The sequence below is a fragment of the Cupriavidus sp. GW823-FHT07B10 genome (assembly GCF_058794355.1).
This window is the reverse complement of the sequence record NZ_JBXAGS010000004.1, coordinates 1-56575: the sequence shown is the minus strand read 5'-3', so window position 1 is coordinate 56575 and position 56575 is coordinate 1. Positions and strand designations below refer to the sequence as shown.

The 56575-nt window shown below is 67.7% G+C and carries 48 protein-coding genes and 1 pseudogene (1 of these 49 cut by a window edge); 12 read left to right on the top strand and 37 right to left on the bottom strand.

Going from position 1 to position 56575, the window contains the following annotated elements:
- The 5 genes from AC1Q6V_RS10420 to czcI all read right to left on the bottom strand — a co-directional run.
- A protein-coding gene (locus AC1Q6V_RS10420) for a cytochrome P450 family protein (RefSeq protein WP_454750123.1) crosses the window boundary here: on the bottom strand, positions 1 to 389 show its start. 736 nt of this gene lie to the left of the window's left edge; the window shows 389 of its 1125 coding nt (coding positions 1-389); the start codon lies at positions 387 to 389; the stop codon falls past the left edge of the window.
- Positions 390 to 544: 155 nt separating this feature from the next.
- Positions 545 to 3721 carry a CusA/CzcA family heavy metal efflux RND transporter gene (locus tag AC1Q6V_RS10415; RefSeq protein ID WP_454750124.1) on the bottom strand — a complete coding sequence of 1059 codons (3177 nt, stop codon included), beginning with the start codon at positions 3719 to 3721 and terminating at the stop codon, positions 545 to 547.
- A gap of 13 nt (positions 3722 to 3734) precedes the next feature.
- Positions 3735 to 4994 carry an efflux RND transporter periplasmic adaptor subunit gene (locus tag AC1Q6V_RS10410; RefSeq protein ID WP_454750125.1) on the bottom strand — a complete coding sequence of 420 codons (1260 nt, stop codon included), beginning with the start codon at positions 4992 to 4994 and terminating at the stop codon, positions 3735 to 3737.
- Between the two features lie 16 nt (positions 4995 to 5010).
- On the bottom strand, positions 5011 to 6282 hold the full coding sequence (locus AC1Q6V_RS10405; RefSeq protein WP_439672190.1) for a TolC family protein: 1272 nt from the start codon (positions 6280 to 6282) through the stop codon (positions 5011 to 5013).
- Between the two features lie 94 nt (positions 6283 to 6376).
- Positions 6377 to 6751 (bottom strand): cation efflux protein, CzcI family, encoded by a 375-nt coding sequence (gene czcI, locus AC1Q6V_RS10400; RefSeq protein WP_454750126.1) that lies wholly within the window; start codon positions 6749 to 6751, stop codon positions 6377 to 6379.
- A gap of 284 nt (positions 6752 to 7035) precedes the next feature.
- On the opposite strand from czcI, the gene AC1Q6V_RS10395 reads away from it, so the two are divergent.
- Positions 7036 to 7380 (top strand): hypothetical protein, encoded by a 345-nt coding sequence (locus AC1Q6V_RS10395; RefSeq protein WP_010810713.1) that lies wholly within the window; start codon positions 7036 to 7038, stop codon positions 7378 to 7380.
- 52 nt (positions 7381 to 7432) lie between these two features.
- On the opposite strand, the gene AC1Q6V_RS10390 is transcribed toward AC1Q6V_RS10395, so the two are convergent.
- From AC1Q6V_RS10390 to tssB, 23 genes are all read right to left on the bottom strand, one after another.
- Positions 7433 to 7639, bottom strand: coding sequence for a zf-HC2 domain-containing protein (locus AC1Q6V_RS10390; protein ID WP_454750127.1), 207 nt, complete (start codon positions 7637 to 7639; stop codon positions 7433 to 7435).
- A 43-nt stretch (positions 7640 to 7682) separates the two neighbouring features.
- Entirely contained in the window at positions 7683 to 8276 is a 594-nt protein-coding gene (locus tag AC1Q6V_RS10385) for a sigma-70 family RNA polymerase sigma factor (protein ID WP_454750128.1), read from the bottom strand.
- Positions 8277 to 8362: 86 nt separating this feature from the next.
- Positions 8363 to 9526 carry an IQM protein middle domain-containing protein gene (locus AC1Q6V_RS10380; protein ID WP_011617854.1) on the bottom strand — a complete coding sequence of 388 codons (1164 nt, stop codon included), beginning with the start codon at positions 9524 to 9526 and terminating at the stop codon, positions 8363 to 8365.
- A gap of 60 nt (positions 9527 to 9586) precedes the next feature.
- The gene (tssA, locus tag AC1Q6V_RS10375; protein WP_010810717.1) at positions 9587 to 10672 is read right to left on the bottom strand and encodes a type VI secretion system protein TssA; all 1086 of its coding nucleotides are present in this window, start codon (positions 10670 to 10672) and stop codon (positions 9587 to 9589) included.
- Complete coding sequence (locus tag AC1Q6V_RS10370) at positions 10669 to 14787, bottom strand: type VI secretion system protein (RefSeq protein WP_010810718.1); 4119 nt, start codon at positions 14785 to 14787, stop codon at positions 10669 to 10671. The genes tssA and AC1Q6V_RS10370 overlap by 4 nt, the downstream gene beginning before the upstream one ends.
- Positions 14788 to 14824: 37 nt before the next feature.
- A complete protein-coding gene (locus tag AC1Q6V_RS10365) occupies positions 14825 to 15577 on the bottom strand; it encodes a DotU family type IV/VI secretion system protein (RefSeq protein WP_454750129.1) in 753 nt (250 codons plus the stop codon).
- 26 nt (positions 15578 to 15603) lie between these two features.
- Positions 15604 to 16932 carry a type VI secretion system baseplate subunit TssK gene (tssK, locus tag AC1Q6V_RS10360; protein ID WP_439672194.1) on the bottom strand — a complete coding sequence of 443 codons (1329 nt, stop codon included), beginning with the start codon at positions 16930 to 16932 and terminating at the stop codon, positions 15604 to 15606.
- A 45-nt stretch (positions 16933 to 16977) separates the two neighbouring features.
- On the bottom strand, positions 16978 to 17481 hold the full coding sequence (locus AC1Q6V_RS10355; protein ID WP_454750130.1) for a hypothetical protein: 504 nt from the start codon (positions 17479 to 17481) through the stop codon (positions 16978 to 16980).
- 29 nt (positions 17482 to 17510) lie between these two features.
- On the bottom strand, positions 17511 to 18965 hold the full coding sequence (locus AC1Q6V_RS10350) for a dicarboxylate/amino acid:cation symporter (protein ID WP_454750131.1): 1455 nt from the start codon (positions 18963 to 18965) through the stop codon (positions 17511 to 17513).
- Positions 18962 to 19663, bottom strand: a complete 702-nt coding sequence (cuyB, locus tag AC1Q6V_RS10345) for a cysteate racemase (protein ID WP_058697379.1) — start codon at positions 19661 to 19663, stop codon at positions 18962 to 18964. The genes AC1Q6V_RS10350 and cuyB overlap by 4 nt, the downstream gene beginning before the upstream one ends.
- A gap of 32 nt (positions 19664 to 19695) precedes the next feature.
- The gene (locus AC1Q6V_RS10340; protein WP_454750141.1) at positions 19696 to 20976 is read right to left on the bottom strand and encodes a dicarboxylate/amino acid:cation symporter; all 1281 of its coding nucleotides are present in this window, start codon (positions 20974 to 20976) and stop codon (positions 19696 to 19698) included.
- Between the two features lie 50 nt (positions 20977 to 21026).
- Positions 21027 to 21998, bottom strand: a complete 972-nt coding sequence (locus AC1Q6V_RS10335) for a substrate-binding periplasmic protein (protein WP_454750132.1) — start codon at positions 21996 to 21998, stop codon at positions 21027 to 21029.
- A 20-nt stretch (positions 21999 to 22018) separates the two neighbouring features.
- Positions 22019 to 22279, bottom strand: a complete 261-nt coding sequence (locus AC1Q6V_RS10330) for a hypothetical protein (protein ID WP_439669432.1) — start codon at positions 22277 to 22279, stop codon at positions 22019 to 22021.
- A 17-nt stretch (positions 22280 to 22296) separates the two neighbouring features.
- Positions 22297 to 22683 (bottom strand): DUF4280 domain-containing protein, encoded by a 387-nt coding sequence (locus AC1Q6V_RS10325; RefSeq protein WP_011617861.1) that lies wholly within the window; start codon positions 22681 to 22683, stop codon positions 22297 to 22299.
- Positions 22684 to 22685: 2 nt separating this feature from the next.
- Positions 22686 to 23348 (bottom strand): toxin-antitoxin system YwqK family antitoxin, encoded by a 663-nt coding sequence (locus tag AC1Q6V_RS10320; RefSeq protein ID WP_011617862.1) that lies wholly within the window; start codon positions 23346 to 23348, stop codon positions 22686 to 22688.
- A gap of 58 nt (positions 23349 to 23406) precedes the next feature.
- Positions 23407 to 25308, bottom strand: coding sequence for a type VI secretion system tip protein TssI/VgrG (gene tssI / locus AC1Q6V_RS10315; RefSeq protein WP_454750133.1), 1902 nt, complete (start codon positions 25306 to 25308; stop codon positions 23407 to 23409).
- A 3-nt stretch (positions 25309 to 25311) separates the two neighbouring features.
- Positions 25312 to 28032 carry a type VI secretion system ATPase TssH gene (gene tssH / locus AC1Q6V_RS10310; RefSeq protein ID WP_454750134.1) on the bottom strand — a complete coding sequence of 907 codons (2721 nt, stop codon included), beginning with the start codon at positions 28030 to 28032 and terminating at the stop codon, positions 25312 to 25314.
- 11 nt (positions 28033 to 28043) lie between these two features.
- Positions 28044 to 29090 (bottom strand): type VI secretion system baseplate subunit TssG, encoded by a 1047-nt coding sequence (tssG, locus tag AC1Q6V_RS10305; RefSeq protein WP_010810731.1) that lies wholly within the window; start codon positions 29088 to 29090, stop codon positions 28044 to 28046.
- A complete protein-coding gene (tssF, locus tag AC1Q6V_RS10300) occupies positions 29045 to 30820 on the bottom strand; it encodes a type VI secretion system baseplate subunit TssF (RefSeq protein WP_454750135.1) in 1776 nt (591 codons plus the stop codon). The genes tssG and tssF overlap by 46 nt, the downstream gene beginning before the upstream one ends.
- Positions 30813 to 31268 carry a type VI secretion system baseplate subunit TssE gene (tssE, locus tag AC1Q6V_RS10295; RefSeq protein ID WP_439669436.1) on the bottom strand — a complete coding sequence of 152 codons (456 nt, stop codon included), beginning with the start codon at positions 31266 to 31268 and terminating at the stop codon, positions 30813 to 30815. The genes tssF and tssE overlap by 8 nt, the downstream gene beginning before the upstream one ends.
- Before the next feature lie 12 nt (positions 31269 to 31280).
- Positions 31281 to 31805, bottom strand: coding sequence for an Hcp family type VI secretion system effector (locus tag AC1Q6V_RS10290; protein WP_492344476.1), 525 nt, complete (start codon positions 31803 to 31805; stop codon positions 31281 to 31283).
- Positions 31806 to 31865: 60 nt separating this feature from the next.
- Positions 31866 to 33377 (bottom strand): type VI secretion system contractile sheath large subunit, encoded by a 1512-nt coding sequence (gene tssC, locus AC1Q6V_RS10285; protein ID WP_010810735.1) that lies wholly within the window; start codon positions 33375 to 33377, stop codon positions 31866 to 31868.
- Positions 33378 to 33440: 63 nt separating this feature from the next.
- Positions 33441 to 33977, bottom strand: a complete 537-nt coding sequence (gene tssB, locus AC1Q6V_RS10280; RefSeq protein WP_011617867.1) for a type VI secretion system contractile sheath small subunit — start codon at positions 33975 to 33977, stop codon at positions 33441 to 33443.
- Positions 33978 to 34823: 846 nt separating this feature from the next.
- On the opposite strand from tssB, the gene AC1Q6V_RS10275 reads away from it, so the two are divergent.
- The 5 genes from AC1Q6V_RS10275 to AC1Q6V_RS10255 all read left to right on the top strand — a co-directional run bounded on the left by AC1Q6V_RS10275 (position 34824) and on the right by AC1Q6V_RS10255 (position 39196).
- Positions 34824 to 35489, top strand: a complete 666-nt coding sequence (locus tag AC1Q6V_RS10275) for a LuxR C-terminal-related transcriptional regulator (RefSeq protein ID WP_439669437.1) — start codon at positions 34824 to 34826, stop codon at positions 35487 to 35489.
- Positions 35490 to 36129: 640 nt separating this feature from the next.
- Positions 36130 to 36726, top strand: coding sequence for a short chain dehydrogenase (locus AC1Q6V_RS10270; protein ID WP_010810738.1), 597 nt, complete (start codon positions 36130 to 36132; stop codon positions 36724 to 36726).
- Positions 36727 to 36966: 240 nt separating this feature from the next.
- Positions 36967 to 37326, top strand: coding sequence for a tetratricopeptide repeat protein (locus AC1Q6V_RS10265; protein WP_052181657.1), 360 nt, complete (start codon positions 36967 to 36969; stop codon positions 37324 to 37326).
- A gap of 642 nt (positions 37327 to 37968) precedes the next feature.
- Positions 37969 to 38658, top strand: coding sequence for an ArsR/SmtB family transcription factor (locus AC1Q6V_RS10260; protein WP_010810741.1), 690 nt, complete (start codon positions 37969 to 37971; stop codon positions 38656 to 38658).
- 31 nt (positions 38659 to 38689) lie between these two features.
- On the top strand, positions 38690 to 39196 hold the full coding sequence (locus tag AC1Q6V_RS10255) for a DUF6630 family protein (protein WP_010810742.1): 507 nt from the start codon (positions 38690 to 38692) through the stop codon (positions 39194 to 39196).
- Positions 39197 to 39225: 29 nt separating this feature from the next.
- Here AC1Q6V_RS10255 and AC1Q6V_RS10250 read toward each other — a convergent pair whose 3' ends face one another.
- From AC1Q6V_RS10250 to AC1Q6V_RS10240, 3 genes are all read right to left on the bottom strand, one after another.
- Positions 39226 to 40158: a LysR family transcriptional regulator gene (locus tag AC1Q6V_RS10250; protein ID WP_439672203.1), complete on the bottom strand. Its 933-nt coding sequence runs from the start codon at positions 40156 to 40158 to the stop codon at positions 39226 to 39228.
- 71 nt (positions 40159 to 40229) lie between these two features.
- Positions 40230 to 41315 (bottom strand): Zn-dependent alcohol dehydrogenase, encoded by a 1086-nt coding sequence (locus AC1Q6V_RS10245; RefSeq protein ID WP_010810744.1) that lies wholly within the window; start codon positions 41313 to 41315, stop codon positions 40230 to 40232.
- Between the two features lie 88 nt (positions 41316 to 41403).
- The gene (locus AC1Q6V_RS10240) at positions 41404 to 43074 is read right to left on the bottom strand and encodes a phospholipase D family protein (RefSeq protein WP_454750136.1); all 1671 of its coding nucleotides are present in this window, start codon (positions 43072 to 43074) and stop codon (positions 41404 to 41406) included.
- Between the two features lie 410 nt (positions 43075 to 43484).
- Between AC1Q6V_RS10240 and AC1Q6V_RS10235 the strand changes: the two genes are divergently transcribed.
- Positions 43485 to 45020 (top strand): amino acid permease, encoded by a 1536-nt coding sequence (locus tag AC1Q6V_RS10235; protein WP_454750137.1) that lies wholly within the window; start codon positions 43485 to 43487, stop codon positions 45018 to 45020.
- Positions 45021 to 45099: 79 nt separating this feature from the next.
- Positions 45100 to 46776, top strand: coding sequence for an amidohydrolase (locus AC1Q6V_RS10230; protein ID WP_454750138.1), 1677 nt, complete (start codon positions 45100 to 45102; stop codon positions 46774 to 46776).
- Positions 46777 to 46888: 112 nt separating this feature from the next.
- Here AC1Q6V_RS10230 and AC1Q6V_RS10225 read toward each other — a convergent pair whose 3' ends face one another.
- Both AC1Q6V_RS10225 and AC1Q6V_RS10220 read right to left on the bottom strand, forming a co-directional pair.
- A complete protein-coding gene (locus tag AC1Q6V_RS10225; protein ID WP_454750139.1) occupies positions 46889 to 47179 on the bottom strand; it encodes a type II toxin-antitoxin system YafQ family toxin in 291 nt (96 codons plus the stop codon).
- A complete protein-coding gene (locus AC1Q6V_RS10220) occupies positions 47166 to 47432 on the bottom strand; it encodes a type II toxin-antitoxin system RelB/DinJ family antitoxin (protein WP_010810750.1) in 267 nt (88 codons plus the stop codon). The genes AC1Q6V_RS10225 and AC1Q6V_RS10220 overlap by 14 nt, the downstream gene beginning before the upstream one ends.
- 281 nt (positions 47433 to 47713) lie before the next feature.
- Here AC1Q6V_RS10220 and AC1Q6V_RS10215 point away from each other — a divergent pair, with 281 nt between their 5' ends.
- A complete protein-coding gene (locus AC1Q6V_RS10215; protein ID WP_454750140.1) occupies positions 47714 to 49876 on the top strand; it encodes a TonB-dependent siderophore receptor in 2163 nt (720 codons plus the stop codon).
- Positions 49877 to 49932: 56 nt separating this feature from the next.
- Here the strand turns inward: AC1Q6V_RS10215 and AC1Q6V_RS10210 are convergent, their stop codons facing one another.
- From AC1Q6V_RS10210 to AC1Q6V_RS10195, 4 genes are all read right to left on the bottom strand, one after another.
- Complete coding sequence (locus tag AC1Q6V_RS10210) at positions 49933 to 50910, bottom strand: Bug family tripartite tricarboxylate transporter substrate binding protein (protein WP_010810752.1); 978 nt, start codon at positions 50908 to 50910, stop codon at positions 49933 to 49935.
- 83 nt (positions 50911 to 50993) lie between these two features.
- Positions 50994 to 51809, bottom strand: a complete 816-nt coding sequence (locus tag AC1Q6V_RS10205) for an enoyl-CoA hydratase (protein WP_010810753.1) — start codon at positions 51807 to 51809, stop codon at positions 50994 to 50996.
- Complete coding sequence (locus tag AC1Q6V_RS10200) at positions 51806 to 52549, bottom strand: FadR/GntR family transcriptional regulator (protein ID WP_010810754.1); 744 nt, start codon at positions 52547 to 52549, stop codon at positions 51806 to 51808. Before AC1Q6V_RS10200 ends, AC1Q6V_RS10205 begins: the two co-directional genes overlap by 4 nt.
- A gap of 65 nt (positions 52550 to 52614) precedes the next feature.
- Positions 52615 to 53796: a CaiB/BaiF CoA transferase family protein gene (locus tag AC1Q6V_RS10195; RefSeq protein ID WP_454750142.1), complete on the bottom strand. Its 1182-nt coding sequence runs from the start codon at positions 53794 to 53796 to the stop codon at positions 52615 to 52617.
- A 308-nt stretch (positions 53797 to 54104) separates the two neighbouring features.
- Between AC1Q6V_RS10195 and AC1Q6V_RS10190 the strand changes: the two genes are divergently transcribed.
- From AC1Q6V_RS10190 to AC1Q6V_RS10180, 3 genes and pseudogenes are all read left to right on the top strand, one after another.
- Positions 54105 to 55628 carry an NCS1 family nucleobase:cation symporter-1 gene (locus AC1Q6V_RS10190; RefSeq protein WP_041688251.1) on the top strand — a complete coding sequence of 508 codons (1524 nt, stop codon included), beginning with the start codon at positions 54105 to 54107 and terminating at the stop codon, positions 55626 to 55628.
- Between the two features lie 58 nt (positions 55629 to 55686).
- Positions 55687 to 56421 carry an aspartate/glutamate racemase family protein gene (locus tag AC1Q6V_RS10185; RefSeq protein ID WP_010810757.1) on the top strand — a complete coding sequence of 245 codons (735 nt, stop codon included), beginning with the start codon at positions 55687 to 55689 and terminating at the stop codon, positions 56419 to 56421.
- Between the two features lie 38 nt (positions 56422 to 56459).
- Positions 56460 to 56575: pseudogene (locus AC1Q6V_RS10180) on the top strand (allantoinase); the annotation flags it as partial.

The following is a 56575-nucleotide window of genomic DNA, read 5'->3' as shown; positions in this document are numbered from 1 at the left end:
ATGGCGGCCCAGGACGCTTCGCCGGCATCGAGCACCGCCGCCAGCACCGTTGCGCGCTGCGCCGCGGCGGCCGGGTCGATACCCGCCAGCATCGGCATCAGCAGGGCCTTGAGCAGCGCGTGCGCGGCGCCGTCGTTCATCCGGACCAACCGGCCGAACAGCTCGCCGGCGGCGGTGCCGGCCAGCGCGGGCGGCACCGGCTGTGCGGGCGGCCGCACGCGGCAGTCGGAGTGGGCAAGCACGTCGGCCACTTCCTGCGGGCCGGCGGCAACCCACAGGCCAAGGCGGTCATCGCGGAAGAATGGCTGGCTGGCGGCCAGCTCCCGGTAGTACGGGTACGGGTCGGGATGGGTGACGGCGCTGAGCGGATCGATATCGGTATCGGGCATGGCGGCACAGTGGATGGAAGTGCTGAGTCCTTGCAGCGAACCCAGCGCCCGGGGGCGGGCGGACAGTCACATCATGCCGCCGCGGCGCAGGCCGAAGGTTCATGGTGACATGAACTATCGAATGAAGTGACGCAACGCCGCCACACCCTGGGACTTCACGCATCCATTCGCGCCAGCTCCCCTTCCCCTTGCGCCGCTTCCGTCGCCGGCTCGTCGTTCCGGTGCGCCAGCCGGTACAGCACCGGCAACACCAGCAAGGTCAGCGCCGTCGACGACAGGATGCCGCCGATGACGACCGTCGCCAGCGGACGCTGCACCTCGGCACCCGTGCCCGTGGCCAGGGCCATCGGCACGAAACCAAGCGACGCAACCAGCGCGGTCATCAGCACCGGCCTCAGCCGCGTCAACGCCCCATCGCGGATCGCCGCATCCAGCCCATGGCCTTCCTCGCGCAGCGAGCGGATAAACGACAGCATCACCAGCCCGTTGAGCACCGCCACGCCGCACAGCGCGATAAAGCCCACCGCCGCCGAGATCGACAGCGGAATGCCGCGCAGCCATAGCGCCAGGATGCCGCCGGTCAGCGCGAACGGGATGCCGGTGAAGACCAGCAGCCCGTCCTTGACGTTGCCGAACATGGCGAACAGCAGCACGAACACAATCCCCAGCGCCAGCGGCACTACTATGCGCAGCCGCGCGGTGGCGGACTGCAGCTGCTCGAAGGTGCCGCCCCAGCTGGTCCAGTAGCCCGCCGGGATCTGCACGCGCGCGCGGATGGCGGCCTCGGCCTCGGGCACGAAGCTGCCGATATCGCGCCCGCGCACATTGGCGCTGACCACGATGCGGCGCTTGCCGTTCTCGCGCGAGACCTGGTTGGGGCCCGGTGCGATATCCACGCTGGCGACTTCGCTCAGAGGGATATAGCTGGTGCGCGCTGCGGCTTCCTTCGGCAGCGGCACCGGCAGGCGCCGCAGCGCTTCCACGTCCTCGCGCACGGCATCGGGCAGGCGCACCACGATGTCGAAGCGCCGGTCGCCGCTGAAGAAGGTGCCAGACACCTTGCCACCGATGCCGATCGCCACCGCATCCTGGATATCGCTCAGGTTCAGGCCATAGCGCGCCGCCTTGTTGCGGTCGATCTGGACTGTCAGCATCGGCAGGCCGGTGGTCTGTTCGACCCTCACCTCGGCCGCGCCGGGGATGCCCTGCAGCACCGCCGCGATGCGATTGGCGGTCTGCTCCAGCACGGCGTTGTCGTCGCCGAACACCTTGACCGCCACGTCGGAGCGCACGCCCGAGATCAGCTCGTTAAAGCGCAGCTGGATCGGTTGCGAGAATTCATAGTTGTTGCCCGGCAGCTTGCCCACCTCATCGCGGATCGCGGCGATCAGCTGGTCGCGCGTGCGGCGCGGCTCGGGCCATTGCGACATGGGCTTGAGCATGATGTAGCCGTCGGAGATATTCGGCGGCATCGGGTCGGAGGCGATCTCCGCGGTGCCGGTGCGCGCAAAGATGCGCTCGATCTCCGGGAACCTGGCCTTCAGCGCGGTTTCCACCTGCTGCTGCATCGCCACGGATTGCGTCAGGCTGGTGCCGGGGATGCGCAAGGCCTGGATCGCCAGGTCGCCTTCATTCAGGCTGGGCACGAACTCGCTGCCCAGCCGCGTGGCAATGGCCAGGCACAATGCCACCGCCACGCCGGCAAACGTCAGCACCACTGGCGTCGCGGCCAGCGAGCGCTCCAGCAGCACCGCGTAGCGGCGGCGTGCCCAGGCCATTAGCCGGTTCTCGCGCTCAGCCACGCGGTTGCCGATAAACTGCGCCACCGCGGCCGGCACGAAGGTCACCGACAGCACCATCGCGCCCAGCAACGCCAGCACCACGGTGAAGGCCATCGGGTGGAACATCTTGCCCTCGACCCCGGTCAGCGCAAAGATCGGCAGGTACACCACCATGATGATCAGCTGGCCGTACAGCAGCGGCCGGCGCGCCTCGCGCGCCGCAGCAAAGACTTCATGCAGGCGTTCGCTGCGCGTGAGGGGATGGCCGTGGCGCTCCTGCGCATGCGCCAGCCGGCGCACGCAGTTCTCGACGATCACCACCGCGCCGTCGACGATGATGCCGAAGTCCAGCGCGCCCAGGCTCATCAGGTTGGCGCTGATGCGGTAGTGCACCATGCCCGTGAAGGTGAACAGCATCGACAGCGGGATCACCAGCGCGGTGATCAGCGCCGCGCGCAGGTTGCCCAGGAACAGGAACAGGATGGCGATCACCAGCACCGCGCCTTCCAGCAGGTTCTTCTTGACCGTGGCAATGGCCTTGTCGACCAGCGTGGTGCGGTCGTACACCGTGACCGCCTGCACGCCCTTGGACAGCGTGCGGTTGATCTCGGCCATCTTGCGGTCCACCGCCTGCGAGACCGTGCGGCTGTTCTCGCCGATCAGCATGAACACGGTGCCCAGCACCACCTCGCGGCCGTTCTCGGTGGCCGCGCCGGTGCGCAGCTCGCCGCCGGTCTGCACGGTGGCCACGTCGCGCACGCGGATCGGCAGGCCCTGCGCGGTGCCGACGATCACGTCGCGGATATCCTCAAGCGAGCGCACCTGCCCCGGCACGCGCACCAGGTACTGCTCGCCGCGGCGCTCGATATAGCCGGCGCCGACGTTGTCGTTGTTCTTCTCCAGCGCGCTCACCACATCGGCCAGCGACAACCCGTACGACGCCATGCGCTCCAGACTGGGCGCGACCACATAGGCGCGCGCATGGCCGCCGATGGCATTGACCTCGGTCACGCCGGGTACGTTGCGCAGCTGCGGGCGGATCACCCAGTCCTGGATCTCGCGCAGGTCCGACAGCGTATAGGGCGTGCCATCCGGCTTGCGCGCTCCGGGGTCGGCCTCGACCGTCCACAGGTAGATCTCGCCCAGCCCGGTCGAGATCGGGCCCATCGCGGGCGTGATGCCGGCAGGCAGCTTGTCGCGCGCTTCCTGGATGCGCTGGTTGACCAGCTGGCGCGCAAAGTGGATATCGGTGCTGTCGCGGAAGATCACCGTCACCTGCGACAGCCCGTAGCGCGACAGCGAGCGCGTCTGCTCCAGCCCGGGCAGGCCCGCCATCACGGTCTCGACCGGATAGGTGATGCGCTGCTCGGTCTCCAGCGGCGAATAGCCCGGCGCGGCAGTGTTGATCTGCACCTGCACGTTGGTGATATCCGGCACCGCGTCGATCGGCAGCCGGGTGTAGCTGTACAGGCCCAGCGCGGCCATGCCCAGCACCGCCAGCAGGACCAGCCAGCGTTGCTCGATGGCAAAGCGGATCAGACGTTCAAACATGCACGCCTCCCGCTCAGTGCTCATGCCCGGCGCTGGCTTTGCCCAGCTCGGACTTGAGGATGAAGCTGTTGGCCGCGGCGTAGCGCGCGCCGGCCTGCAGGCCCTCAGTCACCTCCACCAGCTTGCCGCCGGCGCGCCCGGTCTTGACCGGCTGCACCGCAAACCCACCCGGCACGGCGATGAACACCACGCTCTGGCCGTCGACCTGCTGCACCGCGTCGGCCGCCACCGTCACCGGCACCTGCGCCGGCGCGCCCAGCACGCTGACCGTGACGAACAAACCCGGGCGCCACGCCATGCCGGGATTGGCCAGCGTCACGCGCGCCTTGGCCGTGCGCGTCTGCTCGCCCAGCAGCGCGCCGACGTAGGACACCTTGCCCTCGGCCTGCGTGTCCGAGGCGCTCGAGCGCACCGTGACCGCTTCGCCAACGCGCACCTGGTCCAGGTCGCGCGCGGACACCACGAACTCCGCCCATACCGAACTCAGGTCGGAGACCGTGAACACGCTGGTGGCTTCCTGGACTGCTTCGCCCAGCGCCAGGTGCTTCTCGACCACGATGGCATCGAACGGGGCAAGCAGCGCAAACTGGTTCAGGCTGCCGCCCTTGCCCGCGCTGTTCTCCGTGGCGCCAATCGCGGTCAGCTTCTGGCGCGCGTTCTGCACCGCGATCTGCGCTTCCTCCAGCGCTGTGCGGGCCTGCTGGTAATCCTGCTCGGCGGAGATCTTCTCCTGCCACAGCGTCTTCTCGCGCGCATAGGTGGCACGCGCCAGCCCCTCGCGCTTCTGCGCCGCCAGCAGCTCGCTGCGCTGCTCGGCCAGCGTCGTGCTGGCGAGCAGCGCCAGCACTTCGCCCTTGCGCACCTGCTGGCCAAGGTTGGCCTGCACCGCCTGCGCCACGCCCGCCACGCGCGGCACCACGTGCGCGGTGCGGTCTTCATTGAAGCGGATCTCGCCCGGGAATTCGACGCTGCTGCGCAGCGGCGCCGCGGCGGCGGTGGCGATGCCGATGCCGGCCTGCTGAATCTGCGCAGGCGTCAGCGCGATCAGGTGCGGCTTGCCTTCGGCTTCCGGTTTCGCCGCGGGGGCGCTGGCGTCAGCGTGCGCGGCCGCCTTGCCTCCTTCCTTGCCATGTTCGTGCTCCTCGGCATGCCCGTGCCCGGCCTCGCCGGTGGCGCCGCCGCCCTTGCTGGTGGACAGGATCGCCGCGCCGCCCAGCAGCCCCGCGACCAGGATGGCCACCACGGCGGCCCGTTGTTGCTTGCTCATTGCCATGTCTGCAGCTTCCGTATCAGTGTCCGAGGATGCGGTCGATGCTGGCCGCCGCGTCATAGGTGCGGGCCAGCACGTCCAGGTAGCGGATGCGCGCCTGGAACAGCGTGCGCTGGGCATCCAGCACATCGAGGAAATTGAATTTGCCGGCCTCGAACCCGCGCGAGGCAGCGGCATAGGCCTGCTCCGCCGCGGGCAGCACCGAGGCCTGCAGCGTCTGCGCCGCGGCGCGCGATACCGACAACTGCGTCGACGCCTGCTGCAGCTCACCGACCAGGCGGATGCGCGTGGCCGCGTGCGTGTCCTGCGCCTTGTCGGCGCGGCGCAATGCGGCGTACAGGTTGCCCTGGTTGCGGTCAAACAGCGGCAGCGGGATCGCCATGCCCAGCACGGCCATATTGCGGTTGGCCTCGTTGTCGCGCTTGGCGCCCAGGCTCACGGTCACGTCGGGGTACTGGCGGCTGCGCGCCACGGCGACTTCGGCGCGGCTGCGCTCGGCAGAAAGGCGGCTTGCCGCCAGCTGCGGCGAGTCTTCCAGCGCCGCTTGCAGTGCTGCCGGCGCGGGGCGCGAGGGCAGCGCGTCAAGGTCGCCCTGCGCCTGCGCAAAGTGCGGCACGGCACTGCCCCACAGCGCGGCCAGCGATTGCCGTGCGGATTGCAGCGCGCCGGTGGCCTCGGCCAGTTCCAGCTCGGCATTGGCCTGTTCGACCCTGGCACGCGTTTCTTCCAGCGGTGCGACCTTGCCGGCGGCCACGCGCCGCCCGGCCGCCGCGGCCGCCTTGCTGGCGATGCCGACCGAGCCTTCGGCCAGCTTGACGCGCTCCTGCGCCACCAGCACGCCAAAGAAGCGCGTGATCACCGCGGCGCGCAGCTCGGCGCGTACGCTGCCCAGTTCGGCCTGCGCCAGCTCGCGCCCGCGCTCGGCCACGCCGATGCGCGCGGCGCGCTTGCCGCCGAGTTCGATCGGCAGGTTGATCTGGCCGGTGGTGGAGCGCGTGGCCTTGCGCGTGTCTTCCATCGACACGGCCAGTTCGGGATTGGGCAGCACGCGCGCCTGCGTGACATCGCCCTCGGTGGCGTCAAGCTCCTTGCCCGCCGCGGACAGCGTGAAGCTGCCGGCTTCGGCCAGCGCCAACGCGGCGTCGAGCGTGAGCGTGCCGGCAGGCTCTTGCCCCGGGGCCGGCGAGGATGCCGATGGCTGCGCCATGGCAGGGGGCGGCGTCTGCGCGACGCCATGGATCGGGCTGGATAGGACGGCCGCCAGCCCAAGCGGCAGCAAAAGTCTTCGCATCGAATTGCACCAGGAAAGGAACCGGGAGAATTCGGCGAGACGCCTGACGTCAGGGACTCAGGAAAACCAGGAAATGGAAGCGTCGTCTCGCCGGCTAAGCGAGACGCGGCCACTGCGGACGGTCAGGCGCCCGCGCACTGTGCGAAGAGAAGCTGGGCTGCGACGCCGGTGGCGCCAGTTCCACCCGGCGCATGGCGTGCACGTCGGGCGCGTCGGCCCGTGCAAACGGCAGCGAAGCGATATGGCAGACGCCGCAGTCGGGATCGGGCAGGCCGAGCTTGGCCTTGTCCTGCGCCTTCTGCGCGGGCTGGTCCTGCTTGCCGCTGTCGGCCTTGTGCTGGTGCTCGTGGTGCCCGAAATGGGCCTTGGCCGAAGCCGCGACCTCATGCCGGCAATACGCGGCGGCTCCCGCCCAGGCGAACTGGAGCGGCAGGACGAGCGCAAGAAGGATGAGGATGAGCTGTTGCATAGGGGAAGTGGCAGCTGCCCTGGCCGCCGAGCATCAGGCGCCGGGGAAGTGCAGCGAGCCGCAAGTTTAACCGAGCCGCACCGGGCATTCCGGCGACGGGGTCATTACATTTGCGTCATGCCAGGGTCATTTCCGCCCTCGCCCATTAATTCAATTTTTTTGAATAACTTGTCCGGCAACTGACCTGCTTCCGTATCGATGGCGCTCCTATAGTTCTGTACATGAACGGCACGCACACAACGCAAAGCCTTCTGACAAATTCAACGAGCTTAAGGAGAACCATCATGACCAAGACCACCCGCCTCGCTACCGCCCTGCTCCTGTCGCTGGCCGCCCTGGGCGCCGCGCAAGCCGCCACCGCCGCCGAACAAGTGCCCGGCGACAAGTACGGCTACAGCTTCCGCAGCACCGTGCCCGGCGACAAGTATGGTTATGAGTTCCGCAGCCATGATGTGTTCACGGAAGGCGCCCGCGTCGGCAAGGCCGATCCGTTTGTCGACGGCGCACGCACGCTGGCCGGGCTGGACCGCAGCGGCGTGTCGGCCGCCCCAGCGCGCAGCTTCGACACCTATTCCGAAGGTAGCCGTGCCGGCAAGTTCGATCCCTATGGGGAAGGCGCGCGCGCCTGAGCGATACCGGCACCCGGCCAGCAAGAAGGCCAGCGAATCCGCTGGCCTTTTGTCATTCGTCGCGCCCCAGCCTGTGCATGGCCTCGCGCAGGGTCCGCATCTGGGCGCTGAAGCTGGTGCAGGCGTCGCAGATCGCCAGGTGGGAACGCATGCGCAGCCGCTCGCCCCATGACAGCGGCCGGTCCAGGCCCTTCATGGTGAGGTGGTGGACCTCTTCGCAGTTCGGCAGCAGGCGGCGGGAAAGGCGGGAATCTGGCATGTTGCTCAGTGGCTTATCCGTTGCATGGGCGGGGGGACCGGGATCAACCGGCCTTGCCGGGCCGGCCGCGCTGGCCGAACCAGTGCAGTTCCAGGCATTCGCGCAGGCGCATGCGGGCGCGGTACAGCATCGCCCAGGCATTGGTCGCGCTGATCTGCAAATGCTGACAGATTTCTTCGGTGTCCAGCTCCAGCCACTCGCGCATCATGAAGATCCGGCCGGTGCGCTCCGGCAGGCGGTCAACGCACAGCTGCAGGATCTCGAAGAACTCGCGGCGCTCAAAGGCGCGTTCCGGGTTGCCCCAGTCGGATGGCGGGTCCTGGTAGTGGCCGTTGCGCGTGAACAGCGCGTCGAAGGCATCGTCGTCGGATTGCCGCTGGCCCTCGGCATCGGTGGCCAGCGCCAGCCTGACCTCACGCTTGCCGCTGCGCAGGGTGTCGATGATCTTGTGCTTGAGGATACCAACCAGGTAGGTGCGCAGCGTTGACTGGCCGGCGAAGCGCTCAGAGTGCTCCAGCGCCGCCAGCAGTGTTTCCGAGACGGCATCCTCGGCCAGTGCCTGGTCGCGCAGCTGCAGGCGGGCAAAGCGCAGCAGGTAGGGGCGTATGGCCTGGAGTTCGGCGGGGTCGAGACTCATCGGGGATCGGGGCGCGGTTGCCTGGACGGATGGCCCATGATACCCGCGCCTTACCCGATCCCGTGGGATTGCCCGCCGACCGCGCGTCAGCGCCCGCCGGCGATACGCATCGGTCGGCCATTGGGGTCTCTCAGGAATTCGTTCGCAGTATAGCGATGCTCCTGCTTTTCGCCCATGACGAATACATACAGGTTGACGCTCGCCCAACTGCAGGCGAGCCCTTCGCTGGCAAGCACGCTGAGGCAGTTGTGCAGGTTTTCCCGCGTGGGCTTGTAGTGGCCGCTGTTGTTGTCGATCACGCGCAGCGAGCCATTCCTGATGGTCAGCGTACCTGCGCAAATAACATCATTGCCCGCGTTGAACGACGAGTGGTTGAAGAACATGGCGTCATCCAGCGGATCTGCATCTTTAATGAACAAGGAGCCGTACTTGTCCATCGCATAGGCTGTCACCTTGACCGCATGTGTCGTGATGCGCTGGTTATTTACGTCGTACAGAAGTCCGTCGTCTCCGACGATCGCCATATACCGCATGCGTTCGCTCTTTGTCAGATAGTTGACATCGCCTGTGACAAGGTTCTCCCGACCGATGGCATCGAGCAGCTGAAAATCCTCCAGCGTCAGTGCGTGCACATCTTTGCTGGCAATCGCCTCGGCCTCTGCGCGCCGTTGCGGGTTGGCCGGCATCATCTGCGAGAGATTCTTGTGCGTCAGATGGACACCGCTGCCCGAGATCGCCTGGACCTTGCCCGACTGGAGATAGGACAGACGCTCGTTCTGATAGTCCGCGCCCATCGGCCTGAGTTCGCGCACGTAGGGCGAGCGGTCACCGTGGTTGACACCGGAACCGAGCACCAGCAGCTTGCGCCGGTCGAATTTCATCCGCCCGCGCAAGTCCGGGGTGAGAATACCCAGCTGGGTCAGGCGCGCATAGAGTTCCTGCAACGCTTCGCTGCCGAGATTCGTGATTGCACGACGGCGCGTGACGAACAGAGCATTGATCTTTTCAGCGCCGCCAACCAAGCCCTGACGGCTTTCCGGCTTGCCGCGCTTGAGCTTCAGCCAGCCGATGCACGCCGTCACGATCGCGTTCAGGCTGGCGATCTCCCGCCGTGCATCCCGTGCGCCGTTCATCTCTCGCCAATAGTCTTCCAGCGCGCAATCGACCGCGCGGATATTGCTGCCACGTGCCAGGAACTTCCAGTCCCTGGCGGTGGCGGCGATGAACGTCTGGTATTGGGTCCTCAGCATGCTTCAGCTCCCCTTGTCCACTTGATGTCAGAAAATGCCCGGGCTCGGATGCCGTGCCAGCTAGTTGTCCAGCAGCGCCAGATACCGCCCGATATCTCCGTCCTCACGCAGGATGTCCTGCATCAGATCCGCCAGTGGCATCTGCCCCCAGCGCACCGCGCGCCGCAGCAGGTATGGCGTGGGGCTGTGCGGCTCATGGCGCGCCAGGTAGTCGGCCACATCCCGGATCAGCTGGTAGGCATGCGCACGGTCCTCGATGCGGCCGTGCGCCAGCATGGCGGTCTGCCCCGGCCCCGCGGCGGGCAAGACCGGCATCGGCTCGGGATCGTCCACGGGATCGTTGTTACCGGCCGGCCCCGTGGCGGCGGGTTCGCCACGGTGAGCGCTGCCTGCTTCGTCCCCGCGCAGCGCCGCCACCGCCCGCACCAGCCGCGCCAGCGTGTCGGTTACGCGCGCCAGGCTCGGCGCTTGCGCCCCCAGCAGCGCGTCGATGCGCCGGTCAAACCCAGCCCATTCGGCGCTGGCGCCGTGCAGGTCGCGCCACAACGCATCCAATCGGGCCCGGTCGGGCGCGTGATGCGCGCGCTGCAGCAGCGCCTCGCGGCCCAGGCTGTCGTCGTCATCGACCGGCGCCAGGCTGCGTTCCCACAGGTCCAGCGTGATGTGCAGGGGTTTCTCGTCGGCCAGCGACAACAGCGGGACATGCAGCGCCAGCACCGCTGGCAAGGTCTCGTTGAGCCATGCGATCGGGGCGCAGCGTGCCTCCGCATCGCCGGCTTCCATGCGCGGCCAGGCGCTTTCCCAATACGCGTCCGCCAACGCCCCCAGCAAGCGCACCCCGGCGCAAAAGCCGGCCGCGCCGTGCAGATGGATCCACGCCTCGCACAGCCATGCCGCCAGCTGGAAGTCCTTGCTGCGCGTGGCCAGCGCCTCGCTGGCGAGCGCGGCCACGCGTTTCCAGTCAGCCTTGACCAGCGGGCGCTCCCATTCCCGCATCGGCAAGGACTCGTCGTCGTGCTGGCGCGCTTCGGCGATGGCGCGATAGACCGCGTCGTAGCGCAGCGAAGCGCCCGCGGGATCGTCGCCCGGCACCGGCGCAAGCAGTGCCTGCGCGGCCGGGATGCGGTCTTGCGTTGGCGTCGTCATAGGTTGGTCCATTCAGGAGCCCGGGTGGGAAAGCTTTGCGGCCACGGCAGCGGCATCTTCCTGCCCGCGGCCGTCAGCACCAGACGCAGGAACACACGGCCGCGCACCGGCCTGGGCGCCGCCGTGAAATCCGGCGCGGCGCTGCCCAGCGGAAAGTCGAAGCGCAGCAGTTGCGCCGTGCTGTCGGCGCGCCCGCCCGGATCCGCGATGCGATGGCGCGCAATGAACGACAGCAGCGACCACGGGTCGGCAAAGCGCCAGGTCATGGTCTTGCCGTCGGCGGCCAGCGCGCGCTGTTCGGCGTCAGGCAACGCGACCATCGGTGAGTCCTTGGCAAAGCGCAGCGTCAGCGTCACCGGACTGCCGTAGTCCCAGTGCAGCGAGCGCGGCGCATCGCGCATCGACAGGCTCTGCGCGCCGATCGTCAGGGTCCAGTCGATGATCTGGTTGCCGGCCAGTTCCGCGCCGCGGTTGACGCGGAACTCCGCGCTCACGTCATAGCCCGCGGGCGCGCCCTCCTCGACCGGATACAGTGGCGCGAGCAGGGTCCTGACCTGGTCGAAGCTGTCGATGAACTGGTGCACCGGCACGCCGGACGCGATATTCCTGAGCGGCCCGTCGCCACGCGCGGCCCGGTACGTCGCCGAGAGCGGTTCATAGCGCTTGAGCACGCGGCCAAGCTCGGCATAGTCCGCCGTGCGCACCTCGCCGGCGTTGGCGGCGCCGCCAAACGGCGCGCGCCCGGCCAGCCGTTCATTGAACGTGGCCGAGAACCCGTCCCACTGCCGCTGCAGGTCGGCAAAATAGCCTTGCGCACAGCGCGCGAGCAGGCCATCGTACAGGCGCACGTGCAGCGCGGCAAAGTAGTCATCCCCGCCGGCAGGCCGCGCCGCAAAGCGCGCCAGGCACACGCCCTGGCCGGACTCGGCCGCCGCGGCCTGCACGAACTGCTCCAGCATCAGCAGCCGGCTGTTCGGGTTCTTGAGCCGATAGCGTTCCAGATCGCGGTTCAGCGCCTGCCAGCGCAATGCCAGGCCGGAGCCGGCGTCGGCGGGCGAGAGCGCGGCAAGATACACCGCGGCCTCGCGGCCCAGGGCCTGCGCACGCGCCGACTGCTGGTCCAGGTACGGCCCCAGCGCCGCCGCGTCGTTCAGCCCGAACGCCGTCAGCAGCGGCGAGCGCGGCGCACGGGCCCCGTCGCCGGCGCTGCCCTGCCGGATCGCGTACAGCTCGGACTGCTGCAGCAGCTCGTCCACCGCGCGCAGCCGTGCCAGCGCATCGCGCGAAACCAGCGCATCGAGGTCATCCACGCGCGACATGGCATGCATCTCGCCCAGCATGGTCTTGATGCGCGCGATTCGGCCCAGTGCAGCCTCGAAGCCGGCGCTGCCGCCATCGGCCTGCAGCGGCGCCATGATTGCCGCGGTCGCGACCTGGTCGGTCACCAGCCGCGCAAACTGCTGGTCCACGCTTTGCGCAATCGCATCGCGCCAGGGGCCTGGCAGGCCCGTCAGCCCCTCGTCAAGAAAGCGCTTGCGCATGTCGCCCAGGGCGATGGCCTGGTCAAGCTGCTGGCGATCCCACAGCACCGCCGACCCGGCCGGCACCGACGGCAGCGCCAGGTCGCGCGGCGGCGCCATGAACGGCTGGTTCAGCAGGGCGGCGAGCCGGTCGCGCAAGGCCAGCCGCTCGGGCGTGACCACGAAGCGGCCGTCCTTGTCCTGCCACGCGATCCCGCTGTCGGGTCCGCTGAAGCGCTGCGCCAGCTCGCCGGTGAAGGCCTGGAAGCCGCTTTCAGCGCGTGCGCGCGCGGCTGCCACCAGGTCTTCGCCGAGCAGCCGGTTCTGCGCGGCCTGCGCCAGCGTGCGCGCGTAGACGGTGCCCGCGGCGAACTGGGGCTGCCTGATCCAGCCGCCCTTGCCGGACGCCAGCAGTTCCTGCTGCGTGCCGATCGCCGCGACAATGCCGCGGTAGTCGGCCAGGACCCGGTTGACGCCACTGCCGGCATTGGCCCCGCCGGCCAGTTCATCGAGGCTGGACCTGACGGCGCGCTCGGCCACCAGCAGCGGGTTGTTGTTGAAAAGCCGCTCGTCGAGCTGGCGCGCGCCCTTGTCGAAGGTGCAGCGCAAGGGCGGCACCAGCGCGGTCAGTGCCCTGCCGCCGGTTGCCAGGCTTGCGGCACCACGCCCCTTGCCAGGGTCGCGCTGGAAATACGGCAGGCTGCCCGAGACCTCGCCCTGCAACTCCGCCCCCAGCGCATAGCGCACTACCAGCCGCAGCGCATCGGCGTTGGCAGGCTGCGGCGTTTCCAGCCGGTGCAGCGCTTGCAGCGCAGCGTCGAACTGGTCGACCGCGGCAACGTACTGCTGCAGCGCGCGCATCTCCGGCATGTCTTCCAGCGCCAGGCTGCGTGGCGGCAGGGCCTCGCCCCGTGCGCCCGGCGGCGCCAGGCAGCTGTCGCCGATGATCAGCTGGCCGGTGCTCGGGTCGCGCCCCACGCCTGTCAGCGTGTCGACGCGTGCCAGCAGTTCGCGATCGATGGTGTCGAGCGCGATCTCGCCGAAGGCGCGCTGGAAGCGATCGTGCACGCGCCCGTCCAGGTCGTCGATAAAGGCCCACGAGCCCGGCATGAACCAGGACGAGACCGACTGCGCGCTCAGGCGCTGGTTCATCGCGATCAGCCCCAGCGCCTGGCGCCGGTACCAGTCCGGCGGCAGGTCCTGGCCGCGCTGCGCGGCCAGCGCGCGCTGCTGCGCGCCGGCACGCAGCTCGCCAAGCGCGGCCAGCAGTTCGGCATGGCGATGTCCCATCTGCCATGCCGCGACCAGCAGTCCCCCGCCCCACGCGCACAGCACAGCCGTGCCGCCCCAGCGCAGCGCACGGTGCACCAGCGGCCGCGCCAGCTGCTGCGAGCGCGATGGCCGCGTCAGCCCGTACTCCAGGAAGATCTTCTTCTCGAACAGGTCGCGCAGGAACGCCGGTTGCCGCATCAGCTCGTTGAGCAGGTCGGCGGACGAGCTGGCGCTGGCTGCCGGCGCCAGCTCCGGCGCGTGCGCATCCTCTGGCGCCAGTGCGTCAGGCTGCGCCGCACGCAGGCGCGGCGCGGCGAAGGCCGGTGCATGCGCCGCCAGCTCGCCGCTGTCGCCGGTCAGGTAGACGCCGCGCAGATAGAAGGGCTCGTGATAGGCGCTGGGCCGCAGCAGTTCGTCGACATAGCGCGTGAGCTGCCCGCGCATGGCTTCGATGCGCGCCGGCAGCAGCAGCGACTGGCAGGCATCCACCTCCTGCGCCCCTATCGCCAGCAGCTCGGCCACACCGTCCGACACCGCGCGCACCACGCCCGACATGGCCGCATCGATCCAGCCCGACTGGTAGGTGGCCGACAGGTCGTACGGCGAGGACCAGCCCAGCATGCCGGCGCGCATCGGCTCTGGCAGCGCGCGCGCAAAGTGCGCGAAGCCCGGCAGCGACTCACAGCCCGTCACCACCACATAGACCGCGAAACGCACCGCAAAGCGGTTCTGCGCCAGCCATAGCCGCCGGTGGGCCAGCTTGGCCCGGCGCACCAGCTCAAGCTGTGCGTCGGTGTCGTCGGCCAGCAGCATCGCCGCCGGCACCGTCACCACCACGCTGTCGAAGGGCCGTTGCGGGCGATAGCCGCGGCACAGGCCGAGGAACTCGTCCCAGGGCTTTTCATCGGTATCGTCGTCAGGCGAGCCCAGATAGGCCGCATTGATGTCGATGACCACGCCGCGGTCAAAGAAGTGCCATGAAATACCCTGCGTGGCGGCCGCATTGGCAGCGTCGGAGCTCAGCACGCTGGCCACGCCGGACTGAGCGATCGGCAGCGGCCGCGCATCCTCGCCCTCATTCAGGACCAGGATCCACGGAATGTTGTAGCGCTCGGCGCGCGAGGCGATATTGCCCTCGACCAGCTCGATCGCCTGGCGGAACGCGCTGCGCAGCGAATCGGTGCGCAGGCGCACGATCTTGCGCTCGGCCGCCGGCTTGGCGCGGGCCCGCTGCGCAGCGAAATACAGCACCGCGCCGAGCACGGCCAGCGCCACCAGCGTCAGCACGCCGATCGAAATCAGAAACAGGTTGCTGGTCAGCATGCGCCTGCCCCCCGGGCGCGGATGGGCTGCCGGCGCGTCATGGCGTGCCTCCGGCCACGGTGTCGGCCCGCAGCGCTTCGCGCACCGGCCAGGATTGCCACAGCCACGTCACCTCGGACAGCGCCAGCAGGGTGGCCAGGCCCAGCAGGAACACCACGGTCCAGCGCGTCAGCGTGGGCAGCTTGCGCGGCGCGATATGCGAGAGCGTGTGGGCGTACGCGGGTTCGCTGAGCACGCGCTCGCGTCCGCCCAGGTCTGGCCGGCGTTGGTAGATGAACTCATACAGTTCCTCGCGCAGACTGCGCAGCCGCGCTTCGGCATCGGCGCCGCGAAAGCGCCCCTGGAAACCAAGCCCGAGCGTGAACAGGTACAGCCGTGCCAGGTTGCGGCGCGACGGCTCGCGGTCCAGCAGCAGCTGCTCGATACGGCGAAACACCTGGTCGCCTGCCACGTTGGTGCGAAACAGCGTCGATTCGAGCAGATGCCCATGCCACGCGGCGCGGCCGGCCCAATCGGCGTTCAGCAGGATTTCATCGGCGAGCACCGCCTTCAGGTAGCGGGCATCGGCCACGTCCTCCATCTCGAAGCGCGAGCTGTCGCGCCGCGATTGCAGGGTCTGCACTTCCAGCAGGTTCAGCAGCTGGCGGTTCATGCCTTGCGCGGCAGCTTCGCCGCTGAGGTCGGGTTGTTCGGAGAACCGCTCCTGCAGCTTGACGAGTTCATCCAGGAACGCCCGGAACTGCCCGGTGGCAAGATCGTCTTCCTCGGTTTCCGGTCGGTAGCGCGCCATAGTCTGTTTGCCTTGATAGTCTGCCGTCAGCCCTTGACGAACAGCAGCATTTCCTGCGGCCGCTGCACGCTGGCGCCTTCATTGGGATTGCCGATCACCATCGCCTCGTTGGCATGGACCAGCGCGGGATCGGCTTCGATCTCGAACAACAGGTAACCCGAGCCGGAACGCACCCCAAGGTCCTCGGCATGCTCGACCACACGGCGCACCGCGCCCAGCACGCGCCGCGTGCGCAGCGACGGGTAGACCGACTGCGAGCCCACCACAGCGCCCGACATCCAGGCCAGCAGGTCGCGCTCTGACTGCCCGCGCAGGCCCACCACCAGGCGCTCGCCGATCCAGTCCGGCTGCAGCACGATGTCGAACGCGCCGTGGCGGAACTCGAACTTGTGCTCGCGGTACTCTTCGCTGACCTCGGCCAGGGTCTCGCGCAGCGCGCGCAGCAGCGGCGTGAACACGGCCATGGGGTCGGCGTGTTCATAGTCGTCCGGCACCGGCGGCAGGCCGCCCGGCTTGAGCAGGCTGAGCGACCCCAGCACCGAGGCCAGCGCCAGGTAGAGTGCAAGCGGGTGCAGATGCGGCGTGCGCAACACCGCCTCCAGCAGCGGCAGCGCGGTCACCAGGCTGCGCAAGCGGTCCTTCAGTTCCAGCTGGGTCAGGCGGTCGTCCGCCCGGGATGACGGGATCGCGGTCTGCCTGGCCACGAACGCGGCCTTGCCGCGCAGCTGGGCCACCAGCGACGCCACCGCCGTCCACAGCGCGCTGCCGCGTGCCACCTCCAGCAACGGCGGCAGGCGGTCGCCGAGCCGCACGATCTCGTTGTCCTTGTAGACCGCGCCCAGGCACAGCGACACATGGAGCGGCGACGGCCTGGCGCCGGCATCGAGTGCCAGGCTTGGCAGCAGGCGCGGAATGTCGGCGGGCGGCGCTTCGGACACCTCATCCTCCACCGGGGCGCCCGCCACCGAGCGGAACCGCCGCACCTGCCCGTCCTTGCGGTTTGCGGCCGCCACCGGCAGGGTCAGGTAAAGCGCCAGCATGCCGCCGGCAAGCGCGTCGGCAAACGGCTCGAGCGCCAGCTCCAGCGGCGGCTGGCGGGCATCGTCGCGCGCGTAGGACACGGCAGTGCCGTCCGGCATGATGGCTTCGAGCTGCAGCACGCGCACCACGCCCGCCGGCAGCAGCCCGGCGTCGAACTCCAGCCGGCGCACGCCCCAGCCAAACGGTGCGGCCGCCAGTGTCTGCCACGCCACCAGCGAATCGAGCCGCCCGGCCAGCAGCTGGAGATGCTGGGGCGCCAGCAGCATGCCCTCATGCCATTCAACCCGATCGACCGGCAGCGCGCGCTCAGACATGGGGGGCTCCCGGGCCGTACGCGGCCGTGGCAGGAAAAAACAGGTTCATTTGGTCACAAGCACGGTAAAGGCGGCGCTGTCGAGCTGCACGGCAAGCGTGCCGTTGAATTGCTCGACGCGGGCGCGATGCGCGCCCGGCGCCTGGTAGTTGGCGAACACATAGGCCGCGGCGACGCGCGGCCCCTCCAGGTCTTCGGCCGGCACGTCCAGCCGCTGGCCGGGCACCAGTTCCCAGCTGCGATAACGCAGCCCGCTCGGATAGGTGCTGCCCAGGTCGCTGCGCCCGGCAAACCACTTGGCCGCGGGCAGGTCCGCCAGCCGGGCCTGCAGGGCCTCGTCGCTGACCAGCACCACGTCGACGGCCACCGGGCTGTTGCCGTTGGCATCCGCCGCCGCCGTCAGCGTGACTTGCTTCCATTTGACCTTGTCCCCCTTGAAGCCCAGCCATGAAGAGGCCGCGCAGCCCCCGAGCAGGCCAGCGAGCGCAACCGCCGCCAGCAGCGTGCCGGCGCGGCGCAGGGATAAGAGATGCACGGGCGTCGTCATCATCAGACTCCTTCGTGGTTGCGGATGCGGCATCATTTCGCACCCACCCCGATGCCCATCAGCACGATCAGCAGACCGGCCAGCAGCGCGCAGGCGCTGGCCAGCGCCAGTTGCGCGCGCGTCAGCACCAGCCGCACCGCCGCGGCCTGTGCGGCGGGCAGCCGTGGGCCCGGCACGTCCGCGCGCCCATCCGCGCCCTCCATCCGCTGCGCCGCGACGCGCTCCATCGGCAGGCCCACCGACACCAGCGCAATCACCGCGCAGGTGCAGACCAGGCTCAAGGCATTGCGCGGCCCATCGCAGATCGGGTCGATCGCCAGCAGCAGCACCGCGGCTGCCTCAGCCGGCAACTGCAGCACCGACAGCGCAACGCCCGCATAGGCGATCGTTCCCAGGCCGCCCTGCCCCGCCGAGAGCCAGGCCGCGATGGTGGCGGCCATCGCGATCCATGCCACGTCGCCGGCGCCCACGGGGCGCCCGTACAGGTTGGCGACGAACACCGTGGCCAGCGCGAAGTACAGCGCCGAGCCCCCGCGCACGAACACCGCGCCCAGGGGCACCACCAGCTCCACCAGCCCGCGCGGAAAACCCAGCCGCGCGCTCATGGCCTCGATCGTGTGCGGGATCGGCGCGGTGGCGCTGCCTGAGGCCAGGCCGACCAGCATGGAGCCATTCAGCTCGGTCACCACCTGCGAGAACGGCAGCCGCGCGCAGGCGGCAATCGCGGCCGCGGCCACGCCGCTGAGCAGCAGGCAGAGCATCAGGAACGTGACCAGCACCCCGGCCATCGCGCCCATGGTGGCGCGGTCGGCATGCATCGACAGATGGGCCGCAAGCCCGAATGCCAGCACCGGGATCAGCAAGTTGGCGTGGGCGATGATCTGCTCGAAGGTGCGGTAGATCCCTTCGAACACATTGCTCAGCATGCCGGTCTGCTCGCGCGACAGCGCTGCGAAGGCAAGCCCGAACAGCAGCGCCCCGGTGAGCACGCCCAGCGTCTGGCCATGCGCCAGTGCGCGGTAGAAGTTGTCGGGAATGATGTTCCCGAGCGCGTGCGGCAGCTTGTCCGTATTGGCCTCTGCCTTGCCATGCAGGTCCACGCGCACCTCGCCGCCATCGGCCACGCCGCTGAGGATCAGCGCGCCAAGCTTTTCGCTGGCCTGTGCAGGGAGTTCCGCGCCCGGCGCGGTCAGCAGCCCCGCCAGCGCGCCGGCCAGCGCGCACACCCCCACCACCCCGGCAGCCGTGCCGAAGATGGCGCCGAAACGCGCCCCGGCGCGCGGCAGCGCCAGCACCTGGCGCAGGCCGAAGAAGGTGGCCACCACCAGCAGCGGCACCGCGGCCATGTTCACCACCGACAGGTAGAGCTGTCCGACCAGCCAGGCGAAGCGGCCCAGCGGCCCGGCCACGGTGCCGGCGAGCGCGCCCGCCACCAGGCACAAGAGCAGCCCGGGCACGCTGTGCGAGAGCCAGTTCAGGGCTTTCATGCGGCCTTGTTCCAGCCGCGCGCCAGCGCGAACGCCACCGTCGCCCGTGCCAGCTCGTTGGTGCTGTCGACCAGCATGAGCGGCGGCGCGGCCAGGCCGCGCGCCGCCACCGGGATTTCCGTGCAGCCCATGATCGCGGCGCCGACGCCGAGCGCCGCGATCCGCGCCAGCGCGCTGCCAAGCGCCTCGCCGGCCTGGTCCAGGGCGCCGGCCTTGACCGCCCGGATGCAGGCATCGACCTGCAGCTGCACCGGCTCCGGCGGCACCACCGCCGCGATCCCGCGCGCGTCGAGCGCTGCCTGGTAGATGCCGGAGGCCAGCGCACCGCGCGTGGCCAGGATGGCCACGCTGCCGGTATCGGCAGGCAGGGCCGCCACGCAGGTCCGCGCGATATGCAGGATCGGCGCCGCGCTGTGCGCGCTCAGTTGCGCATACCAGTGGTGCGAGGTATTGCACGGGATCACCACCAGCCCCACCTGGTTGCGGTTGAGCAGCTCGATGCCGCGCAGCAGGTAGGGCAGCGGCAAGGCATCGCCAGCCAGGATCGAGCGCGAGCGGTCAGGAGTCTGCGGCAGGTGCGCCACCACCATCGGCAGGTGGTCCTGGTCACGCACGGCATCGGTAAGCCGCACCACGCGATCGAGAAAATCCACTGTCGCCAGCGGCCCCATGCCGCCCAGCACCCCGATCATGGTCATGCCAGTACTTCCGTTGTTCATATGAACCGACCCTAAAGCTTCAGCGGCCGCGAGCAGATCACCGACACCGCCGCGGTATTGCCGACCACCAGGATCAGCGTGCGCAGCATGTCGCAGACCGGGTCGACGGCAAGGAAGAGAATGAATGCGGCCTCGAATGGCAGGCCAAGATAGGCACAGGTCATGCCGACCAGCGAAACGATCACCAGGCCCGTCATGCCGGCCGAAGCAAAGCCCGCCAGCACCGAGGCCAGCAGCACCGTGGCGATATCGACCAGGCCCAGCGGATGGCCGTACAGCTGCGCGATGAACAGCGTGGCGCAGACGTAATAGACCATCGGCCCCACGCGCAGCAGCGAGATCGCCAGCGGCACCAGCAGTTCCACGCGCACCCGGGCAAAGCCGAGCCGGTCGACCAGGCACTCGATCATGCTGGGCATGCAGGCCGCGCTGTTGCGCGTGGCCAGCGCCAGCGCAAATGGTGAGCGCAGCGCGTCCAGCGTGGCGCCCAGGCTCTGGCTGGAGCGCTTCCAGATGATCCCGACGGCCAGTGCCAGCAGCAGCACCGACGCGATAGAGAACGCCAGCACGAACTGCATCATCGCCTGCAGCGGCTCCAGTCCGGACTTGCCCAGCTGCGCCGCGCTCATGCAGAACAGGATCACGGGCAGCGGATAGCTGAGCCAGTGCATCAGCTTCTGGCAGGCGTGGTAGACCGTTTCCAGCGACAGGCTCAGCCCGATGGAAATGCGCTCGGGCACGCGCCCCACGGCCAGGCCGAACATCAGCGCGAACACCAGGGCCTTGAGGGCGTCGCCGTTGGCGAGCGCGGCAAAGATATTGGTCGGGATCAGGCTGGTCAGGACTTCGGACAGGCTCAGCGACTTCTCCTGGATATCCTCGCCGTAGAGGTTCATCACCGTATCGCTGGACCTGGCATCGCTGCCCACCATCGCGCCGAAGGTCTCCATGGTGGCGCTCGACAGGTTGCTGCCCGGGCGCATCACGATCAGCACCAGTGCCGACACCAGCGCCACCAACAGCGACGCGCCGACAAACACCGTCACCACGCGGATCATCAGCCGCGAGGCCCCACCATCGCGGAACAGCCGCTGCAGGCTGAAGATCACCGCCGACACCATGAACGGCAGCGTGGTCATCTTGAGCAGGTCCACGTAGACATCGCCCACCACGCCCAGGTGCCGGGCCAGCGCGGGCCAGAGCAGCCCGGTGGCGCCGCCCAGCGCCAGGCTGCCGATCACCACCCACGGATTGAGGGCAATGGCGTAGAGCTTGCCGGCATCCAGCTTCATGGACGCGGCGCGCTGTGCCTGGGCCGCGCCCGGCTTCATGGCGGGCGCGCTCATCGCGTGGCCGCCTGCAGCACGTCCGCCACCTCGAGCCGCTTGGGCCGCTCGGCGAGGAACTGGTTGACAAAGCCCAGCAGCGCCGGCGCCGACAAGTTGACGGCGATGCCCAGCGTGTCCTCAAGATCCTGCAGCGTCACCACGCGCAGGCGCAGCGCAGCGGTCGGATCCGCCTTGAGCACGCGCTTGACCTCGAACTCGTCGCGGTACACCGCGGCGACGCGGCCGTCGTTCAGCGCCTTCAGGGCTTCATCCCAGGTTGGATAAGCCGTGACGTAGGCCTTGGGGAAGTTGTTCACCACATACTCCGAGTACGACGAATTTCCGACCACGCCAATCGAGCTGTCATAGGCGCGGATTACCTCCGGCACCGGCCGGCCGCGTGCCATCTGCGCGAACTTGACGCGATTGAGCAGCAGCGCGCGGTTCAGCCGCAGGTAAGGTGAGCTGAAGCTGATGATCTGCATGCGCGGCAGCGTGCGCGACAGCTTGCTGATGGCCACGTCGGCCTGTCCCTGCGCCAGCAGCTTGACCACCCCGTCGAAGGTGGTGGCGTTGCGGTTGAAGCGCACCCGCACGTTGAGCTTGCGCGCAAGCTCGCGCGCGAGGTCGATATCGAGCCCGCTCAGCTCGCCGTTGCGCTCCTGGAAGAACGGGGGCTGGTCCACCTTCAGCACCGCGACCACCAGTTCCCCGCGGCTGGCGATGCGGGCGAACTCCGGCGCCATCAGGCGTCCGTCAGGCATCAGCACCAGTCCGTTCGGTGTGGAGACTGGCGCAGGGGCGCCTTCCGGCAACCCGCCCTGCGCGGCAAACGATGCCGCCGGGTGGGCCGGTGCCGGCGTGTAGGTGGCCTGCGCATGGCCAGCGGCCGGCAGGGCAAGCGCGGCGCCCGCGAGGGCGCGCGCCAGCCAGCGCCACGCGCGTGTTGCCGCGCGGCGGGAATCAGGGACGGGAGTCAGCGACATGGCGTCAAACAGTTCATGTTTCAGGGAGTCGAGGGCGCGCCTGGAGCCGCGGCAAGGCCAACGGCAATGGCGGGCGCCTGGGTGGCGGCGGGCTGCGTGGCAGTGGCCGGGGCCGCGGGCGCCACGGCCATGGGTGCGGTGTCCGCACGCTGGAGTACGCCAGGCCGTCCCAGGCGGGCGCCGATCTCCACGCCCATCAGGAACAACAGCGCACACAGCAGCACCGCGCAGGTCACGGCGATTGTCACCATGCGCGAGCTCATCGAGAATACGTAGGTCATGCTTGCCTCGGCGGTCATCAGGGGGTCATCACGGTGGCCTGCGCCGGCGCGACGATCTGGATCACGCCGCCCCATGCGCACATCAGTTTCGAGCTGTCCTGCAGCGCCGGCGCGCCGCCGATCTGCACGGTCGGCGCGCCCGGCAGCCACGGCGCCGACGTCGCCGGCACGCAGGGCATCGGTGTCAGCACGCCCTGCGCCGCGGCGGTGGCCGCGGCCACCTGCGGGTTGCCCAGGCAGTTGCACATGCCGAAGGGCGGGATGTTCACCATCGGCAGGTGGTCCATCACGCTGGCCGCACCGGTGCCGGCCAGCACGCGGCCCAGCGGCAGCACGACCAGGCTGGACGGCGCCAGCCCGAAGCTGCACTGCATGGTCGCGCCCATGGTGACCTGCAAGGCCATGGCTAACCCCTCAGCCAGCGTTCGAGACGCTGTGCAAAGCCGGCGGGCACTGCCGCGCCCTCCTCGCCATCGGCGGGTGCGATCGCCTGCCAGTCGCCGCGGGGATTGCCGTCGGCGTAGCTGCGCACGGCGATGACCTCGCCTTCCGGGTCGAACCTGCGCGCCATGCCGTGCAGCAGGTCGTTGCGGTACGGCAGCGACTGCGCCAGCGTGCCGCCGGCGCCGTACTCACGGGTCTCGCCCTCGAGCCTGCCGGCGCGGTAGCGGCTGCGGCGCACCACCGCGCCCTCATGCGCATAGACGGCCTCGTCCTCGAGCCGGCCCTGCCGGTAGACGCAGCGCGCGGTCACCTCGCCGGACGGCGCGTAGCACACGCTCTCTCCCGCGAGCTGCCCGTCGGCGTACAGCTGGCGCGTCTCCAGCCGGCCGTTGCGGTAGGTGGCGCTGGTGCCGTGCAGGCGGCCGCCGGCATAATGCGCTTCGTATTCGAGGCTGCCATCGGCGGCATAGGCACGCAGCAGCCCCGCCAGTTCGCCATGTTCGTATTCGGCATCCAGGCGCAGCGAGCCATCCGGATGGAAGCACTCGAACCTGCCGTGGGGGCGCCCGCCGGCCAGCGGCACGCGCGACACCAGGCGGCCATCGCCGTCATAAGCTTCGGCCATGGCGGGTCCTGGATCGGGCGGCGTCGGGGCAGCTAAAGTCATGGCTCTGTTCCGCGGCTCAGTTCAGTTTCACCAGGGCGCCCTTGAGCTCGAGCATGCCGCCGCTTTCCACCGTCTGCGCGGCCGACGCCTTCTGCCGGACCATCATGGCTTCGTTGCTCAGGGTGGTACCGGCCTTGCTGCTCAGCGTGGTGCCGGCCTCGCACTGCAGCGAGGTTCCCGCCTTGAACGCGATCGATCCACTGACCTCGATCACCAGGTTGCCGGCCACCGTGAGCTTGTAGTTGCCGCCAACGTCGTGCGCAAACGCCGCGCCGCTGGTGTGGGTCTCGTCGCCGTCCGCCTTGACCTGGCGCGTGCCGCTCACCTTGTGTGTTTCATTGCCGGACCGCACTTCGAGCGCAAGGTCGCCGGCCTTGACCAGGTGCGATTCGCCGCCCGCCTCCACCGTGGTGGACAAGGTGTCTGCCACCGAAACCGTCATGGCGCGCTGGGCGCGCAGGAACAGCTCCTCGGCACCAGCCTTGTCTTCCATGCGCAGCTCATTGCCGGCCGACCCGCCCTTCGATGCGCGCGAACGGATCACGCTCTGCGTCTGCATGGCGGGCAGCGGCACCGGTACGCCGGACTGGCCGTTGTAGACGCTGCCGGTCACCAGCGGCCGGTCCGGGTCGCCATCGACATAGCTGACCACCACCTCCTGCCCCATGCGCGGCAGGAACAGGTGGCCCCAGCCGGCGCCGGCCCAGGCCTGCGCCACGCGGACCCAGCATGAGCTGTCCTGGTTGGCGCCGGGCGCACGGTCCCAGTGGAACTTCAGCTTGATACGGCCATGCGCATCGGTCCAGATCTCTTCGCCCTGGGACCCGGCCACGGTCGCGGTGTGCGTGCCGGCGACCAGCGGCCGCGGCGTGCTGAGCGGCGCGCGGAATGGCACCGACAGCGGCAACACCGACACGGTATTGCCATAGGCATCACCGCTCCAGGCATGCTCCACCGCGCGCACCACGTAGGCGATATCGAGCGCGGGATCGACGTGGCCGTGCAGCGTGAAGCGGATGCCCGCGGCCAGGTGGTGGCACGCGCTCTCGCCCATGCCCGTCTGCGCCTGGGCCTGCTGCGCGCCGGCCCGGATCGCGGCCTTGCGGCTGGCGTCGGCGGCATCCTTGTGCCGGCCGGGAAACACGTACTGCTGCGCCACCGGCGCCGCGCCGGCCTGGGCGGTGCCCTGCGAGGTCCGGGCCTGCAGGTAGTCGTAGTCGGCCAGAACCTGCGTCGCGGCGCCAAGCTGGCGCGCCATGCCGAAGGCGAGCATCCGTGCCGCGCCGGCCTGCGGGCGCTCCATGTCGTGCATCGCCAGGTCGGCGCAGTGCGCGCCGGGCGGGTGGGCCGACGGGCTGTCGGCCAGCACCATGGTGTGCGCGCCGTCCGCGAACGTGAAGAAGTAGAAGATGCCTTCCTCCTCCATCAGCCGCGAGATGAAGTCGAACGGGCTTTCGTCGTACTGCACGCAGTACTCGCGCACCGGGTAGCGCGTTTCCGTGATGCGGGCCTCGAACGCCACGTCGAAGGACTGCAGCACGCGGCGGATGATCTGCGGCGCGGACAGGTTCTGGTAGATGGCGCGGTCGCGCCCGAGGGTCAGCAGCCACAGCCGCGGCGCCAGTTCCGCGGTGTAGAAGCCATGGTTGTGGTCGGCGCCGGCGTGGGCAAAGCGCGTGACGATGCCGTTCAGGTAGCGGGGCGCGCCGCCCGGGTGCTGCAGCGTGACGGTGAGGCGCTGGCCCACGATGCGGCCCGCGTCGAGCGCCTTATCCGCCGAGCGCATGCGCAGGCTGAAGCGGAACAGCTCGGACAGCGCCTCGCGCCCGGCAAAGCCGTCGAGCAGCAGCACGTCGCCGCCAAACGGCGTGGCCAGGGTCGCGAAGCTGCCGGCCTGGGTGGCCTGTGTCGGGATCATGCGTCAGCACCCCGCTTGCGGCAGGAAGCGGAACGCCACCCCGCCGCCGGTGTCGAGCGAGAGATGCACGCCGCCGAACGGCTCCGAGATCGACAGCTGCTCCAGCACGCGCCGCGCCAGTTCCGGCAGCACCGACTGGGTCAGGATATGGTCGACATTGCGCGCGCCGCTGTCGACCTCGGTGCAGCGCTGCGTGATCGCCTGCGCCAGCGCCTCGTCCCAGCTCAGGCGCGCGTTGTGGTTGCGCGCAAAGCGCTGCGCCAGCCGCGCCAGCTTGAGGTCGACGATATTGCGGATCTGCGCATCGCCCAGGTGGTAGTACGGCACCAGCACCAGGCGCGCCAGGAACGCCGGGCTGAACTGCCTGAGCAGCGCCGGGCGCAGCTTCTCGACCAGTTCCTGCGGCGGCGGGCGCCGGCCGCCGCGCGAGGCCTCGGTGATCACGTCCTGCGCCGCGTTCGAGGTCAGCAGGATCACCGTGTTGCGGAAATCGATCGGCACGCCTTCGCCGTCTTCCATCACGCCCTTGTCGAAGACCTGGAAGAACAGCTCCAGCACGTCGGGATGCGCCTTCTCCATCTCGTCGAGCAGCACCACGCTGTACGGGCGGCGGCGCACCGCCTCGGTCAGCACGCCACCCCGGCCGTAACCGACATAGCCCGGCGGCGCGCCCTTCAGGCCCGACACGCTGTGGGCCTCCTGGAACTCCGACATGTTGACCGTGATCATGTTGCGTTCGCCGCCGTAGAGCAGGTCGGCCAGCGCATGCGCGGTCTCGGTCTTGCCGACGCCGCTCGGGCCGACCAGCAGGAACACGCCGACCGGCTTGCCCGGGTCATCGAGATCGGCGCGGAACGTGCGGATGCGGCGCGCGATCGCGTCGAGGGCCTCGTCCTGGCCCACCACGCGCTCGCCGAGCTTGTCCTGGAGGTACAGCACCGTGTGCAGTTCGTCGGCCAGCATGCGGCCGACCGGGACACCGGTCCAGCCCGAAATGACCTCGGCCACCGCGGCCGAGTCCACGCATACCGGCACCATCGGCTCATCGTTCTGCACCGCCTCCAGGCCTTTTTCCAGGCGCGCGAGACTGGCGCCAAGCGACTCCGCGCTGTCGGCGTTGTCGTCGTCCTCATGCCTCGCCGCACCGTCGGCACCGGCCTCGGCCTGGCTCTCCTTCTCGAGGAACGCCGCGATCCGGCGGCGCCAGGCCAGGATTTCCTCGACGGCCAGCTTCTCGGTGGCGAGCTTGTCGCTGAGCCGCGCGTGCTGCGCCCGGGCTTCGTCGCGCTGGCGCGTGACGGCAGCGATTTCGTCGGCGCGCCCGGTGCCGGTGGCCGCCTCATGGCGCAGGATGCGCAGCTGGTTCTCGGCGCTTTCGATCGAGCGCCCAAGCGCTTCGATCGCCTCGGGCACGCCGCTCTGCGCGGCCGCCACGCGGGCGCAGGCGGTGTCGAGCACGCTGATGGCCTTGTCGGGCAACTGCCGGCCCGAGACATAGCGGTGCGAAAGCTTGACCGCGTCGCGCACGGCGTCGTCGAGGATCTCCACGCCGTGGTGCGCTTCAAGCTTGCGCACCATGCCGCGCAGCATGTCCACGGCTGCGGCCTCGGCCGGCTCGTCCACCTTGACGATCTGGAAGCGGCGCGCGAGCGCTGGGTCGCGCTCGATGTACTTCTTGTACTCGGCCCAGGTGGTCGCGGCAATGGTGCGCAACTCGCCGCGCGCCAGCGCGGGCTTGAGCAGGTTGGCGGCATCGCCCTGCCCTTCGCTGCCGCCGGCGCCAATCAGCTGGTGCGCTTCGTCGATAAACAGGATCACCGGCACCGGAGAGGCCGCCACCTCGGCGATCACGGACTTGAGCCGGTTCTCGAACTCGCCCTTGACGCCGGCGCCGGCCTGCAGCAACGCCAGGTCCAGCGAGCGCACCGACACTTGGCGCAGCGCCGGCGGCACGTCGCCGGAGACGATGCGCTGGGCAAAGCCTTCGACCACCGCGGTCTTGCCCACGCCGGCCTCGCCGGTCAGGATCGGGTTGTTCTGGCGGCGGCGCAGCAGCACATCGATCAGTTGCCGGATTTCACTGTCGCGCCCGCGCACCGGATCGATCGCTCCGGCTCGCGCCAGCGCCGTCAGGTCGACAGTGAACTGCTCCAGCGCCGATGCCTGCCCGCTGCCGGGTCCGCGCTGCGGCATGCCGAACGCTGGCGTGGCCGCCGCTGCCGGGATTGCATCGGTTCCGGGCCCGCCGCCAACGGCGGATGCCCCCAGCAGCGCGGGCAGGGCCTCGCGCAGCGCCGCACGCGGAATCCGCAGCAGCGCCGGCGCCGATTCCAGCAGCATGCCGCGCAGGCTTTCCACCTCCAGCAGTGCCAGCAGCAGCGTGCTGGCGCGCACTTGCTGCTCGCCGAGCAGCATCGAACTGAGCAGCCAGGCCTCCTGGAACAGCGGCGAGAAGTTAGGCGACAGCGCCGGCGTGCGGCCGTTGCCGCGCTTGAAGCCGTCGATCGCCTTCTGCAGCTGCGACACCACCTGCGCGGGCGCCAGGTCGAAGTGCGCGAGGATCGCCTGCAGGTCCGTGGCGCCGCCTTCCAGCAATTGCAGCAGCAGGTGCTCGACGTCGACGCTGTAGTGCGTCTGCCGGACGCAAAGCTGGGCGGCCTGCTCCATCGCGTGCCGGCACTCGGGATTGAGGCGGCTGAGCAGCGTGCGGATATCGATGTCCATGTTTGTGCCGGTCAGGATGCGTGCGCTCGCAACGCCAGTTGCACCGGCGCGGGCCGTGCCTGGGCGCCGCCGGCCAGCCAGGCGGTCCAGCCCAGGCGCGCACCGAGCCCCAGCCCCGCGGGCTGGCGCGTGCCGAGATGGAGCGCGAGCCGCACATCGAGCGGTTGCGGCACATAGGCGCGCACCAGCGCCGCGACCAGCGCGTGGTCGCGCCCGCCGGGCAGCAAGGCCCGCAGGCGCTCGGCTCCGGGCACCTGCACATCAAGCCGGATGCCGGCGGCCTGGTCCCAGGTGCGCCGCCCCAGCACCGCACCGCCGCCGAGCGTGATACCCCCGGCTGCACCGCGTCCGCCGAGCCGCACGGCATCGCTGGCTTCAACCGGCAGCCAGCCGCCGAGACACTGCGTCCCGCTCACGCCCAGGCCGAGACGGTCCCCCAGCATGGCCAGCAACCCCGCCATCGAACGCGGCGCCGCGCCCAGCAGCCCGGCATGGCGCAGCCACGGCGCCGCGCCGGCGGGTGCATTGGCGGTTGAGGGCCCACGCTGCAAGCCGAGGTTGCTGAGCGCATCCAGGCACGCCGCCAGCGTGCCGCCGGTCGGGCGCTGGCCGCCCAGTGCGGGCGAGTGCTTGCGCCGGCCGCGATACAGGAAGGACAGGAAGCGGTGATTGAAGCTGTCGAGCAGGTCGCCCATCGCGGGGTCGCGCGCGGCGCGGCGTTCGAGCAGCATCTCGGTGTATGCGAGCGGCAGCGGCCCGCCTGCCCCCGCCAGCGACATCACGGGCGTCGTCAGCGTGAACGGGCGCCCGCCCCGGCCAGCGCCTTCAGCGGACGCGTGCACCGCGCCGATGTCGCGCGGCTGGAAGGCCAGCGAGACCAGTCCGCGCAGGCGCACCGCCTCCCCGGCGCCGTTGCCGCGGCCGACCGGCTGAGCCCCCGGCACCGCGCGTTCGATCAGGCTGATGGCCTGGAACAGGTCGAAGCCGGCCGGGTTGGACGCCAGGCGGTCGATCAAAGCAGCTGCTGGCTGCCCGTCATCGCGGGCCATTGCTTCCATATCTCGTCTCCGCGGCGCACGACCAGCCGCACGAAGGAATTGACTGAGGCATACAGCGCAAGGAAGCGCGCCAGCACCGCTCCCAGCAGCAGCGGCGAGCCGCCGACAAAGGCATCGGGATCGAACTCGATCGAGACCTCGGTGCCACGGCAGTAGCCGCGCCAGGCCTCGGTGCCCACGTGCGCGGCCGCGCCGCGCGCGCGCACGCTGCGGATGCCCCGCACCTGGTCCTGCTGGCGGTGGCCGTCGCCCGCGAACAGCCGCAGCATCTGCTGCACCTCATGGCGCCCGGTGCCACCGTCGGCCAGGGTGCCGTGGTGCAGCGTCAGCAGCGAGATCAGCGGCCACAAGGTCTCGCTGCCCATGGGCGGATTGCGCTGCACGGTCGGCTCATAGAGGCAGCGCACCTGCGCGTACTGCGACACATCCTCCAGCACCATGCGCGCGCCCACCGGCACCTGCTCCGCGAGCCGGCGATTGGTGCACAGCACGTTGGCGTACGCCACGGGTGCCGCCGGCAGGCGCTGCACGTTGCCCGCATCGATGAAGCTGAGATACATGTCGGTGCCGGACAGGTTGGCCCGCAAGGTCGGCTCGCGGCGCGCGTGCCAGAACAGCTCGCCTTCGGCCGGGTCGTCGGTGGCCGCCGCGAACGGCGGCACCGCCAGCGAGCGGTCGCTGGCCGGATCCGACAGCACCACCGACCGGATCGAATGGATCTCGGTCATCGCCTCGCGGCGCTGGTCTGCCACCAGCCGGTACTCATAGTGCCGGTGGTCGATCATGATGGGCTCGCTGGTCTGCGAGAACAGGTTGATCGCCGGCACGCAGCCAAGCCGGAACATGCCGGCATGCAGCCGGCCCAGCCCGGGTGCGCTGCGCTGCAGGCGCAGCACCACGTCGCAGCTGCGGCCCTTGCCGAGCCGGCCAGCGGGCAGGTCCAGGTCGAAGAAGTGAAACTTGCGCGCGAAGGCGAAGTACTCCTGCATCAGCCCGTAGGCCGGCTGCGCATGCGGCGGCTGCGGCAGCACGTTCTCGCCGGGGCCGTAGCCGGCCTCGCGCCACGCGCTGGCGGGCAGCCACGCCGGCGGGCCATCTGGCGGCTCGACGCTGACGCCGGCCACGCTGGTGACCAGCAGTTCATACAACGGCACGGTCACCATCCAGTCGCCGTGCAGATGGATGCGCAGCGTTCCCAGTTCGAGCTCGGAGAAATCGACGCCGTCGGCGCATTCAAGCGTCAGCTGCAGGCCGTTGTCATCGGTCATGCGCGCGTGCGTGACCGCCAGCGGCCACAGCGTCGTGTCCCACGCCGTGCGAAAGCGGCACATCTCGCCGCCCTCGGTGCATGCATGCAGGCCGGTGTGGCGCGGCACGGCGTAGCCGGCGGTCACCTTGCCCTGGGCCGCGTCGAGATCGAACTGCACCACCGTCATCGACGGCACCGGCTGCACCAGCGACGGGCACACGTTCTCCAGCAGCGCCGCGGCAACTTGCGGGAACACCTGGTCCAGGTCGCGATGCACGCGCGCCGCCAGAAAGGCGGTGGCTTCGATCAGGCGCTCGGTATGCGGGTCGAGCGATTCGGTGCCATGCAGCGCAATGCGCGCGGCCACGTTGGGATAGCGCTCGGCAAACGCGGCGCCTTCCGTGCGCAGGTAGGCAAGCTCGCGCTTGTAGTATGGCAGGATGCCGCCGTCGCCGGCACCGTCTGCGATGCCCTCAGCCATGATCGCCCCAGCGCGGGTCAGCGGCCTGGCCTGCCGCGGCGAGCTCGAACGCCACGCGCACCGGCGCGGCGCCCAGCGGCAACTCGCCCTCGATCACCAGGACCGGGCGCGGGGTGTCGCGCTCGGCAAAGCGTACGCGCGCCTGGCGCAGGCGCGGCTCGAACATCGCGATCGCATGCGCAACCAGCGCCGCAATCGCGTCGCAGTCCGGCACCGACTGGAACGATCGGAAGGAGAAGTCCGGCACACCGTAGTCGAGCACGGTCCCGTCCGACTCCAGGAACTGCACCGCCGTCAGCCGCGAGCGCGTATTGAGCAGCCGGGCAAGCTCGCGCGCCACCGACTGGCGCAGTGGCTCGCCCTGGAGCAACTGCGCCGAGGGGGCGTTCGCACCCGCCGACAGCCGCTCGAACAGCGGCATCGGCGACCCGGTGACGATGACGGACATGTGCAGCCCCGCTTACGCCGCCTTCTTCTGCGGCTCCGGCGGCGCGGACACCGCGCAGGCCATGTTCTCCACCAGGTCCCAGCCGAACGCCGCCGTGCCTTCCTTCTGCGCGTCGCCCTTCTGTTGCGTGAAGAACGCGGTGATGCGGGTGAAGTCGAGCGTGAACGTGTCGGAGGAATCGCCCATGCCGCCAGCGGTCTGGATGGACTCGACGATCGCGTCGCTCAGCGTGTAGGTCATCTCCGAGCGGAACGCACCGTCTTCGGTTCGTCCGATCTCGAGTTTCACATCGCCGAGCGACTTGCCGGCGGCGCACGCGGCGTACAGGCCGGGCGTGGCCTGGTCGGTCTTCTTTGACATCGTCATGCTCTGGAACTGCGCCTTGCCCGAGGTGCGCTTCGAGTTGGCCGGGTCATTGGTCACGGCCATCGCCACGCCGTGCGAGAACGAATAGATCTGGATGCGCTCGGCGGCACGGCCAGTCTGCTGCTTGTTGCAGCCCTTGATCTCGGGGATGTCGAGAATGATGGTGTCCATGGTGTCTGTGCTCTCTCAGTTCCGTTATGTCCGGGGATGCCGGGATGCGAGTCTGCCGGTCTACGCTGCCGCTGCCGGCAAGTCTGCAACCAGGCGGATCGATGCGGTCAGTTCTTCCATCTGGAAGTGCGGCTTCAGGAAACACGTGGCACGGTAGGCGCCGGGCTTGCCCGGCACCTCGGTCACGTCGACGCGCGCGGCGCTCAGCGGAAAGCGCGACTTGGCCTCCGGCGTCGCGGAGGGATTGAGCAGCACGTAGTCGGCGATCCAGTTGTTCAGGTAGCGCTCCACGTCCCCGCGCGTCTGGAAGCTGCCCACCTTGTCGCGCATGATCACCTTCAGGTAGTGCGCAAAGCGCGAAGCCGCCAGCACATACGGCAGTCGGGCAGACAACTGCGCGTTGGCGTTGGCCTGGTCCTTGTTGTAGACCTTGGGCTTGTTTGCCGTCTGGCTGCCAAAGAAGGTGGCGCTGTTCGAGCCCTTGGCGTTGACGATGGCGATGAAGCCCAGGTCGTTGAGCTCCTTCTCGCGGCGGTCGGTGATGGTGACCTCGGTCGGGCACTTGAGCGCGACGTCGCCTTCATCCGTCTTGTAGGTATGCGCAACCAGGCCGTCGACCTTGCCGCCGCCTTCAACGCCGCGGATGGCGGTCGACCAGTTGTACTTGGCATGCGCGTCGGTGATGCGCAGGCCCAGCTGGTAGGCCGAGTTGGCCCACAGGTACTTGCTGTGGTCGGTGCCGTCGACGTCTTCTTCGAAATTGAAGCTCTCGACCGGATTGGTCCTGGCGCCGTAAGGCAGGCGCGCCGCGTAGGACGGCAGCACCAGCGACACATAGCGCGAATCCTCGGTTTCGCGGAAGCCGCGCCACTGCGCCAGCTCCGCGCTCTCGAAGATCTTGGCCAGGTCGCGCGTCACGCCCAGCTCGGTGAAAGCGCGCAGGTCGAACAGGCTCGGCGCCGCGCTGGTGATGAACGGTGCATGGGCGGCGGCTGCCACCTTCGATATCCGCTCAAGCAGCGCCACGTCCTGCGGATGGCGGCCGAAGCTGTAGTCGCCGATCAGCAGCGTGTAGGGATGGCCGCCGAAGGTGCCGTACTCTTCTTCGTAGATCTTCTTGAACAGCACGCTCATGTCGTGGTCGACTGCGGTTTCAAGATCCTTCAGCAGCTCGGCCTTGGTCACGTTGAGCAGGCGCAGCTTCAGGCTGGTGCCGGTCTCGGTGCCGTAGACCATGTCGTGCAGGCCGGTCCACGCGCCTTCCAGCGCCTGGAACGCGGGGTCGTGCATGATCGCGTTGAGCTGGTCGCTCAGCAGGCGGTCGATCTCGGCCACGCGCTCGTTGATGGTTGCCACCAGGCTCTTGTCCGGGCTGGTGCGCATGCCCTCGTCAAGGATCTGCGAGGCCAGCTGGCCGATCAGCTTCCTGGCATAGCCGCTCTGCGACGGCTCCACCGCCATATTGCCTTCCTGCACGATACGGTCGAGCAGCGTCAGTTCACGCTCGGCTGCGGCCGTGGTGCTCCCCTTTGATTCGGCGCTCGCGTTGTCCGCTGCGGAGTTCTTTGCCATCTGGTTCACCCTTTGTGAATTCGTTGCGTCCTGCGGGCCTCGATGCCCGCGCCCGCCGCCGCGTCATGCCGGCGTGGCGTCTCCGGTTTCCGGCTGTGCCGCCGCGGCGCCGGAGTCGGCTTCGCTGCGCACCAGCTTGAGCTCATCGGCGTTGTTGACGATGCGCTCGAGCAGCACGTCGAGTTCGTCGTTGCCATCGAGCTTGCCGAGCAGGTCGCGCAGTTGCTGGCGTGCTTCCAGCAGCTTGGCCAGGCGCGGCACCTGCGCCACCAGGCTTTCGGGATGGAAGTCGCTGAACTTGTCGAAGCGCAGTTCGACCTTGAGATTGGTGTCGCCCTTCATGGTGTCGGGCACGGACAACTCCAGGCGCGGCGCGATCTTGCCCATGATCCCGTCGAAGTTGTCGCGGTCGATCTCGATGAAGCGCCGTTCCTTGAGCTTGGGCGGCGGCACTGCCGGTTGCCCGGACAGGTCCGCCAGCAGGCCGACCACCATGGGCAGCTCGCGCTTCTCGACCGCGTCACCGACCTCTACGTCATATGAAATCTGGACCCGAGGCGGGCGATTTCGCCCTACCCACTTCTGCAGACTATTGGACATGGAACTCTCCGGAAGGACTCGAATGTGTCCGGTCAAATCATCGGTTTCGCACGGCAGCCCGTGCTGAAGGCAAAACCAGTCCCCCGGGCCGGCGCAACCGGTCCGAAAAAGGTCGAAGCGCATCGCGCCGCAGGGCCGGCATGGCGGCTGCGGAAGACGGATGCCCTCGCTGGCAAACCCACTTTTTGTTACCCGTTCCTACCTGGCGCAGTGCGCAGGCAGCAGGCTGCACGCGCTCGACCCCGCTGGTGGCTCCGCGCCAGCCGGCTCGCGCATGGCGTGCTGCGGCACGACGAAGGCACCTTGTCTTTGCGCGCCGTTCCATCGTTGACCCTTGCTGTGTTTCTAGTTGCGGCGCGCAAATTCAAGCGGAATTTAAGGTGACGGTGAGGTCGGGCACAATCCCTGAGAATTGGTATTTTGATCAGCAGGGCTACCGCCCGAGGTTGCGCCGCGCGGTATCGCAAACCTGCCTGGCTGGCCCCCAGCCTCATTCGGGGGAGATGGCTTGCCCCAACGCGCGGCAGCAGCCTCTGCCTGATTTCAGGTATAGGAAAAACCGCCTGATTGGGCTTTACTTCTACCCAAGGCCCAGCTGCATGCCACGCAATACCGTGGCATGCGCCGCTACCAAGGGTCAAACCAGAACGAGAAAGGGGTCAGCCATGTCAATCGCATACGACAGTTGCCGTATTGCATCACTGCGGGTCCGATGGTGAAATCAGCGCCGCTGATCATCTGAACTGCACCCGACCGGGCATGCAGCTCGCATCCCTGGTCGCACCAGCCCCCATGCCTTTCTCCATGCCAACGAACGCGACGCTCTCCGATAGCCGCCGAAACGTCATGCGTGGCCAACTGCTGCTGGTCGGGCACGAGAGCCCGATGCTGACGCGCCTTTGCGGGATCCTCACCGTGCTCGACTACGCGGCCGGCGCGCTCTCGTTCGCGGGCACCATCGCGCAGGCCTGCGCGCTGGTGGATCAGGGTCCGTTCGACATGGCGCTGGTCGACACCAGCCTGCCCGATGGCGGTGGCATCGAGCTGATCCGGTGCCTGCGCGAGCGTGCTCCGGATCTGCCCATCGTCGTGATTGCATCACCGGGCACGGACACGGAAATCGTCGGCGCGCTGATCGCCGGCGCCACCGGCTACCTGCTCAAGGAGCGCGACGACATCGAGCTGACGGTGTGCCTGCGGGGCGCGCTGCGCGGTGGCACGCCGATCGATCCGTCCATTGCCAAGCGGCTACTCACGACATTGGTACCCAAGGCCGCACCCGCCGAGACCAGGCTTTCACCGACGGGAAGCGCAAAGCCGCTGCTCAGCGCACGCGAGACCGAGATCCTCGTCTTCATCAACAAGGGGTCGACCAACCGCGAGATCGCCGACGCACTGTCACTGTCGCGGCTGACCATCGAGTCGCACGTCAAGAACATCTATAAGAAGCTGGCGGTCAAGACGCGCACGCAGGCTATCTTTGAAGCGCGTGCGTACGGCGTGCTGAACTGAGGCGGGGGGCACCCCTGAGCTCTCGGCACAGAAGTGGGCGCGACGGGGAGCATTCGCCAACAATGCGAAACCAGGATTACCTGGCGACATAGGAGGGACCGGCTTTGCCGATGTTCTTCTTCAGGATCAAAGGGCAACGTGGCAAAGCAAAAGTTGCTGGCACCAATGCCGACCCCTGAAACTTGACCCTGCCCCAGTGGGGCAGAAATGTTCGGAACATTCGGCCATCGTTCAGTCACGTCGTGATTGACCCCTCGGCTACACATCCCCGCCCGCGCGGGTTTTTTTGGTTCATCGCCGATCTGCGGGGTAGGCAGAGCGCCCCAACGCGCCGCGACTTGCACCAATCACAGTCAGCTGTAACCAACTCCGGTCCTCGAACATGATCGGAGTCAATTTGATGCACACTGAGAAAGAACAGTCTGAGTAGCTCTCGCGCCACGGGGTTCCATGGCGGCGTCTTCGCGGCAATATGGCCGAGCGAGTGTGGCCATTCCTTGCCGCTCGGTACCCAAGCAGCTGTTGTCGGCGCGTAGTTGCGTGCAAGGCGTATGCTATGAACTAGGCTATTTCATCTTGAAAACGGGCTGGGTACTGTGGGCCATTCACTACCACCCATCATCTGTTATCAGGGGGACGTATGCGCATCCTGGTCATTGGAGCCTCAGGGCTTCTTGGGAAAGAAATTACGACTTTATTGTCGGAAGAGCACGACGTGGTCGGGGCCAGTCGTAGCTCGCCGGCGGTCTCAGTCGACATCTCCGACAAGCAGTCGATTCTGGCGATGTACAAACAACTGGGGATGGTTGATGCCGTGGTCTGCGTAGGAGGTACCGCGAAATTCGCCCCACTGGACAGCCTGACTGACGACGATTTTGCATTCAGCCTAGCCAATAAACTGATGGGGCAGGTCAATCTTGTACGGTATGGGGTTCCATACATCTCCCAGGGCGGGTCGGTCACGCTTACCAGTGGCACCCTCGCGCAGCATCCAATGCTCGGTGGTGCAGCAGTAAGCACCGTGAACGCCGCCATTGAGGCGTTCGGGCGGGCGGCAGCGCTCGAATTGCAAGGCAAGATTCGCGTGAATGTCATCAGCCCCGGATGGGTGTGGGAGACGCTCGAAGCGATGGGACGCGACCCCGCCAAGGGCGTTCGGGCGGCGGTGGTCGCACAGGTCTACCAGAAATGTATTCTGGAAGACATTTCCGGGCAGGTAGTGTCGGTCACCCATTGAATCGCATTGTCCACGCGCCGCTCCGCAAAGCGTGGTTGGTACGAAGTCGGCGGTCGGCCAACCGGCAACAATCGTCGTCGTGCCCGTGGCGGCCCTCTCGTCGAGTTCATGGTTGTGCCACTTGCGTTCTCGCCGAGCACGTTCCCTTCATTTGCGCGTTGGTTTTGAAGCGAAGTCACACACTGGCCCGGCTTGTAGGTCCGCTGTACACGCGTGAGGAGACAGAGGAGGGCTATGACCATGCCAAAGTTCTCGATAGCACCGCTGGAGCGACGACTCGCCGCTGGCCAGGACTCCGTTCTGCTCAGGGTCACGCTTGCAATGGCGTACCAGCAACAAGGAGAGTTGGCCGCTGCTGTCCCTCATCTGGTCAAAGCCACCGAGTTGGACCCGCACTATTCGGGTGCTTGGCGAGCCCTCGGAGTTCTCTATGTGGACCTCGGCCAAGATGCGAAGGCGCGTGTAGCCTTTCAGAAGGGAATTGAAGCCGCGAAGGCCCACGGCGACAAACAAGCCGAGAAGGAAATGATTGTGCGTCTTCGACGTTTGGACCGGCAATCGGGCGATGCTGGCGGTCAGTCAGGGGAGGCCAAGACGTAGTCGTGCATGGGAACAGTCTGCCGGCCGGCGCGGCATTGAGCGAGAGGCGCTGCCGGGCGATTTTCGTCCATCTTTTCTCTGCGCCTTTTCCAACGGTGCGTCCGAAGTGGCTACTCGGCGAGCATGGGCGAGCGCTGGAGCTGGGCGGCTAGCTTTAAACTTGGCCATGCGGATACCAGAGCGCATCGCATCGCTGACCCTGCTGGGGCCGACGCATGATATTGCGGACGCTTTTGTCCGACTTGGCAAGCGAGTGTCGGCGCTAACGGCCGAGCCGGATTCCCTCCATCGCGCACTGGCCAACCTCACGAAGCGAAAAGAGGACTTCGCGTGCTTCTGGGAACTCGTGCAGCAAATCCTCGCCGTGCCAAGATTTGCCGATGTCTACCGGAGCTGCCATGCCGAGAGGCAAACCGGTTAGTTTCGGATTGGCCCTTGCTGGGTGCGGCCTGGCGGGAGGTGGGGAGACAACGGGAATGTAGGCGCTGCTGCAGAGCGGCAGCGCGAGGCGACAAAGGACTGCCGCTTCACGCTGCTAGGGATGGCTGAACCATACATTTCGGTAGGACTTTATTCCCCGAGGTCACAACGACCGGCCCATCTCCTATACTCCGCATGCCACCTTTCATCCGGAGCCAAACCATGGATTACACCCCGGGCATCAGCCACCTCGCCGCCCTGCTCGCCGATCCCGGCCGCGCGGCCATGCTGTGGGCGCTGATGGACGGCAGCGCCCGGCCCGCCGGCGAGCTGGCGCTGATCGCCGGGCTGTCGGCCTCCTCCACCAGCGGCCACCTGGCCCGCTTGACCGAAGGCGGGCTGCTGGTGGCGGAGACGCGCGGGCGCAACCGCTACTACCGCCTGGCCGCGCCGGAGATCGGCGTGGCGATCGAGGCGCTGGCGTCGGCGTCGCTGGCCAGCCAGCCGCCGCGGCTGCGCGACGTGCCGGTATCGCGCACCGCGCCACCGGCGCTGCGCCAGGCGCGCACCTGCTATGACCACCTGGCGGGCGAGCTGGCCGTGGGCCTGTTCGAGCGGATGACGCATTCAGGCTGGCTGATGCTGGACGGACAGCGCGTAGACCTGAGCGGCGACGGCGCGCAGGCGCTGGCGGGGCTGGGTGTCGACGTGGAGGCGGCGCGGCGCAAGCGGCGCCAGTTTGCCTGCACCTGCCCGGACTGGAGCGAGCGCAAGCCGCACCTGGGCGGCGCGCTTGGCGCGGCGCTGTTGGGCAGCCTGCTGTCGCGCGGCTGGGTCGAGCCTACGCGCACCTCGCGCGCGTTGCGCGTGACACCGGCGGGCCAACGCGAGATCATTCGCATCGCGGCCTAGGAGACCGCAGCAAGCAACAGGAGAAAACAAGATGGCCACACCCCTGGACGACGACACGCAGGACGCGATTGCGCGTTTCTTCGCCCTGATCAACCTTGGCGACAGCGCGCAGACCTCGGCGCAGCTGTCGATGTTTGAAGATGCCCTGCTCGATGCCGAGGACGATGACACCGATGGCCAGGAACTGCTGTGGGTGATCCGTGAGGTCATCGACTGGCAGTCCGGGTTCTTTGTCGACTGGAAGGATGCCCAGTCCTTTATCGGCTGCCTGAACCAGTTGTGCGAACGGATCGACCTGGAAATCGACTGGGGCAGCGACGATCCCGAAGAAGAAGCCTTCCTGGAGACCACCAGCGTGCCGGAACTGATGGAGCTGGCGCACAACCAATTGCGCGTGGCCGGCTATACGCTGTGGAACTGGGATACCGGCGGCGACGCCTACGGCGGCTGGATCACGCGCAGCGAGGACGACGAGGAGATGCTGGATCTTGCCGAAGTGCTGCACTTTGACGTGCGGCCGGCCGAGCAGCCTTATTGACCGATGCCCGCAAGCGGAGGCCGCGGCAGCTAAGCGTTCTCCCTCCGCTTGCCGTACGGGCGCCGCGCCTCCGGCACCCCCAGCGTCTGCTCCAGCATGTCCAGCAGCACCCGCACGCTGGCCGGCATCAGCTTGCGCGCCGGCATCAGCACGTAGACCTTCAGCGGCGATGAGGCATAGCCCGGCAGCACCCGCACCAGTTGCCCCTGACCGACCGCATCCTGCACGAAGCGCGGCGACAGCCGCGTCACGCCCAGCCCGTCGAGCGCCGCCTTGAGCCGCAGCTCGGCGTTATGGGTGCAGATGCGCGGCTCGACATCCAGGCGTGCAATCTCCACGCCGTCGCGCAGGAACTCCCAGTGGCGGTCGTCGGCATTGCCCAGCGTGGGCCACCCCTGCAGGTCCTGCGGCGTGCGCGGCAGCCCGCGCGTCTTGATCAGTGCCGGCGCGGCATAGAAGGCGCGCTCAACCAGCACCACGCGCTTGCTGGCGAACGAGGTGTCGTGCAGCGCGGTGTCGGTCATCACGAACGCGAGGTCGTAGCCGTGGCGGATCAGGTCGGGCTGGTCCCAGCTGACATCGACCTGCACGCGCAGGCCGGGGTGGGCGCGCAGCACGCGCGTCAGGCTTTCGGACAGATGCTGGGAGCCGACTTCATAGGGGGTGGAGATGCGCAGCAGGCCGCTGACTTCGGCGCTGTCCGAGGTGGCCTCGGCACTGATTTCATGGAGTTCGGCGAACAGCGGCGCCACGCGCTCATACAGGCGCTGGCCGCGTTCGGTCACGCGCACGCGGCGCGTGGTGCGCTCGAACAGGCGGATGCCTAGCTGGCCTTCCAGCCGTGCCACCGCGGCGCTGGCGGAAGATTTGGGTACCTCTGCCAGCTCGGCCCCCTGGGTGAAGCCGCCGCCTTCCACCACGCGGCAAAAAATCTCCCAGTCCTTCCATTCGATTGTCTTCATGCGGCGCCTCGTCATTGCGGTGCGCCGCGATTGTCCCACAGCGCGAACCATGGCGCTGTGGGCGGCGGCCCTTAATCGAACAGGATCACCGAGCGCGCCAGCTCGCCGCGGCGCAGTTGGTCGAAGGCATCGTTGATGCGCTCCAGCGGCAGGCGCTGCGCGATCAGTTCGTCCAGGTGCAGGCGGCCGGCCATATAGAAGTCCACCATGCGCGGCATGTCCACCGGGAAGCGGTTGGAGCCCATCAGCGAGCCCTGGATGCGCTTCTCGCCCAGGAAATCGCTGCCCTTCAGTTCAATCTTGACGCCCGGCGCGATCATGCCGATGACCGTGGCGGTGCCGCCCCGGCGCAGCATGGCAAAGGCCTGCTCGGTGGTCTGCTTCAGGCCGATGGCCTCGAAGGCATGGTGCACGCCGCCGCCGGTGAGGGTGCGCACGGCATCCAGCACATCGGCATTGCCGGCGTCGATCACGTCGGTCGCGCCGAACCTGCGCGCCAGCTCCAGCTTGGCCGGCACGCGGTCGATGGCGATGATGCGCCCGGCACCGGCGATGGCGGCGCTGTTGACCGTGGCCAGCCCGATGCCGCCGCAGCCGATCACGGCAACGGTCTCGCCCGGCTGCACCTTCGCGGTATGGATCACCGCGCCCATGCCGGTGGTGACCGCGCAGCCGATCAGCGCGGCGCGGTCCAGCGGCATGTCGCGCCGTATTGCCACCAGCGCGTGCTCATGGATCAGCATCTGCTCGGCGAACGCCGACAGGTTCAGGAACTGGTTCATGGGCCCGCCCTGGCGGGCCATCAGGCGCGGCTCTTCGCCTTCGCGGCGGCGGGTATCGGGCTCAATGCACAGCGACAGGCGGCCGGTCAGGCAGTGTTCGCAATGGCCGCAGTAGGCCGACAGGCAGGTGATCACGTGGTCACCGGGCTTGACCGTGCGCACTTCGGCGCCGACCTGCTCGACCACACCCGCGGCCTCGTGGCCCAGGATTGCCGGCATCGGGTACGGGTAGGCACCGTCCAGGAAATGCAGGTCCGAGTGGCACACGCCCACGGCGGCGGTGCGCACCAGCACCTCGCGCGGGCCGGGCTTGCCGATGGCAACGTCTTCGATAATCAGCGGGGTCTTGGGTTGATACAGGACAGCGGCCTTCATGAAGCTCCTTTGCGGCAGGCAACGAAGCGGAAAACCATACGCCCAAACCCGGGTTCAGGAAAGGCGCGGTGCAGCACCGCAGCCAGGCTTATAGCTCTTCCTTGATCGGGAGCACGCGCAGCACGCCGATGCCCAGATGCTGCAGCGGACCCATGCCGGGTTCGCTGTCATAGACCATGAGCTGCCCCTTCTCGCGCGTGGTCCAGGTCAGACGCCGGTTGCCGCCGTCGCCATCGGTCTGCATGCCGACGCGATAGGCCATGTCGAGCAGCCCGTGCTCGGTGGACTTGATCATGCGCTCGGCCAGCGCCGGGCTGTCCAGCACGACGCCCATCTCGGTATTGAGCTTGGCCGAGCGCGGGTCCATGTTGAGCGAGCCGATGAATACCAGGTGCCGGTCGACGATGTAGTTCTTGGCATGCAGGCTGGCGCGGCTGGACGACAGCCATGAGCGCGAGCGCGAACCGCGCGCGGCCTTGCCGCTGCTTGCCAGTTCGGCGTAGGCGCTGGGCTTGAGCTCGTACAGCTCGACGCCCGCGGCCACCAGCGCCAGCCGGTGCGGGGCGTAGCCGGCATGCACCGGGCTGACATCGGTGGCGGCAAACGAGTTGGTCAGGATGCGCACGCGGATGCCGCGCTTTGCCAGGGCGATCAGCCAGGCCTCGCCATCGTCGTCCGGCACGAAGTACGGCGAGATCAGCAGCACTTCCTTCTGCGCGCCGTTGATCATTTTCTCGAGCCGGGCGGTGGCGTGCCCGGGGTCGTCGTCGGTCTGGTGCGTAATCTTGGCGGCCTTGTCGGAGACCACGACAGCCTTGCCGCTGTAGGCAGGCATGCGGCCGCTCTCGATGCCCTTGGCCAGGCCGGACTCCAGCAATTCCTTCACGTAGGGGCTGGCGACGGCCTGGTCGCCGCGTGCTTCCAGGCCCTTGCGCAGGCTGCGCATCTCAACCGGCGCTTCCTTGCCTGCGGGGATCAGCGCCACCACCGGGTATGAGGACTGGTCGTTCCAGTATTCGTCGAACACCGCCGATACCTGCGGCACCGCCGGTCCGGCAATCAGCACATCGAGGTCGCTGAAGTCCATGTCGGCGCGCGCGGAGAAGTAGGCATCGCCGACATTGCGCCCGCCCAGCAGGGTCATCTGGTTGTCCACCGTCATCGACTTGTTGTGCATGCGCCGGTCCAGCCGCTTGAAGCCGGCCAGCATTTCCAGCCAGCGCACGCTGCGGTTGGCAAACGGATTGAACAGTCGCACCTCGATATTGGGATGCGAATCGATGGCCGACAGGATCTTGTCCATGCCACCGGTATGCAGGTCGTCGAGCAGCATGCGCACGCGCACGCCGCGGTCGGCCGCGTCGATGATGTCGCCCAGCACGGCGGCGCCGGTGCCGGTGGTCTCGAAGATATAGGTCTGCAGGTCCAGGCTGCGTTGCGCCGCACGCGCCATCGCCAGCCGCGCAGCGAGCGCGTCGGGCCCGGACTGCAGCGGATAGAACAGCGACTCGCCTGGGTGCTGCGCCAGGCGCGGCGCCAGCACCTTGCCCAGCGGGGTGTCGGCGGTACTGACCGGGGCGCTCGAGGGGGTGCGCTGCGCCGAGGCTGGCAGGCTGGCGCACCCTGCCAGCAACCCGGCCGCCAGCGCCGACCCGAGCATCGCCGCCGTCAGCCGGCGCAGGCCCCGGCTGGCGCCCGCGTGCCTCGCGGCACGGCTTAGCCGGGTATCGAACGGAACATGACAGAGCGTCTGGAACATCCGTGAGGTCTCCCTGCGGCGGCATGGGATGGGGCTGGCCCCGCGCGCCGGCCGGCATGCAGCGCCTGCTACCTCACACGATATACCGCGCGCCCCTGCCGTGGCAGCGGTGCCATTCCTGTTCCGCGTCGGGTGTTTGTCCTACATCGCATGCACAGGCAATGCGGTCACGCGGCCAATGCGGCACACCGGGCGGCGCGCGGCTCGCGCAGCGGCTTTCCCTGCACAACGATTTCTCTTATGATGCCGCCCAATATACCGGCCGGTAGAACCGGGAGGAGGCACTGGCGGCGGGCCGCCGCGACCCGTGCGGCTGGCGCTTCGGCGCAGCTTGCCGCCTCTCGGCGATGCCGGCATAGTTGCGCGCCTTCGCGACCTTTTGTCCTGGCGCGCGCCCAGACCGGATCCTGATGTCAAGCCAACCTTCCCAGCCCACCTCTTCCGGCGCCCCCGCGCCGACGCTGCGCCGCACCCTGCGGGCACGCCATCTCACCATGATCGCCATCGGCGGCTCGATCGGCACGGGGCTGTTCGTGGCCTCGGGTGCCACCATCGCACAGGCCGGCCCCGGCGGCGCGCTGGCCGCCTATATCCTGATCGGGGCGATGGTCTATTTCCTGATGACCAGCCTGGGCGAGCTGGCGGCCTATATGCCGGTGTCGGGCTCGTTCGCCACCTATGGCGCGCGCTATGTCGATGAAGGCTTCGGCTTCGCGCTCGGCTGGAACTACTGGTACAACTGGGCGGTGACCATCGCGGTGGAACTGGCCGCGGCCCAGCTGGTGATGCAGTACTGGTTCCCCGACACGCCGGGCGTGCTGTGGAGCGCGCTGTTCCTGGGCCTGATGTTCCTGCTCAACGCGATCTCGGTGCGCGGCTTCGGCGAGGCCGAGTACTGGTGCGCGCTGGTCAAGGTGGTGACGGTGATCGCCTTTATCGGCATCGGCACGCTGATGATCTTCGGCATCCTGCGCGGCGACGTGTCGGCCTCCCACGGACTGGCCAACCTGACCACCGGCGACGCGCCCTTCGTCGGCGGCCTGCCGGCGCTGATCGGCGTGGCCATGATCGCCGGCTTCTCGTTCCAGGGCACCGAGCTGATCGGCGTCGCCGCCGGCGAATCGGCCGATCCGGCCAAGAACATCCCGCGCGCGGTGCGCCAGGTGTTCTGGCGCATCCTGCTGTTCTATGTGCTGGCGATCCTGATCATCGGCATCCTGATCCCCTACACCGACCCGAACCTGCTCAAGAACGACGTGCAGACCGTGGGCGTCAGCCCGTTCACGCTGGTGTTCCGCCATGCGGGCCTGGCCTTTGCGGCAGGCGTGATGAACGCGGTGATCCTGACCGCGGTGCTGTCGGCCGGCAATTCTGGCATGTATGCCTCCACCCGCATGCTGTACAACCTGGCCACCGAAGGCCGCGCGCCGTGCATCTTTGCGCAGCTCACGCGCAACGGCGTGCCGCTGATGGCGCTGCTGGCCACTACCGCGGTGGGCGCGCTGTGCTTTCTCACCTCGTTGTTCGAAAGCAGGTCGGTCTACCTGTGGCTGCTGAACCTGTCCGGCATGACCGGATTTATCGCGTGGCTGGGCATTGCGGTCAGCCATTACCGCTTCCGCAAGGGCTTTGTCGCGCAAGGGCTGGACCTGGACCGGCTGCCTTACCGCTCGCCGTTCTTCCCCTACGGGCCGATCTTCGCCTTTGCGCTGTGCCTGATCGTGACGCTTGGGCAGAACTACCAGGCTTTCACCAGCGGCAAGATCGACTGGGTCAGCGTGGCCGCCACCTATATCGGCATCCCGATCTTCCTCCTGATCTGGCTGGGCTATCGCATTGCGCGCAAGACGCGCTTCGTGTCCTATGCCGAGATGCAATTCCCCGCCCTGCCGGCCAGACGCGATGCCGCGCCGGCGCGCGCCGCCGTGCCGGCAATCGGTGAATAAGCGCCATTCCCGCGCGCTTCACAACCAGCAGTACACAAGAGCAAGAAAGCACAAGCACAACAACAACAAGGAGCATCGCTTGAAGAGAGCAATCCGCATGAGCATGCTGGCGCTTGGCGCCGGCATGGCACTGAGCCTGTCCGCGCACGCCGCGCCGACGCTGGTGGAATCGGTGCAGGGCTACACCCTGAAGCAGGACAAGATCACCAGCTTCACCGGCCTGGTGTTCGACCAGGGCAAGGTGCTGGCCACCGGCGACGCCGCCGCACTGCGCGCGCAGTACCCCGATGCCAAACGCATCGACGGCCAGGGCAAGACCCTGCTGCCGGGCCTGATCGACGCCCACGGCCACGTGTTCCGCCTGGGCTTCAAGACCACCGAGATCTCGCTGTCCGGCACCAGGACGCTGGCCGAGGCGCAAGGCATGATCCGCGCCTATGGCGACAAGAACCCGCAGCGCAAGTGGCTGCTGGGCTATGGCTGGAATCAGGTGAACTGGAAGCTGGGCCGCTTCCCGACCGCGGCCGAGCTGGACGCGGCGGTGTCGGACCGCCCGGTGCGGCTGGTGCGCGTGGACGGCCACGCCGCGTGGCTCAACACCAAGGCGCTGCAGGCCGCCGGCATCACGCGCGACACCAAGGACCCGGCCGGCGGACGCATCGAGCGCGATGCCAACGGCAACCCCACCGGCGTGCTGGTCGACAAGGCCATGGCGCTGGTCAACAGCGTGATCCCGCCGTACAGCGACGATGACCGCCGCACCGCGCTGGCCGCCTCGCTGGCGCACATGAACGCGCTCGGCCTGACCGCAGCGGGCGACGCCGGCGTGACCGTTGCCGAGGACAAGATTTACCGCGAGTTCGCCGACCAGGGCAAGCTGACCACGCGCATCTACGGCATGATCCGCGACACCGGCGACGACTTCAAGGCGCTGTCGGCCAAGGGGCCGCTGGTGGGCTATGGCAACGACCGCTACTACCTGCGCGCGGTCAAGCTGTATGGCGACGGCGCACTGGGCAGCCGCGGCGCCGCGCTGATGGCACCGTACTCGGACGACCACGTGCACAGCGGCCTGCTCTTCATGAGCGATGCCGCCATGCAGACCGCGATCAAGACCGCGATCAAGGCCGGCTACCAGGTCAACATCCACGCCATCGGCGATGCCACCAACCACCAGGTGCTGGATGCCATGGAAACGGCCTACAAGGACGTGGGCGGGCGCCAGTTGCGTAACCGCGTCGAGCACGCGCAGGTGATCGCGCTGTCGGACATCCCGCGCTTCAAGACGCTGGACCTGATCGCCTCGATGCAGCCCACGCACGCCACCAGCGACATGAACATGGCCGAAGACCGTGTCGGCAAGGATCGCATCAAGGGCGCCTATGCCTGGCAGACGCTGCTCAAGCAAGGCACCGTGATCGCGGGCGGCTCGGACTTCCCGGTGGAATCGGCCAACCCGTTCTACGGCCTGCACGCCGCGGTCACCCGCACTGACCATGAAGGCCGCCCGATCCTCGGCTGGCATCCGGAAGAGGCCATGACCCTGCCGCAGGCATTCCGCGCCTTCACCCTGGACGCGGCCTATGCCGAGCACCAGGAGAAGACGCTGGGCTCGCTCGAGGCCGGCAAGTGGGCCGACTTCATCCTGGTCGACCAGGACCTGTTCAAGGCCAAGCCGGCAGACATCTGGAAGACCCAGGTGCTGGAGACCTGGGTGGCGGGTGAGCGGGTGTACGCGAAGGACGGCAAGCGTTAAGCCGCCATCCACGGCATGCCGCCATTCGCGGCGGCTTGCTGTCCTTGAAAAAAAGCGCGCGGCACTGATCGTGCCGCGCGCTTTTCATTTGCTGGCGGTCTGGGACTGCGCGTTACATGGCCAGCTCGCTATGCGACCCAAGCCGGACAAGTTGCAGTGTCCAAGGGTCTGGCTTCCGATAGATCAGCAAAAGGTCTGGCCGAACATGCCAATCCCGGAAGTCCTTCCACTGGCCGCCAAGCGCATGGTCGCGAAATTTGTCCGGCAGTGACATGTCACTCGCCAAGGCAGTCAGGATTGCAAACCAGTCACCAGCCGGGCTTTGCAGCAGCGCCTTGAACGGCCCTTTGAGTTCGCGCTTGTAATCGCGCTTGAATTGGGTCGTCCGTTCAATCGTCCTCATCGTTGAGATCCGCCATCAGGTCGCTCACCGACCCGAACTTGCGGAGGCCACCGGCCCGCGCCTCTTTTAGCGACGCAATGGTTGCTGGATTGGGAGTCATCAGTTCCACAGGCAATGCCTTTTCACGTGCCACGCGCGTCAAAAGCATGCGCACGGCGTCTGAAACCGTCAGTCCCATCGCTTCCAGAACGATCGCGGCCTCTTCCTTGATTTCAACGTCGATACGGGCTCGGACAAAGGTCGAAGCGGACATGACAGGCTCCTGCGAACAATAGCGAAGTGGAGAACGGATAAGTGGACATCTCGACCAGTTTGAGATTTGTCCACGCCAATTGTATTCACATTGTAGCTCATATGAGCTACGTCGCCCAGTTTGATGCCGCCCCGTTGTTTTCAACCACAAGGCTCATGTGGCGTCTTGACGCCCCATCCCAACGCTAGCATCATTCGGTCTTTTCATAAATGCGAATTATTCGCATTTATACCTACATTTACATACAGGCTTGCCTGTCTCCTGCCCCTGCGGGTCCCCTCATGAATCGTCAAGTCATTCGCGCCGCGCGCCTGCGCGCACCCATGCCCCGCCATCTCGCCGTGCTGGCACAACTGGCTGTCGTGGTCGGCTTTCCGGCAACCGCCGCGCTGGCACAGCAAGCCGCGGCGCCGGCGGATGCGCAGTCGCTGCCCGCGGTGACCGTCAGCGCCTCGGCGGTCGACGATTCCGGCCTGCAGCTTGAGAAAAAGGCCAGCACCGGCGCGCTGGGCTCGCGCACGCAGCTCGACACCCCGTACTCCACCACCATCGTCACCGGCGAAGACCTTGCTGAGCGCCAGGTGGCCAAGCTGGGCGATGTGTTTGCGATGGATGCGTCGGTCAGCGACAACGGCAACGGCTACAACAGCTGGTCCAGCTACCTGAGCGTGCGCGGCCTGCAGATCGACTGGCAGAACGGCTTCAAGATCAACGGGCTGCCGTTCGTGGCCTACGGCATCACGCTGCCCTACGAGCACATGGAGCAAGTGGAACTGCTCAAGGGGCTGCCGGGCTTCATGTACGGCTTCGCCACCCCGGGCGGCATCGTCAACTACGTCACCAAGAAGCCGACCGACACCTTCTCCGCCTCGTTCGAACTGGGCTACCGCGCCGCCAATGTCTGGAGCGAGCACGTCGACCTGGGCGGGCGCGCCGGCCCGAACAATATGTTCGGCTACCGCCTGAACGTGACGCACGAGGAAGGCACGCCCTACAACGCGCGCAATATCAACCGCGACAGCGTCTCGCTGGGCCTGGATGCGCGCCTGACCAGGGACCTGACCTGGACCTTCGACTCGATCTACCAGGACCGTCGCGCCGCTGGCCAGATGCCGTCGTTCAGTCTGTGGAGCTACGGCGACACGGCCCTGCCGGCCGCGGTGTCCGGCCGCATCCGCAACTTCGCCGGTGCCGACCAGCACCTGAACACCAACCTGCAGCTGTACAGCACCGGCCTGCGCTACCAGATCAATCCGGACTGGGCGGTGAGCACCAACTACAGCTTCACCAAGGTCAACCGCAGCCGCAACGAAAGCACCTACAACCTGCTGAACCAGGCCGGCGACTACAGCGACCAGCGCTACGACACCGCGCAGAACCAGCAGGTGGGCCAATGGCAGGCGATGCTGGAAGGCAAGTTCCGCACCGGGCCGTTCGGGCACCAGCTGGTGGCGGGCCTGTCGTGGCAGAAGCAGATCGACCGCTATGACAACAACGGCTTCGGCGCCGTCATCGGCGCCGGCAATATCTTCGAGCCCAACACCAACACGTACTTCAGCTCGACCGCCTTCAACAAGGTGCGCAACAGCGACATCACGCAGAAGTCGGTGTTCGCCAGCGACACCGTCCAGCTGAGCGAGCGCTGGTCGGTGCTGGCCGGCCTGCGCGTGACCAACTTCGAGCAGAACGGCTACGTGCCGGTGAGCTCCAGCTACAGCAAGAACGGCGTGGTCACGCCCACGCTGGCGCTGATGTTCAAGCCCGTGCCCACGGCCACGGTCTACGCCAGCTACGTGGAAGCGCTGGAGCCCGGCTCGATCGTGCCGGATGGCTACACCAACGCTCGCCAGCTGCTCAGCCCGATCCGCAGCAAGCAGTATGAGATCGGCGTCAAGGCCGACCAGGCCGCCTGGAGCGCCACCGCCGCCGCCTTCCGCATCGAGCGCGGCGCCGAGTACGACAGCATCAACGGCGGCGTGCCGACGCGCCAGCAGGACGGCACCTCGATCTACCAGGGGCTGGAGCTGGCCGGCGTGTACCGGCTGGGCCCGCAGTGGGAATTCGGCGCGAGCGCGATGTACCTGGACTCGTACTACGACAAGGGCCTGGCGAACAACGGCAAGCGCGTCGCCGGTGCGCCTGACCTGGTGCTGGCCGGACGCATCAGCTACCGCGTGCCGTTCGTGCCCGGCCTGCGCCTTGGCGTCGATGGCAAGTACACCGGCAATACCAAGCTGAACGCGGGCAATACGCTGGAGGCCGGCGGCTACACGGTGTTCAATCTCGGCGCGAGCTACAACACCCGCGTCGCCGGCAAGGACCTGACGCTGCGCGCCGCGCTGAATAACGTGACCAACAAGCGCTACTGGGGCTTCCAGTACGAGAACTACATCCAGCCCGCGGATCCGCGCAGCGTGAGCCTGACGGCGAAGATTGCGTATTGAGATTGGCCGGACTGCAAGGCCGCCCGCAGAAGCCCCGCTTCTGCGGACGCCTGCCTTCAGTCGACCTTGACGTCCAGGTCTTTCACGACGCCAGCCCATTTGGCCAGCTCGGCGTTGACGAAGCGGCTGAGCTCGGCCGGGGTGCTGCTTGCCGGCGTCGCCCCCTCCCCGTTGAAGCGCTGAATAAGCTTCGGCGATGCCAGTGACCTGGCGACGGCCCGGTTCAGCGCATCGATCACCGGCTGTGGCGTATTTTTCGGTGCCAGCAATGCATTCCAGGTATTGATCTCGAAGCTGCCGAAGCCCGGCACTTCACGCATGGCGGGAACATCCGGCAGCTGCGGCGACCGCTCCCTGGTGGTCACGGCGATGGCGCGCAGCCTGCCGGCCTTCACCTGCGGCAGGGCGCCAGGCAGCGTGGCGAAGCTCAGTTGCGTCTCGCCGGCGATCACCGAAGTATTGGCAAGCGCTCCGCCCCGATACGGCACATGCACCAGCTTGGCATTGGCGCTCTGGGCAAACATCGCACCGGCCAGGTGGACCGGCGAACCGTTGCCGCTGGATGCGTAGTTCAGCTCTCCCGACTTCTTCCGGGCCAGCGTCACCAGGTCAGGCACGTTCCTGGCGGGCAGGTTCGGGGTCGTGATCAGCACGAGCGGGATCGAGGCGACCATGCTGACGGGCGCAAAGCCGCTGACCGGCTCGTAGCCCAGCGTTTTCTTGTACAAGGCTGGGTTGATGCCGTGGCTCGACACGGTTGCCATGAACAGCGTATAGCCATCCGGCGCCGACTGCTGCACATAGGCGGCGGCCGAGTTGCCGGCCGCGCCGGGCTTGTTCTCGATGATCACCGACTGCTTCAGCTCGCTGGCCAGTTGTTCGGCCAGCGCCCGCGCCAGGATGTCGGTGGTGCCCCCGGCCGCATAGCCCACCACGATACGGATGGGCTGTTGCGGATATTGGGCCGCCGCGTGCCCTGCCAGGCCCAGGCCGGCCACGGCCATCGCGAGGACAAGCCTCTGCTTCGTGTTCATGCCATATCTCCTCTCTTTTGTATGTGTCCCCACGTCATGCGTGGCGGTATTGCCGATATTCCCGGATCGCCGGGATGTAACGCTTATTGGCCCTTGAAGACGGGGCTGCGCTTTTCGGCGAAGGCGCGCTTGCCCTCGCGGTAATCGTCGCTGGCGAAGCACTGCATGACGAGCTGCTGCATGCCCGCGATATCGACCTGCGGGCCCAGCTGCTGCAATTGACGAATCATGCGTTTGCCGGCGCGCAGCGTGAGGGGCGCATTGGCGGCAATCTGGTCCAGGCGTGTCTGCAGCGTCGTGTCGAGGTCGGCCGCATCGGTCACGTGGTGGACCAGGCCAAGGGCCTTGGCGTCCGCCGCCGCATAGCGGTTGGCGGTCAGGAAGATTTCGAGCGCATTGGCGGCGCCGACCGTGCTGACCAGATTCCGGATTGCGGTGAGCCGGTAGCCCAGGCCGAGCTTGCCGGCCGGAATGGCAAAGGTGCTGTCGGACGACGCGATCCGGATGTCACAGCACAGCGCGATATTCAGGCCGCCGCCGATGCAATAGCCCTTGATCCTGGCGAGGGTCGGCTTGGCGTGGTCGTAGAGAGCCAGCTGGGCGGCCTCTGCCACTTGCTCATAGGCCGCGACGGCCTCTTCGCCGGAGCGCAGGTTGTCGAACTGCGCGATGTTCGCCCCGCTCACGAAGGCGCGCTCTCCGGCGCCAGTCAGCACTACCGAGCGCACTTCGTCGTCCTGCTCGAACGCTGCGAGCGCCTGGGGCAGTGCCGCCCACATGTCGAACGAGACGGCGTTGTGGCGGCCAGGGTCGTTGAAGGTAATCCAGCCGGTGCGGCCGCGTTTTTCCACCAGCAGGGTATCGGTAATCTCGCCTTGCAGTATGCGTGTCGTGGTCATGTTGTCTTTCCAGGCGCTCGGGCCTTATGTCTTTCAATACCGTTGGTCAAGTGGTAGCGCATGGCGGCGCGCGCCTGGTCGGCGTTCCCCGCGGCAATGGCGTCGAAGATCGCGTGGTGCTCCTGCTCGACTTCCGCGATGCGCGTGGTCCCGGTCGAGGTGGAGCGCAGCGTGCGCACGGAGTCGTGGAGCACATGGCTCAGATGGGCCATCAAGCGGATGAAGTACGGGTTGTTGGTCGCATTGCCCACAGCGAGGTGAAAATCGAGTGCGGTGTCCGCGCCCTTTTCCCAGTCTGCGCCCGCTTCATCGACCTTCGCCAGCGCCAGTCGCAGCGCCTCCAGCTGCGCGGGCGTGCGGAACCGCGCCGCCAGCGCGGCCGCGCCCGATTCGATCTCGACGCGCAGCTGGAAGACATGCTCGAGCGCATCCTCATGCAGCAGCTCGTCGGTGACGATCTCGAAGTTGCGCTGCCCGATGCCCTGCGCCACGAACGTGCCGGTGCCGCGCCGGGTTTCAACGTAGCCGGCCAGCTTCAGGCGCGCGATGGCCTCGCGCACGACATTGCGGCTCACGTCGAACGCGGTGGCCAGCTCGTTCTCCGTGGGCAGCTGCTGCCCGTGGGCCAGGGTGCCGTCCAGGATGCGCTGGCGGATCTGGTGCGCGATCTCGTCGGGCAGGTTGTCCGGCCGGCGCAGGCTCGTGAATCCGCGAATCTCCATGCCAAGTTGGGCCTTCATCAGAATCTCCGTCATGTCCGTGGCCCCGGAAGCGGGGCAATCATGGCGGATATGGTAGCGCCCAATCAGATGACCCCCTGCGCTGCAAGCGCTTCGATCCGCGCGGAATCCAGGCCGAGCAGCGAGCGGTACACGTCGTGGTTGTGCTCACCGCTCTCCGGTGCCGGCGCCAGTTCGCCCAGCGAGGTCCGGCTCAGGATCACCGGCTGGCCGACGACGGAGATCGTGCCCAGCCTGGGGTGCTCGATGGGCTGGCTCATGCGCAGATGTTCGACCTGCGGATCGGCGAAGGCCTCGTTCATGCTGAGGATGGGGCCGCACGGCACCCCTTCGCGATTCATGCGGGCGATCCATTCCTCGGTGGTGCGGGTGCGCGTGCGCCCGGCGATCGCGGCGTTCAGCGCCGGCCGATTGCGGGCACGCAACGGCACCGTCAGGAAGCGCTCGTCCGCGATGAGTTCAGGCACCTCAAGCACCTTGCACAGCCGCTCGAAGATGTCGTTGCCCATGGCGGCAATATTCATGTAGCCATCCTGCGTCGGGAACACGCCGGTCGGGCTGCTGGTGGGATGATCGTTGCCGCTCTGGCCCGGCACCTCGCCATTCATCAGCCAGCGCATGGCCTGGAAGTCCATCATCCACAGCTGCGATTGCAGCAGGGAGGTCTGCACCCACTGGCCCTGGCCGGACACTTCGCGTTCCAGCAGCGCCACCATCAGGCCGATCGCGCAGAACAGACCGGCGGTCAGGTCCGCAACGGGAATCCCCGCGCGCATCGGTCCGCGCCCGGGTTCGCCCGTGACCGACATCATGCCGGAGATCCCTTGCGCGATCTGGTCCAGACCCGGGCGCTCGTGGTACGGACCATCCTGCCCGAACCCCGATACGCTGCCATAGACGATGCGCGGATTGACCTTGCGCAGCGACTCATAGTCGATGCCCAGCTTGAACTTCACGTTGGGCCGGTAGTTCTCCACCACCACATCGGCCTTGCGCACCAGCTCCAGGAACAGCGCGCGCCCCTCCGGATGCTTGAGGTTGAGCGTAATGCTCTGCTTGTTGCGATGGGTGTTCTGGTAGTCGGCAAACTGCGCCGAACCGCCCGGCTTGTCATCGGGCGCCTGGCCCGGCTCTTCGATCTTGATGACGGTCGCCCCCCAGTCGGCGAACTGGCGCACGGCGGCCGGACCGGAGCGCACGCGCGTGAGGTCGAGTACGGTGAATCGGGAAAGCGGACCATGCCCCACAGTTGTCTCCAATTTTGTCTCTTTGCCAGGCCATCTACAGATGGGATGTTGGACATCCTATATTCAGGATTCGCACGAATCAAGCCGGGGGTAAACCCCTGAGGACATTCCGGATTGGGCGAGAAGACTTCAGGGAAAGCGAATGTTGACAATCACGAATCCGTGATCTACAACATCGTCTACACACTCAATCAATTTTGTAGACAATTTTGTAGTCAATAAAAAACAGCTTTCCACCGGCGCACACCAAAGAGCCCAACGGCCGCATGTCGCCTATCGTCAAGACACACATCTGCCAGGAGACTCAGATGATGCAAACGACCGCAACCCCCGCCGACGCACCGCAGGTGCAGGCCGGGCATGCCGCACACGGCAACGCCCTGATCAAGCCGGGGTATGACGAACGCCTGACCAATGAGGACCTGGCGCCGCTGCGCAAGCAGACCTGGGGCACCTACAACATCTTTGCCTTCTGGATGTCGGACGTGCACAGCGTGGGCGGCTATATCACCGCCGGCAGCCTGTTCGCGCTGGGGCTGACCAGCTGGCAGGTGCTGGTGTCGCTGCTGGTCGGCATCCTGATCGTGCAGTACTTCTGCAACCTGGTGGCCAAGCCCAGCCAGGTGACCGGCACGCCTTATCCGGTGATCTGCCGGGCCTCGTTCGGCGTGCTCGGCGCCAATATCCCGGCGGTGATCCGCGGGCTCATCGCAGTGGCGTGGTACGGCATCCAGACCTACCTGGCTTCCAGCGCCTTCCTGGTGCTGGCGCTGCACTTCTTCCCCGCGCTGGCGCCCTATGCCGACGTGAAGCTGCACGGCTTTGCCGGACTCTCCACGCTGGGCTGGGCCGCATTCATGGTGCTGTGGGTGTTGCAGGCGCTGGTGTTCTGGACCGGCATGGAGACCATCCGCAAGTTCATCGACTGGGCCGGCCCGGCGGTGTACGTGGTTATGATCGCGCTGGCGATCTGGCTGGTGAACAAGGCCGGCTGGGAGAACGTCAATTTCACGCTGAGCTTCGTCAAGTACACCGGCTGGGAAGCGGTGCCGGTGATGCTGAGCGCGATCGCGCTGGTGGTGTCGTATTTCTCCGGCCCGATGCTGAACTTCGGCGACTTCTCGCGCTATGCCAAGGACTTCAAGTCGGTCAAGCGCGGCAACTTCTGGGGCCTGCCGGTCAACTTCCTGGGCTTCTCGCTGCTGACCGTGATCACGACCTCGGCCACGCTGCCGGTGTTCGGCAAGCTGATCACCGACCCGGTGGAGACCGTCAGCCATATCGACAGCACCTTCGCCATGCTGCTGGGCGCTTTCACCTTCATGACCGCGACCATCGGCATCAATATCGTCGCCAACTTCGTTTCGCCGGCATTCGACTTCTCCAACGTCTCGCCCAAGCACATCAGCTGGCGCACCGGCGGCATGATCGCGGCCGTGGCTTCGATCTTCATCACGCCGTGGAACCTGTACAACAATCCGGCGGTGATCCACTACACGCTGGACGTGCTGGGCGCCTTCATCGGCCCGCTGTTCGGCATCCTGATTGCGGACTACTACCTGGTGCGGCGCCAGCATGTCGACGTCGACGACCTGTACACGCTGAACCCGCGCGGCCGCTACTGGTACCGCAACGGCTTCAACCCGGCGGCGGTGGCCACCATGATCCCGGCGGCCATCATCCCGATCCTGTGCGTGGTGGTGCCGGCCTGGCAGTCCGCGGCCAACTACAGCTGGTTTATCGGCATGGGCATTGCGCTGGTGCTGTACCGGCAACTGGCGCCGCGCATGATGCCCGGCCACTTCGGCAGCCGTGCCGCCAGCCAGGCCTGAGCCCCGGAACCATTCTTTCGACTGCACGATTTCGACCGCACTTAGCAGAGCCGCCTCTATGAAGCTGAAGATCATCAACCCCAATACCACCCAGAGCATGACCGACAAGATCGGGCAGTGCGCCGTCGCCGTGGCGGCACCGGGAACGCGCATCAGCGCGGTCAGCCCGCGCATGGGACCGGCTTCCATCGAAAGCCACTATGACGAAGCCCTGTCCGTGCCCGGCATCCTCGACGAGATCCTGGCCGGCGAGCAGGAGGGCGTGGACGGCTACGTGATCGCCTGCTTCGGCGACCCCGGCCTGTACGCCGCGCGCGAGGTGGCACGCGGGCCGGTGATCGGCATCGCCGAGGCCGCCATGCATATGGCCAGCGTGGTCGGCAGCAGCTTCAGCGTGGTGACCACGCTGGCACGCACCTGCAATATCGCCTGGCACCTGGCCGAGCGCTACGGCATGAAGCGCTTCTGCAACAACGTGCGCGCCTGCGACCTGCCCGTGCTGGAACTGGAGCGCCCGGGCTCGGACGCGCGCCGCATCATCACCGAGGCCTGCCGCCAGGCGCTGGTTGAAGACCGCAGCGAATGCATCGTGCTGGGGTGCGCCGGCATGACCGACCTGTGCGACGAGATCGCCGACGCCATCGGCGCACCGGTGATCGACGGCGTGGTGTGCGCGGTCAAGATGGCCGAGGCGCTGGTCTCGGTGCGCCTGGGCACCAGCAAGCGCGGCGACTGGGCGCGGCCGCTGCCCAAGGCGTATGCGGGCATGCTGGCCCCTTATGCGTTGAACTGAACCGTATGACTTCCCGATCCAATTCCGACTCCACCACCATGCTCCAGTCCCGCTATCCACGCGATCTCATCGGATATGGCGCCCGGCCGCCGCACGCCCGCTGGCCGGGCGGTGCGCGCGTTGCGCTGCAGTTCGTCCTCAACTACGAAGAAGG

Excerpts from the sequence above, each read along its gene's own strand:
- AC1Q6V_RS10415 (WP_454750124.1), bottom strand. The coding sequence starts at position 3,721 with ATGTTTGAACGTCTGATCCGCTTTGCCATCGAGCAACGCTGGCTGGTC.
- AC1Q6V_RS10410 (WP_454750125.1), bottom strand. The coding sequence starts at position 4,994 with ATGGCAATGAGCAAGCAACAACGGGCCGCCGTGGTGGCCATCCTGGTC.
- AC1Q6V_RS10405 (WP_439672190.1), bottom strand. The coding sequence starts at position 6,282 with ATGCGAAGACTTTTGCTGCCGCTTGGGCTGGCGGCCGTCCTATCCAGC.
- czcI (WP_454750126.1), bottom strand. The coding sequence starts at position 6,751 with ATGCAACAGCTCATCCTCATCCTTCTTGCGCTCGTCCTGCCGCTCCAG.
- AC1Q6V_RS10395 (WP_010810713.1), top strand. The coding sequence starts at position 7,036 with ATGACCAAGACCACCCGCCTCGCTACCGCCCTGCTCCTGTCGCTGGCC.
- AC1Q6V_RS10390 (WP_454750127.1), bottom strand. The coding sequence starts at position 7,639 with ATGCCAGATTCCCGCCTTTCCCGCCGCCTGCTGCCGAACTGCGAAGAG.
- AC1Q6V_RS10385 (WP_454750128.1), bottom strand. The coding sequence starts at position 8,276 with ATGAGTCTCGACCCCGCCGAACTCCAGGCCATACGCCCCTACCTGCTG.
- AC1Q6V_RS10380 (WP_011617854.1), bottom strand. The coding sequence starts at position 9,526 with ATGCTGAGGACCCAATACCAGACGTTCATCGCCGCCACCGCCAGGGAC.
- tssA (WP_010810717.1), bottom strand. The coding sequence starts at position 10,672 with ATGACGACGCCAACGCAAGACCGCATCCCGGCCGCGCAGGCACTGCTT.
- AC1Q6V_RS10370 (WP_010810718.1), bottom strand. The coding sequence starts at position 14,787 with ATGCTGACCAGCAACCTGTTTCTGATTTCGATCGGCGTGCTGACGCTG.
- AC1Q6V_RS10365 (WP_454750129.1), bottom strand. The coding sequence starts at position 15,577 with ATGGCGCGCTACCGACCGGAAACCGAGGAAGACGATCTTGCCACCGGG.
- tssK (WP_439672194.1), bottom strand. The coding sequence starts at position 16,932 with ATGTCTGAGCGCGCGCTGCCGGTCGATCGGGTTGAATGGCATGAGGGC.
- AC1Q6V_RS10355 (WP_454750130.1), bottom strand. The coding sequence starts at position 17,481 with ATGATGACGACGCCCGTGCATCTCTTATCCCTGCGCCGCGCCGGCACG.
- AC1Q6V_RS10350 (WP_454750131.1), bottom strand. The coding sequence starts at position 18,965 with ATGAAAGCCCTGAACTGGCTCTCGCACAGCGTGCCCGGGCTGCTCTTG.
- cuyB (WP_058697379.1), bottom strand. The coding sequence starts at position 19,663 with ATGACCATGATCGGGGTGCTGGGCGGCATGGGGCCGCTGGCGACAGTG.
- AC1Q6V_RS10340 (WP_454750141.1), bottom strand. The coding sequence starts at position 20,976 with ATGAAGCTGGATGCCGGCAAGCTCTACGCCATTGCCCTCAATCCGTGG.
- AC1Q6V_RS10335 (WP_454750132.1), bottom strand. The coding sequence starts at position 21,998 with ATGTCGCTGACTCCCGTCCCTGATTCCCGCCGCGCGGCAACACGCGCG.
- AC1Q6V_RS10330 (WP_439669432.1), bottom strand. The coding sequence starts at position 22,279 with ATGACCTACGTATTCTCGATGAGCTCGCGCATGGTGACAATCGCCGTG.
- AC1Q6V_RS10325 (WP_011617861.1), bottom strand. The coding sequence starts at position 22,683 with ATGGCCTTGCAGGTCACCATGGGCGCGACCATGCAGTGCAGCTTCGGG.
- AC1Q6V_RS10320 (WP_011617862.1), bottom strand. The coding sequence starts at position 23,348 with ATGGCCGAAGCTTATGACGGCGATGGCCGCCTGGTGTCGCGCGTGCCG.
- tssI (WP_454750133.1), bottom strand. The coding sequence starts at position 25,308 with ATGATCCCGACACAGGCCACCCAGGCCGGCAGCTTCGCGACCCTGGCC.
- tssH (WP_454750134.1), bottom strand. The coding sequence starts at position 28,032 with ATGGACATCGATATCCGCACGCTGCTCAGCCGCCTCAATCCCGAGTGC.
- tssG (WP_010810731.1), bottom strand. The coding sequence starts at position 29,090 with ATGGAAGCAATGGCCCGCGATGACGGGCAGCCAGCAGCTGCTTTGATC.
- tssF (WP_454750135.1), bottom strand. The coding sequence starts at position 30,820 with ATGGCTGAGGGCATCGCAGACGGTGCCGGCGACGGCGGCATCCTGCCA.
- tssE (WP_439669436.1), bottom strand. The coding sequence starts at position 31,268 with ATGTCCGTCATCGTCACCGGGTCGCCGATGCCGCTGTTCGAGCGGCTG.
- AC1Q6V_RS10290 (WP_492344476.1), bottom strand. The coding sequence starts at position 31,805 with ATGGACACCATCATTCTCGACATCCCCGAGATCAAGGGCTGCAACAAG.
- tssC (WP_010810735.1), bottom strand. The coding sequence starts at position 33,377 with ATGGCAAAGAACTCCGCAGCGGACAACGCGAGCGCCGAATCAAAGGGG.
- tssB (WP_011617867.1), bottom strand. The coding sequence starts at position 33,977 with ATGTCCAATAGTCTGCAGAAGTGGGTAGGGCGAAATCGCCCGCCTCGG.
- AC1Q6V_RS10275 (WP_439669437.1), top strand. The coding sequence starts at position 34,824 with ATGCGTGGCCAACTGCTGCTGGTCGGGCACGAGAGCCCGATGCTGACG.
- AC1Q6V_RS10270 (WP_010810738.1), top strand. The coding sequence starts at position 36,130 with ATGCGCATCCTGGTCATTGGAGCCTCAGGGCTTCTTGGGAAAGAAATT.
- AC1Q6V_RS10265 (WP_052181657.1), top strand. The coding sequence starts at position 36,967 with ATGCCAAAGTTCTCGATAGCACCGCTGGAGCGACGACTCGCCGCTGGC.
- AC1Q6V_RS10260 (WP_010810741.1), top strand. The coding sequence starts at position 37,969 with ATGGATTACACCCCGGGCATCAGCCACCTCGCCGCCCTGCTCGCCGAT.
- AC1Q6V_RS10255 (WP_010810742.1), top strand. The coding sequence starts at position 38,690 with ATGGCCACACCCCTGGACGACGACACGCAGGACGCGATTGCGCGTTTC.
- AC1Q6V_RS10250 (WP_439672203.1), bottom strand. The coding sequence starts at position 40,158 with ATGAAGACAATCGAATGGAAGGACTGGGAGATTTTTTGCCGCGTGGTG.
- AC1Q6V_RS10245 (WP_010810744.1), bottom strand. The coding sequence starts at position 41,315 with ATGAAGGCCGCTGTCCTGTATCAACCCAAGACCCCGCTGATTATCGAA.
- AC1Q6V_RS10240 (WP_454750136.1), bottom strand. The coding sequence starts at position 43,074 with ATGTTCCAGACGCTCTGTCATGTTCCGTTCGATACCCGGCTAAGCCGT.
- AC1Q6V_RS10235 (WP_454750137.1), top strand. The coding sequence starts at position 43,485 with ATGTCAAGCCAACCTTCCCAGCCCACCTCTTCCGGCGCCCCCGCGCCG.
- AC1Q6V_RS10225 (WP_454750139.1), bottom strand. The coding sequence starts at position 47,179 with ATGAGGACGATTGAACGGACGACCCAATTCAAGCGCGATTACAAGCGC.
- AC1Q6V_RS10220 (WP_010810750.1), bottom strand. The coding sequence starts at position 47,432 with ATGTCCGCTTCGACCTTTGTCCGAGCCCGTATCGACGTTGAAATCAAG.
- AC1Q6V_RS10215 (WP_454750140.1), top strand. The coding sequence starts at position 47,714 with ATGAATCGTCAAGTCATTCGCGCCGCGCGCCTGCGCGCACCCATGCCC.
- AC1Q6V_RS10210 (WP_010810752.1), bottom strand. The coding sequence starts at position 50,910 with ATGAACACGAAGCAGAGGCTTGTCCTCGCGATGGCCGTGGCCGGCCTG.
- AC1Q6V_RS10205 (WP_010810753.1), bottom strand. The coding sequence starts at position 51,809 with ATGACCACGACACGCATACTGCAAGGCGAGATTACCGATACCCTGCTG.
- AC1Q6V_RS10200 (WP_010810754.1), bottom strand. The coding sequence starts at position 52,549 with ATGAAGGCCCAACTTGGCATGGAGATTCGCGGATTCACGAGCCTGCGC.
- AC1Q6V_RS10190 (WP_041688251.1), top strand. The coding sequence starts at position 54,105 with ATGATGCAAACGACCGCAACCCCCGCCGACGCACCGCAGGTGCAGGCC.
- AC1Q6V_RS10185 (WP_010810757.1), top strand. The coding sequence starts at position 55,687 with ATGAAGCTGAAGATCATCAACCCCAATACCACCCAGAGCATGACCGAC.